The 57,671-nt window shown below is 31.0% G+C and carries 54 protein-coding genes and 3 tRNA genes (2 of these 57 cut by a window edge); 37 read left to right on the top strand and 20 right to left on the bottom strand.

Features of this window, described 5'->3' with window-relative positions; all coding sequences use genetic code 11:
- The 3 genes in view from GYM73_RS08900 to GYM73_RS08890 are tightly spaced (at most 42 nt apart) and all read left to right on the top strand, a layout consistent with a single transcriptional unit that may run on beyond the window.
- Positions 1–210, top strand: the 3' portion of a protein-coding gene (locus GYM73_RS08900) for an AI-2E family transporter (RefSeq protein WP_160564724.1). The gene continues 807 nt to the left of window position 1, outside the view; the window shows 210 of its 1,017 coding nt (coding positions 808–1,017); the start codon falls outside the window, past its left edge; it ends in the stop codon at positions 208–210.
- Positions 211–252: 42 nt separating this feature from the next.
- Positions 253–753 (top strand): peptide-methionine (R)-S-oxide reductase MsrB, encoded by a 501-nt coding sequence (msrB, locus tag GYM73_RS08895; protein WP_166004804.1) that lies wholly within the window; start codon positions 253–255, stop codon positions 751–753.
- Positions 754–785: 32 nt separating this feature from the next.
- Complete coding sequence (locus GYM73_RS08890; protein WP_105296848.1) at positions 786–1,409, top strand: L-threonylcarbamoyladenylate synthase; 624 nt, start codon at positions 786–788, stop codon at positions 1,407–1,409.
- A gap of 157 nt (positions 1,410–1,566) precedes the next feature.
- Here the strand turns inward: GYM73_RS08890 and GYM73_RS08885 are convergent, their stop codons facing one another.
- Positions 1,567–4,482 (bottom strand): pitrilysin family protein, encoded by a 2,916-nt coding sequence (locus GYM73_RS08885; protein ID WP_220233607.1) that lies wholly within the window; start codon positions 4,480–4,482, stop codon positions 1,567–1,569.
- Between the two features lie 43 nt (positions 4,483–4,525).
- On the bottom strand, positions 4,526–5,713 hold the full coding sequence (gene nhaA / locus GYM73_RS08880) for a Na+/H+ antiporter NhaA (protein ID WP_220233606.1): 1,188 nt from the start codon (positions 5,711–5,713) through the stop codon (positions 4,526–4,528).
- Between the two features lie 273 nt (positions 5,714–5,986).
- Here nhaA and GYM73_RS08875 point away from each other — a divergent pair, with 273 nt between their 5' ends.
- The 6 genes from GYM73_RS08875 to GYM73_RS08850 all read left to right on the top strand — a co-directional run bounded on the left by GYM73_RS08875 (position 5,987) and on the right by GYM73_RS08850 (position 8,793).
- Positions 5,987–6,748 (top strand): class I SAM-dependent methyltransferase, encoded by a 762-nt coding sequence (locus GYM73_RS08875; protein WP_220233605.1) that lies wholly within the window; start codon positions 5,987–5,989, stop codon positions 6,746–6,748.
- A 99-nt stretch (positions 6,749–6,847) separates the two neighbouring features.
- Positions 6,848–8,071, top strand: a complete 1,224-nt coding sequence (locus tag GYM73_RS08870) for a folylpolyglutamate synthase/dihydrofolate synthase family protein (protein ID WP_220233604.1) — start codon at positions 6,848–6,850, stop codon at positions 8,069–8,071.
- A 96-nt stretch (positions 8,072–8,167) separates the two neighbouring features.
- Positions 8,168–8,242: transfer RNA gene (locus GYM73_RS08865), tRNA-Val, on the top strand.
- A gap of 49 nt (positions 8,243–8,291) precedes the next feature.
- A tRNA-Gln gene (locus GYM73_RS08860) sits at positions 8,292–8,362 on the top strand.
- An 89-nt stretch (positions 8,363–8,451) separates the two neighbouring features.
- On the top strand, positions 8,452–8,706 hold the full coding sequence (gene rpsT / locus GYM73_RS08855; protein ID WP_105296844.1) for a 30S ribosomal protein S20: 255 nt from the start codon (positions 8,452–8,454) through the stop codon (positions 8,704–8,706).
- A 15-nt stretch (positions 8,707–8,721) separates the two neighbouring features.
- Positions 8,722–8,793: transfer RNA gene (locus GYM73_RS08850), tRNA-Glu, on the top strand.
- Between the two features lie 268 nt (positions 8,794–9,061).
- Here the strand turns inward: GYM73_RS08850 and GYM73_RS08845 are convergent.
- Both GYM73_RS08845 and GYM73_RS08840 read right to left on the bottom strand, forming a co-directional pair.
- Positions 9,062–9,415, bottom strand: a complete 354-nt coding sequence (locus tag GYM73_RS08845; protein ID WP_220233603.1) for a DUF1493 family protein — start codon at positions 9,413–9,415, stop codon at positions 9,062–9,064.
- 728 nt (positions 9,416–10,143) lie between these two features.
- The gene (locus GYM73_RS08840) at positions 10,144–10,749 is read right to left on the bottom strand and encodes a 2,3-diphosphoglycerate-dependent phosphoglycerate mutase (protein WP_166004792.1); all 606 of its coding nucleotides are present in this window, start codon (positions 10,747–10,749) and stop codon (positions 10,144–10,146) included.
- A 168-nt stretch (positions 10,750–10,917) separates the two neighbouring features.
- On the opposite strand from GYM73_RS08840, the gene GYM73_RS08835 reads away from it, so the two are divergent.
- The 4 genes from GYM73_RS08835 to sucC all read left to right on the top strand — a co-directional run bounded on the left by GYM73_RS08835 (position 10,918) and on the right by sucC (position 19,196).
- Positions 10,918–12,885, top strand: coding sequence for a S9 family peptidase (locus GYM73_RS08835; protein WP_255570963.1), 1,968 nt, complete (start codon positions 10,918–10,920; stop codon positions 12,883–12,885).
- 328 nt (positions 12,886–13,213) lie between these two features.
- Positions 13,214–15,364, top strand: a complete 2,151-nt coding sequence (locus GYM73_RS08830; RefSeq protein ID WP_220233602.1) for a thiol protease/hemagglutinin PrtT — start codon at positions 13,214–13,216, stop codon at positions 15,362–15,364.
- A gap of 235 nt (positions 15,365–15,599) precedes the next feature.
- Complete coding sequence (locus GYM73_RS08825; RefSeq protein WP_220233601.1) at positions 15,600–17,786, top strand: thiol protease/hemagglutinin PrtT; 2,187 nt, start codon at positions 15,600–15,602, stop codon at positions 17,784–17,786.
- Between the two features lie 216 nt (positions 17,787–18,002).
- Positions 18,003–19,196 carry an ADP-forming succinate--CoA ligase subunit beta gene (gene sucC / locus GYM73_RS08820; RefSeq protein WP_220233600.1) on the top strand — a complete coding sequence of 398 codons (1,194 nt, stop codon included), beginning with the start codon at positions 18,003–18,005 and terminating at the stop codon, positions 19,194–19,196.
- A gap of 53 nt (positions 19,197–19,249) precedes the next feature.
- Here sucC and GYM73_RS08815 read toward each other — a convergent pair whose 3' ends face one another.
- Entirely contained in the window at positions 19,250–20,212 is a 963-nt protein-coding gene (locus GYM73_RS08815; RefSeq protein ID WP_220233599.1) for an MBL fold metallo-hydrolase, read from the bottom strand.
- A 24-nt stretch (positions 20,213–20,236) separates the two neighbouring features.
- Positions 20,237–20,755: a mechanosensitive ion channel domain-containing protein gene (locus tag GYM73_RS08810; protein ID WP_160556889.1), complete on the bottom strand. Its 519-nt coding sequence runs from the start codon at positions 20,753–20,755 to the stop codon at positions 20,237–20,239.
- Positions 20,756–21,190: 435 nt separating this feature from the next.
- On the opposite strand from GYM73_RS08810, the gene prfB reads away from it, so the two are divergent.
- Both prfB and GYM73_RS08800 read left to right on the top strand, forming a co-directional pair.
- Positions 21,191–22,309, top strand: a complete 1,119-nt coding sequence (gene prfB, locus GYM73_RS08805) for a peptide chain release factor 2 (RefSeq protein ID WP_220233598.1) — start codon at positions 21,191–21,193, stop codon at positions 22,307–22,309.
- A 61-nt stretch (positions 22,310–22,370) separates the two neighbouring features.
- Positions 22,371–23,282, top strand: a complete 912-nt coding sequence (locus GYM73_RS08800) for an SPFH domain-containing protein (RefSeq protein ID WP_160541656.1) — start codon at positions 22,371–22,373, stop codon at positions 23,280–23,282.
- Positions 23,283–23,369: 87 nt separating this feature from the next.
- On the opposite strand, the gene GYM73_RS08795 is transcribed toward GYM73_RS08800, so the two are convergent.
- From GYM73_RS08795 to GYM73_RS08785, 3 genes are all read right to left on the bottom strand, one after another.
- A complete protein-coding gene (locus GYM73_RS08795) occupies positions 23,370–23,729 on the bottom strand; it encodes a hypothetical protein (protein WP_160541657.1) in 360 nt (119 codons plus the stop codon).
- A gap of 44 nt (positions 23,730–23,773) precedes the next feature.
- Complete coding sequence (locus tag GYM73_RS08790; protein WP_166004775.1) at positions 23,774–23,935, bottom strand: hypothetical protein; 162 nt, start codon at positions 23,933–23,935, stop codon at positions 23,774–23,776.
- A gap of 211 nt (positions 23,936–24,146) precedes the next feature.
- The gene (locus GYM73_RS08785) at positions 24,147–24,407 is read right to left on the bottom strand and encodes a hypothetical protein (protein ID WP_160541659.1); all 261 of its coding nucleotides are present in this window, start codon (positions 24,405–24,407) and stop codon (positions 24,147–24,149) included.
- A 164-nt stretch (positions 24,408–24,571) separates the two neighbouring features.
- Here GYM73_RS08785 and GYM73_RS08780 point away from each other — a divergent pair, with 164 nt between their 5' ends.
- Both GYM73_RS08780 and GYM73_RS08775 read left to right on the top strand, forming a co-directional pair.
- Entirely contained in the window at positions 24,572–25,699 is a 1,128-nt protein-coding gene (locus GYM73_RS08780; RefSeq protein WP_220233597.1) for a hypothetical protein, read from the top strand.
- On the top strand, positions 25,689–26,255 hold the full coding sequence (locus GYM73_RS08775; protein ID WP_160541661.1) for a hypothetical protein: 567 nt from the start codon (positions 25,689–25,691) through the stop codon (positions 26,253–26,255). The genes GYM73_RS08780 and GYM73_RS08775 overlap by 11 nt, the downstream gene beginning before the upstream one ends.
- Here GYM73_RS08775 and GYM73_RS08770 read toward each other — a convergent pair.
- The 3 genes from GYM73_RS08770 to GYM73_RS08760 are packed head-to-tail and all read right to left on the bottom strand — an operon-like array spanning position 26,222 to position 28,291.
- Complete coding sequence (locus GYM73_RS08770; RefSeq protein ID WP_160568836.1) at positions 26,222–26,791, bottom strand: 5-formyltetrahydrofolate cyclo-ligase; 570 nt, start codon at positions 26,789–26,791, stop codon at positions 26,222–26,224. The genes GYM73_RS08775 and GYM73_RS08770 overlap by 34 nt on opposite strands.
- 3 nt (positions 26,792–26,794) lie before the next feature.
- Positions 26,795–27,025: a ferredoxin gene (locus tag GYM73_RS08765; RefSeq protein ID WP_105296827.1), complete on the bottom strand. Its 231-nt coding sequence runs from the start codon at positions 27,023–27,025 to the stop codon at positions 26,795–26,797.
- Between the two features lie 24 nt (positions 27,026–27,049).
- A complete protein-coding gene (locus GYM73_RS08760; protein ID WP_220233596.1) occupies positions 27,050–28,291 on the bottom strand; it encodes a U32 family peptidase in 1,242 nt (413 codons plus the stop codon).
- Between the two features lie 184 nt (positions 28,292–28,475).
- On the opposite strand from GYM73_RS08760, the gene yidD reads away from it, so the two are divergent.
- The 3 genes from yidD to GYM73_RS08745 are packed head-to-tail and all read left to right on the top strand — an operon-like array spanning position 28,476 to position 30,612.
- A complete protein-coding gene (yidD, locus tag GYM73_RS08755; protein WP_160541664.1) occupies positions 28,476–28,715 on the top strand; it encodes a membrane protein insertion efficiency factor YidD in 240 nt (79 codons plus the stop codon).
- Between the two features lie 6 nt (positions 28,716–28,721).
- The gene (gene lgt / locus GYM73_RS08750; protein WP_160556900.1) at positions 28,722–29,576 is read left to right on the top strand and encodes a prolipoprotein diacylglyceryl transferase; all 855 of its coding nucleotides are present in this window, start codon (positions 28,722–28,724) and stop codon (positions 29,574–29,576) included.
- Between the two features lies 1 nt (position 29,577).
- The gene (locus GYM73_RS08745; protein WP_220233595.1) at positions 29,578–30,612 is read left to right on the top strand and encodes a glutaminyl-peptide cyclotransferase; all 1,035 of its coding nucleotides are present in this window, start codon (positions 29,578–29,580) and stop codon (positions 30,610–30,612) included.
- 99 nt (positions 30,613–30,711) lie between these two features.
- Here the strand turns inward: GYM73_RS08745 and lipA are convergent, their stop codons facing one another.
- Positions 30,712–31,569 (bottom strand): lipoyl synthase, encoded by an 858-nt coding sequence (gene lipA, locus GYM73_RS08740; RefSeq protein WP_160556902.1) that lies wholly within the window; start codon positions 31,567–31,569, stop codon positions 30,712–30,714.
- A gap of 200 nt (positions 31,570–31,769) precedes the next feature.
- Between lipA and GYM73_RS08735 the strand changes: the two genes are divergently transcribed.
- From GYM73_RS08735 to GYM73_RS08700, 8 genes are all read left to right on the top strand, one after another.
- Positions 31,770–32,774 (top strand): MoxR family ATPase, encoded by a 1,005-nt coding sequence (locus GYM73_RS08735; protein ID WP_160556903.1) that lies wholly within the window; start codon positions 31,770–31,772, stop codon positions 32,772–32,774.
- Positions 32,775–32,795: 21 nt separating this feature from the next.
- The gene (locus GYM73_RS08730) at positions 32,796–33,662 is read left to right on the top strand and encodes a DUF58 domain-containing protein (RefSeq protein WP_220233594.1); all 867 of its coding nucleotides are present in this window, start codon (positions 32,796–32,798) and stop codon (positions 33,660–33,662) included.
- A 2-nt stretch (positions 33,663–33,664) separates the two neighbouring features.
- Positions 33,665–34,579 carry a BatD family protein gene (locus tag GYM73_RS08725; protein WP_220233593.1) on the top strand — a complete coding sequence of 305 codons (915 nt, stop codon included), beginning with the start codon at positions 33,665–33,667 and terminating at the stop codon, positions 34,577–34,579.
- A complete protein-coding gene (locus GYM73_RS08720) occupies positions 34,569–35,570 on the top strand; it encodes a VWA domain-containing protein (protein WP_220233592.1) in 1,002 nt (333 codons plus the stop codon). Before GYM73_RS08725 ends, GYM73_RS08720 begins: the two co-directional genes overlap by 11 nt.
- Before the next feature lie 9 nt (positions 35,571–35,579).
- Positions 35,580–36,593: a VWA domain-containing protein gene (locus GYM73_RS08715; protein WP_220233591.1), complete on the top strand. Its 1,014-nt coding sequence runs from the start codon at positions 35,580–35,582 to the stop codon at positions 36,591–36,593.
- Positions 36,594–36,723: 130 nt separating this feature from the next.
- Positions 36,724–37,440 (top strand): tetratricopeptide repeat protein, encoded by a 717-nt coding sequence (locus tag GYM73_RS08710; RefSeq protein WP_220233590.1) that lies wholly within the window; start codon positions 36,724–36,726, stop codon positions 37,438–37,440.
- Entirely contained in the window at positions 37,440–39,266 is a 1,827-nt protein-coding gene (locus GYM73_RS08705) for a BatD family protein (RefSeq protein WP_220233589.1), read from the top strand. Before GYM73_RS08710 ends, GYM73_RS08705 begins: the two co-directional genes overlap by 1 nt.
- Before the next feature lie 61 nt (positions 39,267–39,327).
- Positions 39,328–39,921, top strand: coding sequence for a MarC family protein (locus tag GYM73_RS08700; RefSeq protein WP_105296814.1), 594 nt, complete (start codon positions 39,328–39,330; stop codon positions 39,919–39,921).
- Positions 39,922–40,157: 236 nt separating this feature from the next.
- On the opposite strand, the gene rnpA is transcribed toward GYM73_RS08700, so the two are convergent.
- Entirely contained in the window at positions 40,158–40,529 is a 372-nt protein-coding gene (gene rnpA / locus GYM73_RS08695) for a ribonuclease P protein component (protein ID WP_105296812.1), read from the bottom strand.
- 156 nt (positions 40,530–40,685) lie between these two features.
- Here rnpA and GYM73_RS08690 point away from each other — a divergent pair, with 156 nt between their 5' ends.
- The 3 genes from GYM73_RS08690 (at position 40,686) to GYM73_RS08680 (ending at position 42,390) form a co-directional block, all read left to right on the top strand.
- The gene (locus GYM73_RS08690) at positions 40,686–41,099 is read left to right on the top strand and encodes a BrxA/BrxB family bacilliredoxin (protein ID WP_160541676.1); all 414 of its coding nucleotides are present in this window, start codon (positions 40,686–40,688) and stop codon (positions 41,097–41,099) included.
- Position 41,100: 1 nt separating this feature from the next.
- Entirely contained in the window at positions 41,101–41,427 is a 327-nt protein-coding gene (locus GYM73_RS08685) for an iron-sulfur cluster assembly protein (RefSeq protein ID WP_105296810.1), read from the top strand.
- 261 nt (positions 41,428–41,688) lie between these two features.
- Entirely contained in the window at positions 41,689–42,390 is a 702-nt protein-coding gene (locus GYM73_RS08680; RefSeq protein WP_220233588.1) for a 16S rRNA (uracil(1498)-N(3))-methyltransferase, read from the top strand.
- 90 nt (positions 42,391–42,480) lie between these two features.
- On the opposite strand, the gene GYM73_RS08675 is transcribed toward GYM73_RS08680, so the two are convergent.
- Positions 42,481–43,725 carry a 3-deoxy-D-manno-octulosonic acid transferase gene (locus tag GYM73_RS08675; RefSeq protein WP_255570962.1) on the bottom strand — a complete coding sequence of 415 codons (1,245 nt, stop codon included), beginning with the start codon at positions 43,723–43,725 and terminating at the stop codon, positions 42,481–42,483.
- Between the two features lie 168 nt (positions 43,726–43,893).
- Entirely contained in the window at positions 43,894–45,366 is a 1,473-nt protein-coding gene (proS, locus tag GYM73_RS08670; protein ID WP_370625922.1) for a proline--tRNA ligase, read from the bottom strand.
- A gap of 177 nt (positions 45,367–45,543) precedes the next feature.
- Between proS and GYM73_RS08665 the strand changes: the two genes are divergently transcribed.
- A complete protein-coding gene (locus GYM73_RS08665) occupies positions 45,544–46,914 on the top strand; it encodes a hypothetical protein (protein WP_220233587.1) in 1,371 nt (456 codons plus the stop codon).
- A gap of 23 nt (positions 46,915–46,937) precedes the next feature.
- Entirely contained in the window at positions 46,938–48,374 is a 1,437-nt protein-coding gene (locus GYM73_RS08660) for an OmpP1/FadL family transporter (RefSeq protein ID WP_220233586.1), read from the top strand.
- A 45-nt stretch (positions 48,375–48,419) separates the two neighbouring features.
- Here the strand turns inward: GYM73_RS08660 and mscL are convergent, their stop codons facing one another.
- Together mscL and GYM73_RS08650 are read right to left on the bottom strand one after the other, a co-directional pair.
- Positions 48,420–48,812: a large-conductance mechanosensitive channel protein MscL gene (gene mscL / locus GYM73_RS08655; protein WP_160541680.1), complete on the bottom strand. Its 393-nt coding sequence runs from the start codon at positions 48,810–48,812 to the stop codon at positions 48,420–48,422.
- Positions 48,813–48,882: 70 nt separating this feature from the next.
- Complete coding sequence (locus GYM73_RS08650; protein ID WP_220233585.1) at positions 48,883–50,979, bottom strand: type IA DNA topoisomerase; 2,097 nt, start codon at positions 50,977–50,979, stop codon at positions 48,883–48,885.
- A gap of 308 nt (positions 50,980–51,287) precedes the next feature.
- Here GYM73_RS08650 and GYM73_RS08645 point away from each other — a divergent pair, with 308 nt between their 5' ends.
- The 4 genes from GYM73_RS08645 (at position 51,288) to GYM73_RS08630 (ending at position 55,366) form a co-directional block, all read left to right on the top strand.
- Positions 51,288–52,271 (top strand): ABC transporter ATP-binding protein, encoded by a 984-nt coding sequence (locus tag GYM73_RS08645; protein WP_160541682.1) that lies wholly within the window; start codon positions 51,288–51,290, stop codon positions 52,269–52,271.
- A gap of 252 nt (positions 52,272–52,523) precedes the next feature.
- On the top strand, positions 52,524–53,177 hold the full coding sequence (locus GYM73_RS08640; RefSeq protein ID WP_160541683.1) for a uroporphyrinogen-III synthase: 654 nt from the start codon (positions 52,524–52,526) through the stop codon (positions 53,175–53,177).
- On the top strand, positions 53,170–54,195 hold the full coding sequence (gene hemE, locus GYM73_RS08635) for a uroporphyrinogen decarboxylase (RefSeq protein WP_220233584.1): 1,026 nt from the start codon (positions 53,170–53,172) through the stop codon (positions 54,193–54,195). The genes GYM73_RS08640 and hemE overlap by 8 nt, the downstream gene beginning before the upstream one ends.
- Positions 54,196–54,499: 304 nt before the next feature.
- Entirely contained in the window at positions 54,500–55,366 is an 867-nt protein-coding gene (locus GYM73_RS08630) for a hypothetical protein (protein WP_220233583.1), read from the top strand.
- Between the two features lie 181 nt (positions 55,367–55,547).
- On the opposite strand, the gene GYM73_RS08625 is transcribed toward GYM73_RS08630, so the two are convergent.
- Together GYM73_RS08625 and GYM73_RS08620 are read right to left on the bottom strand one after the other, a co-directional pair.
- Positions 55,548–56,327: a type III pantothenate kinase gene (locus tag GYM73_RS08625; protein ID WP_160541686.1), complete on the bottom strand. Its 780-nt coding sequence runs from the start codon at positions 56,325–56,327 to the stop codon at positions 55,548–55,550.
- 9 nt (positions 56,328–56,336) lie between these two features.
- Positions 56,337–57,671 carry the 3' portion of a M1 family metallopeptidase gene (locus tag GYM73_RS08620; protein WP_220233582.1) on the bottom strand. 510 nt of this gene lie beyond the right edge of the window, so only the last 1,335 of its 1,845 coding nucleotides appear in the window; the start codon falls outside the window, past its right edge — the gene reads right to left on this strand; it ends in the stop codon at positions 56,337–56,339.

Genomic DNA, 57,671 nt, shown 5'->3' with positions numbered 1-57,671 from the left:
GGCATTATAATTATTGGAACATCGGACAATATCGTGAGATTTACATTACTTAAAAAACTGGACGATGTTCATCCGTTAATTACCATCTTTGGGGTAATATTAGGAATGAATATTTTTGGATTTATCGGATTAATTTTTGGTCCTATATTATTATCCAGCTTTTTCCTGCTTTTAGATGTTTACAATAACGAATTTAGCGATAATCCATAAGAAAATGTAGTTCTACTATTGGAATGAATTTTGTTTTTTACCATGAATAAATTCAATAAACTTTTTCAGTCGGCAGGTAGTATAGGTTTGGGATTACTCATACTATCTTGCATTTCTAAAGACAGATTAGAAGTAACAAAAAAAGAAACAAAAATGAAGGTAACAAAATCAGAAGAAGAGTGGAAAAAGCAGCTTTCTCCCGAAGAATATTACATTTTGAGAGAAAAAGGAACAGAGGCTCCTTACAGTGGAAAATTCAATATGCATTTTGAAAAAGGAGTGTATACTTGCAAAGCTTGTGGTGCGGTTCTGTTTGATAGTGATTCTAAATTTGATTCGCATTGCGGATGGCCCAGCTTTGATCATGAAATAGCCAAAGGCCGAATTATCGAAAAATTAGATACTTCTCATGGTATGACCCGAATGGAAATCCTTTGTGCTAATTGCGGGAGTCATTTAGGACATGTGTTCAATGATGGCCCTACAAAAACCGGATTGAGATATTGTGTTAACTCTGCTTCACTGGATTTTGTAAAAGAATAATACATTGTTTACCAATTGTAAGAATTAACATTATGGCCAAAATCCTAAGAATTTATCCGGAAAATCCTTCAGAAAAAGCAATTAATGAAATAGTTGAGGTATTAAAAAAGGGAGGAATTATTGTTTATCCTACCGATACGGTTTATGGATTGGGTTGTGATATTTTTAATCACAAAGCCATGGAAAAGCTTTCCAGAATTAAAAATGTTAAATTGGAAAAAACAAACTTTTCCTTTGTTTGTAATGATTTAAGAAATTTATCTCAGTACACTAAGCCCATTGAAACGAATCTATTTAAACTTCTGAAAAGAACTTTGCCGGGGCCTTTTACTTATATTCTTGCGGCTTCCAATACGCTGCCCTCTTATTATAAGAATAAAAAAACAGTAGGTATTAGAATTCCCGATCATAATATTCCTAGAATTATCGTTGAAAAATTAGGCAATCCCATAGCATCCACTTCAACACATGATGATGACGAGATTTTAGAATATATTACAGATCCCGAATTAATAGCCGAGAAATATGATAAATTAGTAGATATAGTTATTGATAGCGGTGCGGGAGGTTATACTCCTTCCACGGTTGTAGATTTAACTTCCGGGAGTCCGGAAATACTCCGCCGGGGAAAAGGAGATTTAGATCTCTATATTTAATCTCTATTTACATTTACTATTTCTGATCGAAAAAATCAGTTACATATAAAATAAAAAAGAACCGAATATAATTATTCGGTTCTTTTCTTATAAAAATTTGAAAATTTTCTTTTTTAATAGGATAGTAATTTAAACAATTCATGTAGAATAAGATGTATTAATAATTAAATAATTCATCAATAGACAATTCATGAACAGTTCCTAATTTTTTAACCGAATTCCAATTAAGATTTTCCTTTTTTCCAATTAAAGATACATTATAGGTTTTTCCCTTGATTTCACGATTAAAAAAATCTTTAAGATCCTTAAGTTGCAATGTTTGTATTTGAGAATACATGTCTTTTCTTAAATCGTAATCAATTCCTCTTTTTTTGGCGGCAAGATAGGACCAATAAATTGCAGATTTAGTGATACGGTCTGAAGCGATTTGTTTCAAAGCACTTTTTTTAGCATTGTCAAATTGTTTAGTAATTTCAGGCATATTGTTCATTAAATCTTTCATTGCGTCAACAGCTTGTGGTAATTTATTGGCTTGAGTTCCAATATAGGAAGAAACATAATCGTATTTATCCTTATCAGAGGCGATGGTATAACTGGCATAAGCAGAATAAGCTAATGATTTACTTTCACGAATTTCTTGAAAAACAATGGAAGACAGACCTCTGCCGAAATACTCACCAAATACTTTTGCATAAGGCATTTTAGCTACATCAAATTTATTTCCTCTTGATTGGAAAAGTATTTCGGCTTGTACCATGTCGTACGGAGCAAAAAACAAGCTGCCGTCAGATGCAAGTTCCTTATAAGTTATAGGGGAATTATACTCTTTTCCGCTTCCGAAATTATGATATTTTTGAACCGCTTTTTTAATAACAGATTCATTCGGTCCATAGTAAAATATTTCATGTTTGTAATCGAATAAACTTTTACATATCTTAACTAAGTCCGCAGGTTTTTTGTTTAATAAATCCGCTTCAGAAATAGTATTTCTTAACCTGTTATTTTCTCCATAACGGGCATACAAAGCTAAAGCATTCAGTATTGCCTGTTTATTTAATTTAGAATTTTTTCTGGCTTTAAGTATAGTTTGTACATATTTTTGATATGTTTCTGAATCAGGATTAGCATTTTGCAAAAAATGTTCAAATAATTCTATACCTTTTGGAATATTTTTTTCTAAACCTTGCAGGTTTAGGAATATTTGTTCATTTTGAACCTGAATAGAATAACTGATTCCTATTTTATAGAACTCTTTTTCAAGATTGGATTTTGTATACTTATCAGTGCCCAGAAGGGAAAGATAATTTAAGGCCAGATCCAATTCTTCATTGTTATCTGATCCAAAGTCAAATATATAATATAGATTTCCTAATTCGTTATTTGAATTTTTAATATAGGAAAGAGGAATATTTTTTACATGATCAAAAGTTATTAATTTTTTATAGTCTATAAATTGAGGTTGAATTTCTTTTTCGGGAAGTTGCGAGAATTTTTTATAAAAATCTGATTGTTCCGTACGATTTAAAGTTATAGGAGTTATTCCCGGATTTTCAACTCGTACCAGTTTATCATTGGTTCCTTTTTCTTTATAAACCACAACATAATTATCCTTATAAAATTCATTGGCAAATTTTACAATACTCTCTTTATTCATTTTATCCAACTCATTAAATTCATCTAAAATTTGTTGCCAAGATAAATTTTGGATAAAAGCATTATACATTTGAGTTGCTACCCCGTTAGCTGTATCCCAGCTGCTGATGCGTTGCGTTTTTAAATCGTTGACAATAGCTTTAATCAACCAATCATCAAAATTTCCTTTTTTTATGATTTCTAACTGATCTAGTAAAAGTTTTTGTACTTGTTCCAAAGATTGTCCTTCTCTTGGAGCTCCATATAAGGAATGAAGACCATAGTCTTTAAAAATAGATATGTAAGATCCTGCCCCTTGAGCTAATTGTTTTTGATTGATATTTATATCGATTAAACCCGCACCGGAATTATTCAAAATCATATTAACCATTTTAACGTAAAGAGCCTCTTTGCTTCCGGCTCCACTACTCCTAAAAGCTAATTGGATTCTTTCTGAAGATGGACTTTTTACTACTCTTTTAACAACAGAGGTCAACGGCTGTTCAATGGGTTTTTTCAAAACGGGCAATTCTTTATATTTGAAACTGCCGAAATAGGTATCTACTAATTGTATGGTTTCATCAAAATTTAAGTCGCCCACCAATACAATTGCCATATTATTTGGAACATAATAAGTCTCATAATATTCATGAATTGCTTTCATGGATGGATTTTTCAAATGCTCGGATGTTCCTATAGTGGTTTGTTGTCCATAAGGATGGGTAGGAAATAGAGCATCCATTAATTCATAATTAACTAAACGCATATCGTTATCTTGAGCGCGATTAAATTCTTCATAAACAGCTTCCAATTCTGTGTGAAAGAGACGTAAAACTAATTCGGAAAATCGTTCTTTTTCAACAAATAACCATCTTTCTAATTCGTTGGATGGAATATTATTTTTATAAACCGTTTCATCTAGCCAAGTATGCGCATTGGTTCCGGTTGCGCCCAATTCTGAAATTAATTTGTCGTACTCGTTAGCAATGGCGTATTTAGATGCTTCTTGGGATACTTCATCTATTTTTTTATAAATTTCCTTTTTCTTTTTTGGATTTTTTTCGGCTTTATGTTGTTCGTATAAATCTGAAATACGGTTTAATAATACAGATTCCTTGTCCCAATCAGAAGTTCCGAGTTTACTGGTTCCCTTAAACATCATATGTTCTAGATAATGAGCAAGACCGGTATTCTCGGACGGATCATTAGCAGATCCGGTACGTACCGGAATGTATGTTTGAATTCTTGGTTCATCATTATTTCGGGATAAATATACTTTTAAACCATTTTTCAGCGTATAAATTCTTGAATTGGAGGGATCGTTCGTTACCGTTTCATAAGTATACCCCTTTGAATCTGTTACTGTTTTAGTTTTATAGATTTGTGCGTTCGTGGTCATTATAAAAAATGTTAATACAAGTAATAAAAATATTTTTTTCATATTATTATTAGGTTTAAAGGTGTGAAAATACAAAAGATTTTTGTTAGATTTTATTTTTTCGGAATATAAAATATAAGTATATATATCCAATTAAAGCAGAACATAGGGAGGAAAATAGAATCATAATTTTAGCATGAGTTATATAGTCGGCATGTATAGCCGGATTAAAAGCCAGTAAGGTAATAAAAATAGACATAGTAAATCCAATTCCACCTAAAAAACCGATTCCTATCATTTGCTTCCAATCTGTTTCCGAAGGAAGCCTACAAAATTTCAAAGCACAAGCCAGATAAGTAAATAAAATAATTCCTAAAGGTTTTCCAACGATTAAGCCAAAAAATATTCCGAGAGTGTACGATTGAGAGAAAAGCTCTTGAATATTTAATTGAATAGATAAGGCTGTATTGGCAAGTGCAAAAAGAGGAAGTATTATAAAATTGACAGGTAATTGGAGTATAGATAGTAATTTCATGGATTGGCCATGGGGATTACCACCTTCAAAGGGTATGGTAAATGCCAGTAGTATACCCGCAAGGGTTGCATGTACACCGGAATTAAGTAAGCAATACCAAATTCCTATACCGCCGATTGTATATAAATATAAATGCTTGATCTTTAATTTTTTAAAAAGTAATAGTATCGTCCATATGAATAAGGCAAAAAATAAAAAGATCCAAGAAAGTTTTTTAGTGTAAAAAAAGGCTATAACTAAAATAGCCCCTAAATCGTCAATTACAGCTAAGGCAGTGAGAAAAATACGGAGAGACAAGGGAATTTTTTTTCCTAATAAACTCAATACCCCCAACGCAAATGCTATATCGGTTGCCATAGGAATTCCGGCGCCTGAAATGGTGTCTTTTCCGAAATTTAAATATGCATATATTCCCGCAGGAATAATCATTCCGCCTATAGCTCCCAAAACAGGTAAAAGGGCTTGCGAACGATTGGAAAGTTTTCCAATATGTATTTCACGAATAAGTTCCAATCCCACCATTAAAAAAAATATACTCATTAACCCATCATTTATTAGCTCAGATACAGTTAATGGATTCCCCTGGGTGCTAAAAAGATATTCATTTCCTAATTTGAAAGATACCGATGTTTCCCAAAAATTATGATAAAAAGTGTGAAAAGTTGAATTTGACAATATTATGGAAAGGATCGTACACAAGATAAGAAGTATCCCGACGGACTTTTCATTATTCATAAAATCTTTAATCGTTTTTCGCATTATACTCATTTATTGCTAATTACTGTATTGAATTATTAAGATTTGAATTATCGAGGATAATATATATAGCTAAAATATAATTTTTAAATTTATGTTCACTTATAAATCAAACGGTATACTATTAATTATTTAATTATAAAAATTGAGAAAAAGATAAAACGAACCTTTTCATGCGAATTAACGCTCTATATGTCCAATATATGTCGCAATCTAATGGTATAAGTATTTTAACTACATTTGCATCATATCAGTATAATAAAAAGTAAAATATAAATGCAATCAGTTTTAAGAACATTATTCGGTTATTTAGCCAGACCACAATTATATCCGGAATTAGTAAGAAAAATTTATAAAAATATTTTCGACAGAGGGAGCGCGGTTCAAGGAAAAAAAGAATCCGAAATATGGTGTGCAGAAAGAGCAATCAGTCAGCATGATGCAATTTACCAGATTACAAAAAATGAATACTCTTTATATAAAGATTTTGCAGGACAAATGGAGGAGTCCAAAAAAATTGAGGCGGCTTGTCCGGTTAAAATGGGCGGAGCCGGAGCACTAGATCTTATCTACGCATTATGTGAATATACTCAGGCTAAAAATGTTATAGAAACCGGAGTAGCTTACGGATGGAGTTCTCTGGCGGCTTTATTGTCTTTACAAAAAAGAGGTGGAAATTTGTATAGTTCAGATATGCCTTATTTGGACAGGAATAATGATAAATTTGTTGGATGTGTAGTTCCTGATAATCTTAGAAACTATTGGAAATTATTTAGACAAGCAGATAAAGAATCCCTGCCTAAAATATTCAAAGAACAACAGACTTTTGAGATAGCTCATTATGATAGCGATAAAAGTTATAAAGGTAGAATGTGGGCCTATCCTTTACTATGGGAAAGAATAGAAAAAAATGGCTTTTTTATCAGTGATGATATCGGAGATAATTCTGCTTTTATGGATTGGGTAAATCAAAATCATTTACAAACGGTAATTGTCGAATTTGAAGGAAAATATGTGGGAATTGTAAAAAAAGTATAGAGAAATAATTTCTTTATTAAAAAATGGTTATTTAAAATTTTACGGATTACTTCAAGTGTATTTTAATTTTTAATAATATAAATCGTATTATTTTTAGTCATGCAGACATATGAAGAAATTTTAGAGTGGTTGTATACCCAAGTTTCAAATTATCAAAATGTCGGGAATTCTGCATATAAGCCCGGATTTGAAAATATATTAAAACTGAGTGAGATTTTAGGAAATCCTCACAGAAAATTTAAATCTATACATATTGCGGGAACTAATGGAAAAGGAAGTGTTTCCAATATGACCGCTTCCATTTTAAAAGAAGCCGGGTATAAAGTGGGATTATTTACTTCTCCTCACCTTAAAAATTTCACTGAACGGATAAGGGTTGACGGAAAAGAATGTCCCGCAGAGTTTGTATATAATTTTTTAATTACTATTAGAGATCATTTTACTAAGGATTTTAATCCTTCCTTCTTTGAATTAACGACTGCTATGGCTTTTAGCTATTTTGCTAAAGAAAAAGTTGATATAGCTGTAATAGAGGTTGGAATAGGCGGAAGGTTAGATTCAACAAATATCATTACTCCTGAAGTATGTGCAATAACCAGTATATCGATGGATCATGTGGATTTATTGGGAGATACACTTGAAAAAATAGCCACAGAAAAAGCGGGGATTATTAAACCCGGAATTCCTGTAGTTATTGGAGAAGATAAGGAAGAAGTTAAAAAATTACTAGTACATATTGCTCAAGAGTGTAATGCCGAATATATAGATGCGACAAAAAATAAGGTAAACTATCCATCAGATTTAAAAGGTATATATCAAGAAAAAAATAAAAAAACGGTAGTAAGTATCATCGATGTTTTAAATGATAAAGGATTTACAATATCTGTTGATCAGGTTAAAAAGGGCCTTTTGCATGTAAAAGATTCAATGAACTTTAGAGGAAGATGGGAGATTTTGCAATGGGAAAATCCAGTGATTATCTGCGATACGGCCCATAATGAGGATGGATTTAAACAATTGGCCGAACAATTTAAACGGGTAACCTATAAAAAACTGAGAATTGTAATCGGCTTTGTAAAAGGTAAAGATTTAGATAAAATATTTCCACTATTGCCGATTGATGCCATCTATTATTTTGTAAAACCGGCTATTCTAAGAGGACTACATCCCAATGAATATACCGAAAAAATAGATTTATACTTCAAAAATTATCAAAAATTCGATAGTGTAGCAGAAGGATTTGATGCCGCTAAAACCCAGTCTGACAAAGAAGATTTGATTTTTATAGGAGGAAGTAATTTTGTGGTAGCAGAAATTTTTTAAAAAAATATTTGCAAGTATAAAAAATGAGCGTATATTTGCAATCCAATTACGGAACAAAGTAATAAAGAAAAGCTCTTAAATATCTTTGTTTTAAAGGGGCGATTAGCTCAGCTGGTTCAGAGCACCTGCCTTACAAGCAGGGGGTCGCAGGTTCGAATCCTGCATCGCCCACAACAAGAAAAACCTTGATTTTTTTCAGTTAAGGTTTTTTTGTTGGTACAGACCCATGGTGTAACGGTAGCACACCGGTTTTTGGTACCGTTTGTCGGGGTTCGAATCCCTGTGGGTCTACAACAAATTAAATGAAAAAGTATATTTGTAGGATTGTAAAAAATAATTACATTTGCACCGCAAATAGATAATGAAAAGAAAGAATTAAAATGGCAAATCATAAGTCAGCAATAAAAAGAATAAGACAGAATCACGTAAGAAGATTACGTAATAAGTATTATCATAAATCAGCTCGTACAGCTATTAAAGAATTAAGGGCTGAAACAGATAAAACTGTAGCGGTAGGCAAATTACCGGCTGTTTTTTCTCAGATTGATAAGTTAGCAAAAAGAAACATTATTCATAAGAATAAAGCGTCTAACTTGAAATCTAAATTAAACAAACACGTTAACGCATTAGCGTAAATAAAAATAATAGTAGGCCCGTTCGTCTATCGGTTAGGACTTCAGATTTTCATTCTGGCAAGAGGGGTTCGACTCCCCTACGGGCTACTAATCTAAGGCTTAAGTTACTTTTGGTAATTTAAGCCTTTTTTTATGTAAATTAATTGTCATTTCAGGAAGTAAGAAATAATTATGAATAAATTAATTGTAATATTTTATAATGTTTATTTACTATTCGATTTAATGGCTTCTTATAATTCTCCAATGCTCAAATCTTTTTAATATAGAGACCTTTTGTTATTTAAAAAGTTTAGAATAACATTAAATGATGCAAAATATCATTTTTTAATATTATATAGTTATTGGTAAAATTGTATTATAATAGCACCCCCCTTTCAATAGCTAATTCTAATTCTTTTATACTAAGATCCTTTAATTCTTTTTCATAAATTAATCGTTGATAAAGAAATATATTTACGGTTTTATTAAATATACTTTTTAATATATCTAAAGCAGAATAGCTTTCAGGATAAAACCTTTCGTTAAATTTAAATTCATTGCTAATCGTTACATTAAATTCTTTCGTAAAATATGTAAGAAAATCATTTGCATCATGTCCAATTAATCCAAAATCTTCATATAATTTCATTTCAGGTTTAAATTGTATTTTATTCTCCCATTGGGATAATAAAACTTTCTCTAAAAATAATTGTAATTTATGATCAACCATATTTATTAAATTTATGATACCTCTTATTTTAACTCCATCATTAATAAAATGATTATTTTTATTCAAAGAAACAGAATGTCATTTGAAATTCGTAACTAGTTATTCACGTGTCTAATCCAATCAATACCATAGTCAATTCATATCAATCACTAAGAAAGTACACAGATCAATGCAGTACTTATAAATTTCAACTATGATAAGGAGGTGAATTAAATGGTTATAAGATAGGACTTTCGTTTTTTACTAAGTAATTGTTGGAGATACCTAATTAGACAATATTAGGTTATTCAAAAGTATGTGATCTAATGTAGTATGATAAAGTTTTTATATTTTGTAAATGTATAAAAAGATATAGTAAATTGCAAATATATATTGAATAAAAATACAAGTATATTAATACAATGCATAACAACATAAACATTGGTATATAATATATTTTTTTAATATTCAAAAACTTACCATTTTTTATTAAAAATATGTATATAAAAGCTTTTAATTTGAATAGTTTGTTGATGAAATTTTTATTAAAAATTAAAACTCATAAGGAATAAAAGATTAAAATAAAAGTCCTGATTTCAATTGAAATCAGGACCATATGTTTAGTTAAATATTTGAGAAAAGCTATTCGAAGAGAATAACTTACTATGAAAAGAACTTTTTTTAATATTTTTATTTTAAGCTAGCTTAAAAAATATAATTTTGTTAATTTCATAAGAAGTTAACACATATTAGAGATTTTTAACCTTTAAAACGTGTAAATTGGAATCTAATTCATAGAGTCTGGGTACTCCTGTAGCTAATTCAAATTTTATAATTTCGTCAGGAGTCATTTTTTCTAAATACATAACTAATGCACGTAAACTATTTCCATGTGCAGCTATGATTATATTTTTTCCATCCTTAATTTTTGGAACTATCTCACTTTCAAAATAAGGAATTACTCTTTCAGCAGTATCTTTAAGGCTTTCTCCATTAGGTGGAGCAACATCGTAACTTCTTCGCCAAATATGAACTTGTTCATCTCCGAATTTCTTAGCTGTCTCAGCCTTATTTAGACCTTGCAGATCTCCATACATTCTTTCATTTAACGCCTTATCAAATTTCGTGGGTACATTTTTTATTCCGGCTTCATTCAACGCGATTTGTAAAGTTTCTTGAGCTCTTTTCAAAGCAGATGAATACGCATAATCAAAATGTAAACCTTTAAGCTGATCGCCGGCTTTTTTAGCCTCTTCTTTTCCTTTGTCGGATAATTCTACATCAACCCAACCGGTAAATTTATTTTCCAGATTCCAAACACTCTGACCGTGTCTCAGTAATACTAAAATTGCCATGATTACAAAATATTTATATTAACTATATTATCTTGAAATAATTGTGCCAATATAAAAATAATGACTATTAATTTACCCATAAATCTGATTAAAGTTAAGAAGTAATGAAATAAGTGTTTAAGAAAATGTTAATTTTGAAATTATTTCAAAAAACGGAAAGAGTTAGTAATGAGAAAAAGTAGTTTACTTGTATCAATTCTAATTGGGATTTTTACTATGGCACAAAAACAAAATTTGACTCCTGAATTACTTTGGAGTTTAGGTAGGGTATCTATAGACGCTGTAAATGATACCGGAGACATTATTTATGGAGTTCAATATTATAATGTTGATGAAAACAGCAGTACCAGAGATTTATATCATCTAAATCTAGATGGGCAAATTATCAGACTTACTGAAAGTAAAGACAAGGAAAAAGCGTTGTCTTTTCATTCACAAAATGAATTTATATATTCGGTGGGAGATGATATTTATTCTTATAATCTAAAAACTAAGAAAACAGAAAAAATAAATAAAGAAAACGAAATTCTTTCCGGGTTACTTTATGCGAATAATTCCAACCATTTTGCCATATCAAAATCGGTGAAATTAGAAGAAGTTTTAGGCACAGATATATATCCAACAATGGAAAAATCAGATGTGAAAGTGTATGATCATTTAATGTATAGACATTGGGATACCTGGAAAGACGGAAAATTTAAACATATATTCATTGGTAGTACAAACGGAAGTTTGGTGGATATCAATAAGGATGAAAAATATAATTCCGAAGGTTATTCATTTTCTCCGGATAGTAAATATTTAGTTTACCAATCCAAAAAACTTTTCGGAACTCAAGATGCAATTTCAACCAACACGAATATATACCTTTATGATATATTTTCACAACAAACGCAAAATTTAACTGTTGAAAATAAAGGATATGATACTAACCCTAAGTTTAGTCCACAAGGTGGAGTGTTGGCGTGGTTGTCAATGAAAACAGACGGATATGAGGCAGATAAGAATGATCTGAAAATTTATGATTTGGCTACTCAAAAAACAATAAATTTAACTTCAACTTGGGATAATACGGTAATCGACTATGTTTGGGCTAAAAATGGAAAGAAAATTTATTTTTTGGCCGGTATCAATGCTACTAAACAATTTTTTGAGTTAGATATCAAAACAAAAAAAATTAGACAAATTACTAACGGTCAGCATGATTATGTTAATATACGTATCACCGGAGATTATTTGGTTGGAGAGCGTCAAGACATGAATCATACGTCTGAAATTTATAAAGTAAATATTAAAACCGGAGTAGAAACTAAGTTAACTTCAGTAAATGATGAACTCTATCAAAAGATAAAAAGTTGTATAGTTGAAGAAAGGTGGATTAATACCACCGACGGAAAAAAAATGTTGGTTTGGGTAATATTTCCTCCTGATTTTGATAAAAATAAAAAATACCCTACTTTATTATACTGTCAGGGAGGGCCTCAAAGTACGGTATCTCAATTTTACAGTTTTCGTTGGAACTTTCAGATTATGGCATCCAATGGTTATATTGTTGTAGCCCCCAATCGAAGAGGATTGCCTTCTTTCGGCGTGAAATGGAACGAAGAGATATCAGGTGACTGGGGTGGACAACCTATGAAAGATTATTTATCAGCTATTGATGAAGTTTCTAAAGAGCCCTATGTGGACAAAAATCGTTTAGGTGCTGTAGGAGCCAGTTATGGCGGTTATTCGGTTTATTATTTAGCAGGTATTCATAAGAAAAGATTTAAAACTTTTATTTCACATTGTGGGGTATTTGACTTAGACTCCATGTATGGATCAACCGAAGAAATATTCTTTCCCAATTATGATATTGGAGGATCTTATTGGGAAAATCCTCAACCCAAAGCTTACAAAGAATTTAATCCTATTAAATTAGTTTCTAATTGGGATACTCCTATATTGATTATTCACGGGGGAAGAGATTATCGAGTTCCTTATACTCAAGGTCTTGAAGCTTTTCAAGCGGCGCAGTTGAAGGGCATAAAGAGCCGACTTTTGTATTTTCCGGAAGAAAACCATTGGGTTCAACAACCCCAAAATGGTATAATCTGGCAAAAAGAATTTTTTAAATGGTTAAACGATACACTTTAGTTTTTAATAATTCATTCAATATAATAATATTTTATTACACCTATTACAAAAGTTAAATTATATAAATAATGGTCTAAAAAAAGGTTGGAAGATTTTTTCAACCTTTTTTTATAAGTATAAAAAAACTTTTTATCAAGCATGGTTTAAAAAATAAAAAAAAATCAAAATTATTTTCAATTTATGGTAAAATTTTATTCCATTAAAAATGTGATTGTTACGCGTATTTTTTTAAGATATATAAATTTAAATGTGTCAAATAAATTAATTGACATAACATAATAAATGCATTTATTTATTACATTTGAATATAATTTTTAAACAAATCACTATGAGAATTTTTTTATTTTTATTATTATTTATATTTAATTGTCTGCCGGCATGGTCTAAACAAATAGATCAGGAGGAAGCAAAACAAATTGCTGAAAAATTTATAAATAATCAATTTACCAACCTAAAGAGAAGTCAAGGATTCCAATTACAATTAGTTTATACGGCAGAGAATGAAGTCAATAAATTTAAGAAAAATCATTCCGAAAAGTATTATTATGTATATAATATTGGAGCAAATCAAGGCTTTATAATCATTTCAGCTGACGATATAAATTATCCGATCATAGGATATTCCAATTCCGGATATTACGATGCAGCTAATCTTCCGGAAAATTTCCAATCTTGGATGAAAACCGTAGAATTGGGTATGCAACAAGCTTTTGATAATTCAACCAAACCTACCAAAGATATTCAAAAGGAATGGGAATTGTATAGAAATTCAAAACAAAGTATCCAAACCAGACTTACCGCACTAGAACCGCTTATTAAAACAAAATGGAATCAAGATAAGCCTTATAATAGTCAAATTCCTTATGAAGTGCTTACCGGTTGTGTAGCAACGGCTACAGCACAGATTATGAAATATCATCAATACCCTAAAAAAGGAATTGATGTCATTCCGGCCTATCAGACCAAAGATCCAAGTAACAATGCAATCTATAATATTCCCCAGATAAATTTACAACAATACGTATATGATTGGTCGAATATGTTAGATGAATATAATAATTCACCTACTCCTAATTATACCAATGAACAAGCAAAGGCTGTAGGGCTCTTAATGTATCATATTGGAGCAAGTGTAAAAATGAAGTATGGAGTAAATGAAAGTGGGGCTATTAGCAAAGATGCGCTTGAATCATTGTTTACGTACTTTGATTATGATAAAAGCCTAGATTTAGTCGCAAGAGGAAATTATTATGCTAATCTAAATATAATTATAAGTGATGAAGAATGGGAGGAGATAATAAAAAAAGAATTAAATGAAGGAAGACCCGTTTATTATTCAGGAAGTACGGACAAAAATTCAGGACATGCATTTGTTTGTGATGGGTACGATTCCAACGGACTCTTACATTTTAATTTTGGATGGGGAGGGTATCAAGACGGGTATTACAATTCAAATGCCCCATTAGAATATAAATATGATCAAGGGATAGGTATAAATATAAAACCAAATGAAGGAGGTCAAGGAATAGCTAGATATTTTGTAAAAGAATTATCAATTCCTAAAAATAAAGTATCAAAGAATGAGTTCTTTGAAGTGAAGTATAAAATAGCCAACATTGGATTACATAAATCAAATTTTGATGATATATATATAGCTTTATTTGATTTTAATGAAAATAAAATGAAATCAATTATAGGAAATTATGGTGCAAAATATTTTTCAATTGGAACAGATATTTCTGCCGGAAAATACCGATTGACATTAGTACAAAAAAGAGGAGATGAATATGTTGTTATAAAATCAGATAATAGTATTGGGGATAATAATATAATTGAAGTTAAAGAATTTACAAATTCACATAATATAAATTTATACGATAAGACTCCATTGTCTGCAAATGCCAACATAGTCAGTCCTAAAGATCCTCTGCAAGTTAAATTTTCAATCATTAGTCTATATAAACCTTTTAATGGAATGGTCGCTTTAGCTTTGACTGATGATTTAGACAAATTGCAATATATAATTGGAAAAATGTCTACTAAATTAGATATAGGCAATTATAAATATAATATATCAATTTCAGGTTACATACCGGATGATATTGCTAATGGAGCATATCGAATCAGGATTTTTGCACGTGAAAATGATGGTCAAGAATGGCAATTGTTGGATGGGGCAGCTGTTAATTATCTTCCTCTAACCGTTGTAAATGGAAAGCTGGGAATAGAAGAACTGAAAAATGAAACAAATGAATTTGTGATCTATCCTAATCCGGTTAAAAATATCTTATATATCAAATCTGACTCGGAACAACAAATTAAATCCATTTCAATTTATGATTTTTCAGGTAAAGAAGTATTGCAAAGCAATATAGATCCTTCTAACGGGGTAGATGTGAGTTCATTAAGTTCAGGGGCTTACATAATAAAAATTAAAACGTCTAAAGAAATAAAGAAATGTAAATTTATTAAAATATAAATTTTACTTAAATTATCAGTAAAACATATAAAATTTAAAAAAGGGTGAAGAATTTTCTTCACCCTTTTTTTTATGGTTTAAAAAAATTATATTTTATAAAATAAAATTGATTAAAAATATGACATATTGTTGTCTAATTACTTAGTATGTTAATATAATATATATATTTTTTAAAAATAATAAAATAAATAATTATTTATTTTATTAAATTTGAGGATAACTGAAAAATTTTATTATGAGAAAACTTTTATTATCTATCTTACTATTATTTATATTTAGTAATTTACATTTATGGTCTAAGCAAATAGATCAAGAGGAAGCAAAACATATTGCAGAAAATTTTGTTAATAACCAATTTTCTAACCTAAAAAAAAGTCAAAGATTCCAATTACAATTAGTTTATACGGCAGAGAATGAAATAAATAACTTAAAGAAAAATCATTCTCAAAAATATTACTATGTTTACAACATTGGAGTAAAGCAAGGCTTTATAATCATTTCAGCAGACGATATAAATTATCCGATCATAGGATATTCCAATTCCGGATATTACGATGCAGCCAATCTTCCGGAAAATTTCCAATCTTGGATGAAAACCGTAGAATTGGGTATGCAACAAGCTTTTGATAATTCAATCAAACCTACCAAAGAAATTGAAAAGGAATGGGAATTGTATAGAAATTCAAATAAGGGCATAAATACCAGGATTACCCCGCTCCAGCCTTTACTTAAAACAAAATGGAATCAAGATGAGCCTTATAATAGTCAAATACCTTATAAAGTTTATACCGGTTGTGTAGCAACGGCTACAGCACAGATTATGAAATTTCATCAACATCCCAACAAAGGAACTGGTTTCATTCCGGCCTATCAGACCAAAGATCCAAGTAACAATGCAATCTATAATATTCCCCAGATAGATTTAAATCAATACGAGTATGATTGGGCAAATATGTCAAATGAATATTATAATTCACCTACTCCCAATTATACTAATGAACAAGCAAAGGCTGTAGGGCTCTTAATGTATCATATAGGAGCAAGTGCTCAAATGAAATATGGAGTAAAAGCAAGCGGGACTTCTAGCCGGAAAGCACTAAAAGCGTTGTATACTTATTATGATTATGACAAAAGTGTAGATTATATAATTCGAGGCCAATATTATTTAGGTGATTTTAATGAAATACCTATCAGTGATGAAGAATGGAATTCTATCATAATAAAAGAATTAAATGAAGGTAGACCTATTTATTATTCAGGAAGTACGGAAAATAGATCGGGGCATGCATTTGTTTGTGATGGATACGATTCCAACGGACTCTTACATTTTAATTTTGGATGGGGAGGATATCAAGACGGATATTACAATTCAAACGCCCCATTACAATATAAATATGGTCAAAGTATAGGTATTAATATAAAACCCAATGAAGGAGGCGAAAAAGTCAATAGATATTTTGTAAATAAGCTTACGATTTCTAAAAATAAAATATATAAAGATGAATGTTTTGTAGAAAAACATGATTTATACAACATAAGTATAGAAGATACGATTATATATAAAGATCAATACATGGCTTTATATGATCTTAACAATACAATGGTAGCTCTACTTAATGAAAGTAATCATCCTTCTAATTTTAACAATAATTATTATACGCTAAACAGTACTATTAAAGCGGGGAAGTATCGTTTAAAAGTAGTGGAAAAGAAAGGAGAAACGTATATACCTGTTAAAACGGCTCAAAATGTAGATGATACAAGTATAATTGAATTACTGGATGGTGTTAAATCGCATAATCTTAATTTATTAAATAATAAAGTTCTTACGGCTAACATAAGGCAAGCTAAACCTAAAGATTACCTGCAAGCAGAATTTTCATTTGGAAATAATCGATGTAAACCTTTTAATGGAACGATAGCTTTAGCTTTGACTAATGAGGAGGATAAATTGATCTATATACTTGGAAAAGATTTAATAAATAATTTAAGAGAGGGTTATTTCTATGGATCATATATAATTTCAGGTTACATACCGGATGATATAGCTAATGGAGCGTATCGAATCAGGATTTTTGCACGTGAAAATGATGGGCAAGAATGGCAATACTTGGAAGGAGCAGCCGTTAATTATCTTCCCCTTACTATTGTAAATGGCAAACTGGGAATAGAAGATTTAAAGAATGAAAAAAATGAATTTGTAATCTATCCTAATCCGGTTAAAAATATTTTATATATTAAATCTGATTCAGAACAACAAATTAAATCCATTTCAATTTTTGATTTATCAGGTAAAGAAGTATTGCGTAGCAATATAGATTCTTCTAATGGGGTAAATGTAAGTTCATTAAGTTCAGGATCTTACATTGTAAAAATTCAAACATCAAAAGAAATAATGAAATATAAGTTTATTAAAAAATAATTCATAAAATTTAATATATAATAAGCGTTTCCCAATAACCTAAAGGAAACGCTTTTTGCTATAAAAAACTATATAGATTTGTAATGAAAATGTTTGAAATTTTATTTATATCACTGCATTACTAATTAATAAATATCTCATTTAAAAAATCTGTATATTTGTCCCTATAGCATTTAAAAATTGAAGTAGATTAATATAAATCTAAAGTAATAAGCCATGAATTTACATGAATATCAAGGGAAAGAAATACTTTCATCATTTGGAGTAAGAGTTCAAAGGGGAATAGTTGCTACTACACCGGAGAAAGCCGTTGAAGCAGCTAAAGACATTAATGATCAAACAGGTACTAAATGGTGGGTGGTAAAAGCTCAGATTCATGCAGGAGGAAGAGGAAAAGGAGGAGGAGTTAAATTGGCAAAATCTTTGGATGAAGTTAAAGAAATCTCCTCTGAAATCATAGGAATGAATCTAATCACTCCTCAAACACCTAAAAATGGTAAGAAAGTTCATCAGGTATTTATTGCGGAAGATATGTATTATCCCGGAGAGGGTAAAATTGAAGAATTTTATATGTCTGTTTTATTAGACAGAGTAAAAGGAAAAAATGTAATTATATATTCTACAGAAGGAGGAATGGACATTGAAACGGTAGCAGAAAAAACTCCGTCACTTATATTTAATGAAGAAATTGACCCATCGGTTGGTTTACAAAATTTTCAAGCAAGAAAAATTGCTTTTAATCTCGGATTATCCGGAGAGGCATTTAAAAATATGGTAACATTTGTGACTGCATTATATAAAGCTTATATAAAAAGCGATGCTACCTTATTCGAGATAAATCCCGTTTTAAAAACATCAGATAATCAAATTGCGGCAGTAGACGCAAAAGTTACCATTGATAACAACGCTCTTTTCAGGCATCCCGAATATGTAAAATTAAGAGATATAAGAGAAGAATATCCGACCGAAGTACTAGCAGGAGAGGCAGGATTAAATTTTGTAAAATTAGAAGGCAATGTAGGTTGTATGGTAAACGGTGCAGGATTAGCTATGGCAACGATGGATATTATTAAACTTTCAGGAGGAGACCCGGCAAATTTTTTAGATGTTGGGGGCACTGCTGACGCTGAAAGAGTAGAAAAAGCATTTAGAATAATTTTAGCAGATGATAGAGTACAAGCGATACTCGTAAATATATTTGGAGGTATTGTTCGTTGCGATCGAGTAGCACAAGGCATTTTAGATGCCTATAAAAATATGAGTGATTTTATAAAAGTGCCAATCATAGTACGATTACAGGGAACTAATGCAGAAATAGCTAAAAAAATGATTGATGAAAGTGGATTAAAAGTTATATCTGCTATTACCTTAGAAGATGCGGCAAATGAGGTTACTAAAGCTTTAGCATAATCTTAAAAAATAAATAATAAAAAAGGCTATCAATGGATAGCCTTTCTTTATAATTATTGTAAAGGAGTCAAAAAGGGATAAGTTAACCATTGAAAGCTATTGGAATTTGTTTTTTTGACATAACCAATACCCGGATAAGGAAGATGATAACCCAAAACAAGGGTTTTATCCCTGCTTAAAGTATCAAGAACGGAAATACGTGTTTTAACTGCCAAATCAAAATTCCAGTCAAAAGATGTTCCCCATTCAGGATGTGGGAATAATAATGCTCCATAATGAACTAAATCAGCAATATGCACCAATGATTCATTGTTGGAGCGAATAGTTGAAATAATATGTCCCGGAGTGTGTCCCGGAGCTAATGAAAAAGTAATGCAATTTAAAATAGTTTCCTTATCCTTAATAAATTTAATTTTCGATTTTATCGATTTTAATTTAGTACTGATTACTTTAATACTTTCTTTTAATTCAGCTTCATTTCCTGAACGTTTAGACTTTGAAAAATCTTGTTTTTTGCCTGTCCAGAAATCATATTCTTTTTTAGTTAAATAAATAGTGGCATTCGGAAAAACCGGTTTATTATTGGCAACCAACCCTCCAATATGATCTAAATGAGCATGAGTAATCACAATATCTGTAATTTGATCCGGTTTAATACCGACCACAGATAGGGCATTAAGCAATTTTCCGCCATTACCATTAATCTCTCCCGTTCCGGTATCAAATAAAATTAAATGGTTATCCTTTTTTAATAATAATACATTTAAGGCCAATTCTAATTTATCGGTTGGTAAATAATTGTCTAAAAGTATTTTATTAACCTCTTCGGCTTTTGCTACAGGCGCCATTTCGGGTTGTACAGAAGGATTGTAAAAATAGCCATCGGTAAGTAATACTCCTTGAATATCACCGATTTTCAAATTTTGGAATCCGGAATAATTAAAATTTTGAGCAGACGTTACCCCGGTAATAAAAAGGGTAAATACAATTAATAATTGATTTAAAAAATTTCTCATATTTAAAGGTTTTTATAAATTTCATTAGGATGCGTTTAAAGTTAATATGGCTTTTTGTAAAATTAAATTATTCGGAAAAGTCACCGGTAATCCATCATCAGTACGTAACACAACATAGAAAGCCTTAATATCTTCAACAGTTGCGGTGATAGGATTATCTTTGTCAATAATCTTTATAATGTCTCCTATTCGAAATGGAACTGTGAAATAGATGATAAACCCCGCAGTAACATTGCTTAATAATGACCATTGTGCAAAAAAAGCGACACCTACAATTGCAAAAAAAGAGGCAAATGTAGCAAATATCCATTCCGGTGTAACTCCCCATATGGTTATAAGAAGAACAAAGCCCAAAATATTAATTAATATACTTGAATATTTAATCACTACTCGTGTTCGTAATTCTTTAATATGGGTATGATTACCATATTTTAAAATTATTTTATTTATAATAAGTTTTAAAAAATATATCGCTATAATAACAATTATAGTTGCTATTAATTGAAGGTGATAATCTTTAAAAAATTTACTTAATAATTCCATTTTATATTATATCATTTAATTTGTTCGTAAATCTTCTTAGTAAATTAGTTTTGTTCAATTGGAATGGCATTTTTTCACAAAATAGAAAGATCTCTATTACTTATTTAGAAAAAAAGTGTTTAGCTTACTTCATTTATACACATAAGTTTTAAGGCTCATTAAAAAAAAGAAAAGATATATTCTCCTAATATATACATGGATGAAATGTCTTATTTACAACACATTTTTTTATTAATGTTATGTTCGGCATTATGGTATATAATTATTATGAACTCTGTTAAAACGAAGACAAATTTACAAACAAAATTTATCAATTTTTATTTAATTTAGAACTAATTTATCAGATTATTAAAATTTAATTCCCGGTAAAGTTGAATTATATATTGAATATGATATTTTAATTATAAAATTTTAGATTGTATTTTTGTATTACTTATGATTACTCAAGAAAATCTAAAAGAATTACAGACAAGGATAAACGATTTGTATGAGTACTTGGAAATAGAAAAAAAGCAAGTAGAAATACAAAATGAAGAAGAAAAATCTGCAGATCCCTCATTTTGGGAAGATCCAAAAGAAGCAGAAAAAATATTAAAACAATTAAGAGCAAAAAAAAAATGGGTTGAAGAGTACCAAGAAATCAACGCACAATATGAAGATTTAGTGGTTTTATACGATTTTTTTAAATCAGGCGATGTTTCCGAAGATGAAATAAATTCTCATTATCAGGCAGTTGTTACTTTGCTTGAAAATATAGAATTTAAAAATATGTTATCATCTGAAGGAGATGATTTAAACGCTGTGATACAAATAACGGCAGGAGCAGGTGGAACCGAAAGCTGTGATTGGGCGAGTATGCTCATGCGTATGTATATTATGTGGGCTGAAAAACATAATTTTAAAGTAAAAGAGCTTAATTATCAGGCCGGAGATGTAGCAGGTGTAAAAACAGTAACATTAGAGATTGAAGGAGACTATGCCTTTGGTTATTTAAAGGGAGAAAACGGAGTGCATCGATTGGTTAGAATTTCACCGTTTGATTCCAATGCAAAAAGACATACGTCTTTTGCTTCTGTATATGTATATCCTTTAGTAGATGAATCTATTGAAATCCAGATTAATCAAGCATCGCTTTCATGGGATACGTTTCGTTCCAGTGGAGCCGGAGGACAAAATGTTAATAAAGTGGAAACAGGAGTTAGACTACGCTATAAATATAAAGATGAAGACACAGCAGAAGAAAAAGAAATCATCATTGAAAATACAGAAAGTAGATCCCAACTACAAAATAAGGAAAAAGCATTGCAATTATTAAAATCACGCTTATTTGAAATTGAACTTGAAAAAAGAAATGCGAAACGCGACGAAATAGAGGCGGGTAAAATGAAGATAGAATGGGGAAGTCAGATAAGAAATTATGTAATGCAGCCCTATCGATTGATTAAAGATGTTCGAACAGGTACTGAAACTTCAGATGTTGACTCAGTTATGAATGGTAATATAGATGATTTTTTAAAGTCATATTTAATGTTGATGGGACAGAGACCACAATAAGATACGATAAAATAAAATTATTTATATTTGTTTACAATAAATTAAAAATATTTGATAAATTATGGGTATTATAATGCTATTAGTTCTAATTATATTATTCTTTTTAAGCGCACCTATATTTGTTGTAAAGCAACAAACATCAGTAATTATTGAAAGATTCGGAAAATTTAATTCTTCACGTAATGCAGGGATTAATTTTAAAGTACCCTTCATAGATATGATCGCAGGAAGAGTGAATTTAAAAATTCAGCAATTGGATGTAATGATTGAAACTAAAACAAAAGATAATGTATTTGTTCACCTTAAAGTTTCAGTTCAATATCAAGTAGTTCAAACGGCTGTGTTTGATGCATTTTACAAATTACAAAATCCATCCGAACAAATCACTTCATATGTTTTTGATGTAGTTCGGGCTGAAGTTCCTAAATTACGGTTAGATGATGTATTTGAAAGAAAAGATGACATAGCAATTGCTGTTAAAAGTGAATTGCAAGAAGCGATGCAGAGCTATGGACACAGCATTGTGAAAGCCTTAGTTACAGATATTGATCCCGATGAGCAGGTTAAACAAGCAATGAATCGTATAAATTCAGCAGAAAGAGAAAAGGTTGCCGCAGAATATGAAGCAGAAGCAGAGCGTATTAAAATTGTAGCTAAAGCCAAAGCGGAAGCAGAAAGTAAACAATTACAAGGAAAAGGTATTGCTGATCAAAGGAGAGAAATCGCTCGAGGTTTAGAGGAATCTGTTAAAGTATTAAACGGAGTAAATATAAACTCACAAGAGGCCTCTTCTTTAATTGTGGTTACTCAACATTACGATACATTAAGCTCCATAGGAGCCAGTTCTCGATCTAATTTAATATTGCTGCCTAATAATCCGAGTGCAGCAAGTGATATGTTAACTAATACAATTACTTCTTTTGTAGCTTCACAAAAAGTTAGCGATCAATTAAATGATAAACGATCCTTGTAATAAAATTAATTAAAGAATATAAAAAAAGAGGCATTGATTTCCAATGCCTCTTTTTTTATGAAAATATATTAAATATTTATCCAAAAATTATTTTTTAGTGGCCTCCTTAATATCATTTTTAGAATCCTCAGCAGCATTTTTTACGCCTTCTTTAGCGTTATTAGCTGTTTCTTTGATATTATGGTTTTGATCGTTTGCTTCGTCCTTAACTTTATCTACAGCCTTGTCTAAGCTTTCTTTAGCTTCATGAGCTGTTTCTTTTATATGAGTGGTAGCAGAATCGGTAAAATTTCCAATTTTTTCACCTAAAGTTGCTGTATCTTTTGCAAGAGAATCAGCAGTAGAACTAGACGCATCTACATGATTAACTTGTTTTTTTTCACAAGCAATAAAAGAAATAGAAGTAATAGTAGCAATAGTTAAGATGTTTAAAATTGTTTTTTTCATAACGATAAATTTTTAAATGATTTTTTTGAAATTTAATTTATTTTTTAGTTGCTCTCATCTAATGCTGAGCTGGGAGCAATTTCTTGCTGTGGTTGAGCATTCATGCCCGGGATAGCAGGATTGTTTTTGTTCTTAAGGTTAGCAGAACTGTCTATAGGAGGAGCCGGCGCAATTTCTTGCTGAGGCTGAGCATTTAGACCTTGCACGGAATTTGTTTCATTGGTTTTATTTTTATGATTATTTTCACATGCAATGAAGGAGCTAGTTATACTAAGTAACGTGATGGCAGTAAATTTCAAAAAATTTTTATTCATCACTTAAGGTTTTTGTTAAGTTTTAAAAAAGTAAAATTTACTTTCAGAAAAAAGGCTACAAAAAAGTTGTAACCTTTTGTGAATTTTGTTTAATTTAAACAAATTATTTTGCTTTTTCAGCTTCCTCAGCTTTAGGAGCAGCAGCTTCTTCAGCTTTAGGAGCTTCAGCTTTAACTGTATCTGTTGCAGGAGCTTGAGTTTGAGGAGTTTCTTCAACCGAAGTAGAATCAATAGCTGGAGCAGCAGTTGCTGTAGAATCAGTTGTAGCAGCAGCATCACTACTAGCTTGTTTTTTATCACATGCGATGAAAGAAGTTGTTGCAATAACAGTTACAGCTGCAATGTTTAAAATTAATTTTTTCATTTTTTAGTTTTTTTAATTATATATAATTTAAATTAGAGAAACAAATATAGGAGAGTTAAACTTTGTTGCAAGATTCAAATGCTTGTAATATTTTTGTAAAAACTGTTTTTTGAATTTTACAAAAAATATATACTGATTATCAGTGTGTTAAAATTATTTTACAAATGAAAGGTCAGGAAAAAATACTTTTTGAGCAATTAAAAAAGGAGGTTACCCAAACCTTTTTAGAAGATTTTCCTACCTTAAATCCTGACATCTCAAAATGGAAAGGATTAGACATTATATATTTTCAAGAACATTTAAGACAAAAAGTTAGAGGAAACGTTAGCGAAAAATGGTTCTATACCTATTTTAAATCTTCATTTGAAAAATTACCCAGAATTGATATGCTCAATTTATTAACTCAATATTGTGGATATAAGAGAGGATGGACGGAATTTCAGGAAAAATATCAATCTAAAATATCTCAAGACAATCTAACTTCACATGTGACGAATGAGCCATTGATAAACAAAACCGTTGGCGATGATAAAAAAAATTTTTTAGAAAATGTAGAGGTAAAAAATAATGGTTATGATGATGAAACTATACAAACAGAATCTTTAGGCATAAACGTATCTAAAAATAAAAATCATTCGTTTGGCATTAAAAAATTAATATATATACTGTTAGGATTGATCGCATTATTAGTTGTAGTTTTTTCAGTAGATAAATATTACGAATATAGAAATACCTTCAAGTTTTGTTTTTATGATGCCGATAGAAGCTCTTTAATAAAATCCAAATTAGAAATAATTATCCAAAAAAATGGAGTATCTCCTGAATATTATACTGTTACTAACGGTTGTTTTACCTATCGATCATCAACAGACACTCTCAAAATGACTATTAGCTCACCGATGTATAAAAAGGAATCTTTTGTAGTCGGACTTAAAGAAATAAGAGATAAGGGAGAAGAGAATAATAGAAATTTCAAATTGAGACCTGATGATTATGCTATTATGTTATATTATTATTCAACAGGTGTAAACGATGCAGATGAAAATAAAAAATCGCAATTAATAAAACAAAGAAAAGAAGAATTAAATAAACTAATAGCTGATGATGCACTTATTTATCAAGTATACGATAATGAATTATTTGGTGTTGAAGTGCTGGATAAGAAAAAATACATTGACTTTATGACTACTCCTACTACCTCACTCAAAAATTATATTCTGATTAACAGTCAGATTAATAAGAACAAAAAAATAGATTTAATTAAATTCAAAATACAAAAAAATGAAAAATAAGCATATAATTCAAATTATTATAGTTTTTCTGATAATAGGTTTTGTAGCTTGTAAGAAGGAAAAGTATTACGAAGGAGAAAAAGATCCCATTAAAATAAAAGAATATAACAATAAAAATTATTATGCTTCTGAAAAAATGGATTCATTGGCAGTAATATCACATATAACAGAACAAAAGTTACAAGAAGTTTATGATTTAGCTATTTTAGCAACCGAAAATAAATCAAACAAAGATATTGATACTCTTATAGTTTCACAATTAAAAGGATATTTTCCTAAAAAAGACACGGTGTATGTGAGTAAAATTGTGAATAATTTGGATTCTTTAAAGGTAAAATATGTTACAATTGAACTTGAAAAGAAAAAATCAGATACCACTACTATTCTAAATGATTCAATAGGAGTAGTACATTATAAGGTTCATTATTATAATAATAAGAAAAAATATTTCTCTACTCAGAGATCCCAAGCAAATTATATTTTAAAAAAGAATCCGGAAAAATTTAAATCGGAATTTAAATTTTACTTTACCTCAATTGGAAAAACCGAACAATAATTGGGAGTTATAATATAATCCAAAGGTATATCCGATCTTGAAATATCGTTAATTGAATCCAAGGGTTCAAAAAAAGAAAGTCCAACTTTAGTAGAAGAAAGGTGGTTTTTAAGGAAGTTGTCATAATATCCTTTACCATATCCTACGCGGTTTCCTAAAATATCATAAGCCAATAAAGGGGTAAATATGCAATCTATATTCTTAATTTGTATATTATCTTGATCTATCGGTTCAGGGATTCCCCACAGATTTTTTTCAAGTTTAGTTTCAGGAGTAAGTTCAAAATGTAATAAAGAATTATGATGTACTTTGGAGCAATAAACCTTTTTTTGATTAGCCCACAAATAATTTAGTATGAAAGAAGTATCAACCTCCTTTTTGTCAGAAATGGTTAAGAAAATATGGTAAGAATTGTAGTCGGACAAAATGGATTTTTTCCACTGTAAAAAAATTTGCTCAGATTTAGATAATACCTGCTTTTTCGTAAGCAAAGATCTTAACATTAGAAAATTCTTACGAGCCTCTTTTTTTAACATGAATCATATTTTTTTTACAGAAATAATTTTAACAGGACAGGCTTTAGCCGCTTTATCTGCAGCCTCAAAACAATTGTTATCAGGATTTTTTAAAGTGAAAAAACCCTTTTTTTCAGTAGACCTTAGTAAAACAGATTTTCCATCTTTTTTAGACATGCGGAAATTTTCAGGATCAAACTCTGAACAATAATTGCATCCTATGCATTTATCTCTTTGCAATGTAATGATTACCATATTTTAATTAAAAAATTCGAAAATCTACGCTTTAACAACTTTATATAATTTATCGGACGGACGTATTTTAAAACCAATAGGTAAAGTAAGTATATCTCCCTTTTTAGCTTCCTGAGCGGGTATATCATCGACCATCATCGAAGAAACTTCAGCTTCTTGTGAACCGGTAGTAGGTCCCTGAATTAATATTTTATCACCAACATTTAAACTATAAGCCTCAATCTCAAATTCGCCGATTTTAGTTTTAGGGTAAAAATGTCGACCTTTTCCAATATAAACCTTTTTTTGTGTAGCATTAGATCCCGGATTATCAGACCATTCCCCTAATTTTTGACCAAGATAATAACCGCTCCAAAATCCTCGGTTATAAACAGTTTCTAACTTTTTCATCCATTCGGCTATTGCTTCTTTAGTAAAAGATCCGGAAGCAATGGCATCAATGGCTTCACGATAGCATTTAGTTACAGTAGCTACGTATTCCGGCGCCCTTCCTCTACCTTCTATTTTCAATACTTTTACCCCGGAATCAATAACTTGATCAAGAAAATCAATTGTACATAAATCTTTAGGGGACATCATATATTCATTATCGATTTCAATCTCAAAACCGGATTCTTGATCGATAACGGTGTATTTCTTTCTGCAATTTTGTTTACAAGCCCCCCGATTAGCAGAAGAATTATGAGAATGTAGACTCAAATAACATTTCCCCGATACAGCCATGCATAAAGCGCCATGTCCAAAAATTTCAATTTCAACTAATTTTCCACCCGGGCCTTTAATTTGTTCTTTATTAATTTGAGAAGTGATCTTTTTAACTTGGCTTAAGCTCAATTCTCTGCTTAAAACCATAGTATCGGCAAATAAAGAATAAAATTTTACCGTTTCAATGTTGGTAATGTTTATTTGAGTTGAAATATGAACCTCCATTCCAATTTGTCTTGCATAAGCAATAACCGCTTGATCCATGGCAATAACTGCTGATATAGAAGCAGATTTTGCTCGATCCAAGACAGTTTTTATTATGGATAAATCGTGATCATAAATAATTGTGTTCAAGGTCAAGTACGTTCGTACCCCTTTTTGAGAACATCTTTTGGAAATTTCTTCCAAATCGTCTAAAGTAAAATTAACAGATGAACGCGCACGCATATTTAATTGCTCGACTCCAAAATAAATTGAATCTGCACCATTATCCAAAGCTGCTTGCAATGATTCAAAATTACCTGCCGGACACATCAATTCTATCTTTCCACTTTCTGTCATTACTGAATTAAAATTTTACGCAAAAATAATAAATATAACCTATATAAAAAGAAGCCTTTATTTAGGTTGGTAAACCATAATTGAAACCTTTCAATTTTTCACGGTTAATTTTAGCCTGTTAAATATTTATTAACGCATAATATCATCTTAGAGAAAACCGTATCTTTGTAAAGAAATTGATATAATGATAAGGAAAATAGCAATATTCCCACTAGTTGTATTAATACGCTTTTATCAGATCGCTATATCTCCTTGGATGGGAAATAATTGCAGGTTTACTCCCACCTGTTCCGCATATATGTTGGAAGCATTAAAAATTCATGGACTGTTCTATGGATTTTGGTTGGGAAGTAAACGTATTTTTCGTTGTCATCCTTGGGGAGGAGAGGGGTATGATCCGGTGCCACATAAAAAACATAATTAAAACTAGATGAATCAACTTTTATATATTACTTGGGATCCGAGTTTAGGTATACATATAGGCAGCTTTACCTTAAGATACTACAGCTTGATGTATGTGATTGCTTTTGGCTTAGGTTTTTATCTCATGGAATTTATTTTTAAAAAAGATAAGGAAGATAAAAAATTATTAGATCCCTTGTTCATCTATATGTTTCTGGCCGTAATAATTGGAGCTAGATTGGGGCATGTACTTTTTTATCAAAAACAATTATTTATACAAGATCCATTAGCAGTTTTCTTACCCATACGAACTAAACCTCATTTTGAATTTACAGGCTATTCAGGATTAGCCAGTCATGGAGCTGCTATAGGAATTCTAATTTCTTTATATCTATTTACAAGAAAATATTTAAAACGAACTTTTTATTGGATATTAGATAGAATAGTTATTCCGGTTTCCATAGGAGGAATGTTTATACGTTTTGGAAATTTTTTTAATTCGGAAATTATTGGAAAGCCATCTTCACTTCCATGGGCAGTACTTTTTATTCAACAGGATACCGATGAATATGGAAGTATTGTTCCACGACATCCCTCTCAATTATACGAAGCCTTTGGTTATTTACTTTTGTTTATATCCCTTATGTTTATCTATTTAAAAACCGATAAAAAGAAATATTCGGGTTGGATATTTGGATATTTTTTAATTGTACTTTTCGGTATCAGGTTTATCGTAGAATTTTTTAAGGAACCGCAGGGAGAAGAATATATTAATTGGCTGGGATTAAATACCGGACAATGGTTAAGTGTACCCTTTATTATCGCAGGAATTTGCATACTAGTTACCGCAAAAAATAGGATTTATACATCAAAAGCAATATAAAATGAAAAATCTAATAACAAAACTAATACTATATTTGCTGATTGTTATAAGTATAGTGGGTTGTAAAGATCCTAAGAATATAAGTATTAGTACCAATTTCGATAAATTAGATGATAAACCCTTACACATAGGAGATAAATTACCTTTAGAATTTAATACACAAGATGGAATTATTGATTCGTATAGTATTAAATTGAATGAACAAACATACGATAAAAAAAATATTACTTTAGATGAATCCAATGCTAAGTTGGGTACAAATTATATAGTACTAACAATCAACTATAACGGAAAATATAAAAAAGAAATTGATGCAACTTTTACCGTGTTTCCAAACGAAAAAGAAAAGGATCTACATTATAAATTGATTCAAGAATTTCCACACAATCCTGAATTATTTACACAAGGATTTACCTATAAAGACGGATGGATTACGGAAAGTTCAGGACTCTATGGGAAATCATTATTAGTTAAATATAAATTAGGTTCAACTTCTTACTCTCAAAGCGTTAAAATAGACCCAAAATTTTTCGCAGAAGGTTTTGCCTTGCTAAACGAGAAATTATATTTACTTACTTGGAGAGAGAAAAAAGGATTCATTTTTAATGCATCAGATTTTAAACTTTTAAAAGAATTCAACTATCCGGGGACTTTATATGAAGGTTGGGGAGCAACAACCATAGGAGATGAAATGGTTGTTTCTGACGGGTCTTCAGAATTAAAATTTTATGATAAAGATTTTAATTTAAAAAAGAGTATTTCAGTGATTGGTTATGAAAATATTTATTCTAGAATTAATGAATTGGAGTACGCTAACGGATTTATTTATGCCAATGTTTTTGATGAACCGATCATTTTAAAAATTGATCCTAGTACAGGAATTGTGGTTGCTAAAGCAGATTTTTCGGATTTAGTTAAAATGAATCAATCTAATGAGGAGGCTGTTTTAAATGGGATTGCCTATGTTGATGGAGATACTTTCTTAATTACCGGAAAACTATGGTCTAAAATTTACAAAGTTGAATTCACGAAGTAAGTGAAATGATTTTTTAGTGGATCGTGATTATAGCTGAAATATAATTTTAGAAAAAAAAACATCATTTCATTCTCCACATACACTATCTTAAGGGATCGTTTAATTTACATGTTTTTCAGCATGATAAGATGAGCGAACTAGCGGGCTGCTTTCAATATGTCTGAAATTTCCTAAACTTTTAGCGTAATCTTCATAATCTTTAAACTGTTCCAACGAAATAAATTCTTTTACAGGAAGATGCTTTTTACTAGGTTGTAAATATTGACCGATCGTGATTACATCAACTCGGGCGTCATGTATTTCTCTAATAGATTCATAAACTTCAGAAGGCTTTTCTCCAAGACCTAGCATAATTCCTGTTTTTGTTCTTCGTTGCCCTTGTTCTTTCATATATCGGAGAACTTCCAAACTTCGATCATATTTTGCTTGTATACGTACTTCACGGGTTAATCTCCTAACCGTTTCCATATTATGAGATATGACTTCAGGGGCAGCTTCCAGAATTCTATTTATATGCCTGTGAATTCCCTGGAAATCAGGAATTAAAGTTTCCATGGTTGTGCCGGGACTAATTCTGCGTACCGCTTTTACGGTTTCTGCCCAAATAATAGATCCCATGTCTTTAAGATCATCACGGTCAACGGAAGTTAATACCGCATGTTTAATTTTCATTAATTTAATTGAACGCGCAACTTTTTCGGGTTCCTCCCAATCAATTTCGGAAGGTCGCCCTGTTTTAACACCGCAAAACCCACAACTTCTGGTACAGATATTACCCAAAATCATAAATGTCGCTGTGCCTTCACCCCAACATTCTCCCATGTTTGGACAGCTTCCACTTTGGCAAATCGTATTAAGCTTATATTTATCTACAATTCCCCTAAGTTCTTTATAATTCTTGCCGGAAGGCAGCTTAACCCGAATCCATTTAGGTTTTGTTATTGTTGACGAGTCCATAAAACAAATTTATATCGGACAAAGTTAGTAACTTTATTACGGATAATTATTTAAGCTATAAATATAAAAAAAATATAATTATATAATTATACTGCTATAAATATATAAAATTAGGAGTTTTAATATAAATTTTAACGATTTATTAGCAGCACAATTAGAATAAAATAGTGAACTTTGCAGCTAGCTAATTTTTAGAAAGCATGGAGTATACATCGACTTCCGAAGATATAAAAATTATTATTGAAAAAGTACGGGAAAAAAGCAAAGATTTTAGTTTACTAAGTAAAGAAATAAATCAGGTGATCGTTGGTCAAAAATACATGATTAACCGCCTGTTAATTGGTTTATTAAGTAACGGTCATGTTTTATTGGAAGGTGTTCCCGGATTAGCAAAGACTTTGGCAATAAAAACACTTGCAGAGGCTCTTGATGGAGAGTTTTCTCGAATTCAATTTACGCCTGATTTATTACCTGCGGATGTTTTAGGAACCTTAATTTATAATATGAAAGAAAACGATTTTTCTATTAAAAAGGGGCCTATCTTTGCTAACTTTATTTTGGCAGATGAAATTAATCGTTCTCCGGCTAAGGTTCAATCAGCTCTGTTGGAAGCCATGCAAGAAAAACAGGTGACCATTGGAGATGAAACATTTAAATTGAAAGAACCTTTCTTGGTTTTGGCAACACAAAACCCTATCGATCAAGAAGGTACTTATCCACTCCCTGAAGCTCAAGTCGATAGATTTATGTTAAAATGTGTTGTTTCTTATCCTGATTTTGAACAAGAAAGAACAATCCTTAGACAAAATATTTCAGGAGAAAAACATGAGGTTAAGAAAATTATCACTTTAGAAAAAATATTTGAGGCGAGGGAGTTGGTGAAAGAAATTTACATGGATGAAAAGATTGAAAGTTATATCCTAAATGTGATATTTGCTACCCGTTATCCTGAAAAATATAATATGCCAAATCTTAAACCTTACATACTTTTTGGCTCTTCCCCTAGAGGCAGCATAAGTATGGCATTGGCGGCAAAAGCAAATGCTTTTCTAAACCAAAGAGGATTTGTAGTACCGGAAGATGTTAAATCCGTTGCCAAAGATGTCCTTCGTCATCGCGTCGGAATAACCTATGAGGCAGAAGCAGAAAATATAACTTCCGAGGATATTATTGATCAAATTCTCAATTCAGTAAAAGCTCCGTAGTATTATAAAAAAACAAAAAAATTGACAACAGAAGAACTTCTAAAAAAGGTAAGGCTTATTGAGCTAAAGTCTAAAAGAAGAATTAATTCAATATTCTTAGGAGAATATCACAGTTCTTTTAAGGGCATAGGAATGACATTTTCAGAAGTTCGTCAATACCAATTTGGAGACGATGTCAGAAAAATTGATTGGAATAAAACAGCCCGTTTTAATGAACCTTTTGTAAAAATATTTGAAGAGGAAAGAGAAATGGTATCTATGATTTTAATAGATATTAGCGCCTCGATGAATTTTGGAACCAAAAAACAATTAAAAAAAGAATTGGTTGCTGAAATAGGAGCAACTCTTGCTCTTTCTGCCATTAAAAATAATGATAAGGTAGGGTTGGTTTTATTTTCGGATAAAATTGATTATTTTATTGCTCCCAAAAAAGGAAATGCTCATATTGTAAGTATCATAAAAACGATTTTAGAAGCAGAGCCTAAACATACTAAAACAGATTTATCGGTAGTTTTTGATTTTATTATAAAAACTATAAAAAGAAAATCTACCATTTTTCTCATATCTGATTTTGATGTCACCTATTTTGAAAGAAATTTACGGATATTGACTAAAAAGCACGATTTTACAGGGATTCGAGTTTACGATCGTTGGGAGAAAATATTTCCCGATATGGGCTTAATTTATCTTGAAGATTTAGAGACAGGAAAATTGCAATGGGTAGATACTTCTTCAAAAACTGTTCGAGATAAATATTCAGCATATTATCAGCGATTAACTACTACAACAGAAAATGCATTTATTAAAAATGGTGCCGGTTTTGTAAATATTCCTTCCGAAGGTGATTATATAAAAATATTGTTTAATTATTTTAGAGGACATCATTAATTGTGAAGTTTAAAATTTTCATAGTATATTTTTTTATAGCAGCAATACTTATTCATGCACAAATCCCTGTTTCCAAAATTTCTACAGATTATATAAAATTTGGAGAACCTATTGTTTTAAAAATAACAGTTAAAACCGGTCAAAAGGATACCATAATTTTTCCAACGATTACAGATACACTCAGTGAAAAATTTGAAGTTTTAAGACAAAAAAAAGATACGCTAAGAAAAAACAATTCTATTTTTATAAGTGACAGTATAATTTTTTCAGCTTATGAAGAAGGAACTTTTTCGGTTCCGCCTCAAAGAATTTTAGTCAATTCAAAAGAATATTTTACTCCTTCCTATAAAGTCACAGTAGCTCCTGTTGTTACGGATAGCGTAAAAACTCCTTTATTCGATATTAAAAGTATTGTACAGATTCCTAAAAATGTATGGGATTATATACAGCCTTACCTAGGGTATGTACTAATATTACTTGTAATCCTAGTATGTGTAATCATCTATTTGATAAGAAGAAAGAATAAAAAATCGGAAACCCATAAAAGCGAACCGGATGTGTTAGCCATTAAAAGATTGAAAAAGCTCAAGAAGTCTGATTATATAGCTAAAGATTTATATAAAAAATATTATTCAGAATTAACGTCCATAATAAAAGAATATATGGAAGCTCGTTGGAATTTTCCGGCAACCAAACTTTTATCTGATGATTTATTGGAGTATTTAAAAAAAGAGAAATGGATAGATGAAAATGAAATTGAAAATCTGAGCGTTATATTCAAAATTTCAGACTTGGCAAAGTTTGCGAAATATAAACCAACTCCGGAAGAAACGAAATTGCATATGGAAAAGGCAATTAATTTCATAAATCTTACTAAAACAGATTCACCTAAAATAAAGCTGCAAGATGAATCATAATATACTGTTTGGTTATCCTTGGATGTTGCTTCTTTTACTGGTAATACCCATTTTTATATATTTAAAATTTGGAACGAAAGCTAAGACAAAGGCCGTATCGATACCGAATGTCTCTGCTTTTCAATCTGAAAAAAATTATAAAACATATTTAAGGCCTTTATTATTTTGGATACGTTTGCTTATCCTAGCATTATTAATATTTGCCATGGCAAGACCTAAAGTTATAGGCACCTCGCAAGTTTACCAGAGCGATAAAGGAATAGATATCATGCTGACTGTTGATGTTTCTTTAAGTATGTTAGCAAAGGATTTGAATCCGGATAGATTATCAGCACTTAAAAAAGTAGCGCAGAAATTTGCATTAGAAAGATATGTTGACCGAATCGGGTTAATTGCTTATTCCGGGGAAGCACTTACTATGGTTCCTCTTACGGTAGACAGAAAAATTCTTATTCAACAAATTGAAAATCTAAGGACGCAGACATTGGAAGGAGGAACAGCTATAGGGGTGGGCTTAGCTACAGCTGTCAATCATCTTAAAAAAAGTAAGGCAAAAAGTAAAGTAGTTATTTTAATGACGGACGGAGTAAATAATGACGGATATGTAGAGCCAATTGTTGCAGCAGATATTGCAGCTTCTGAAGGGATTAAAGTCTATACCATAGGTATAGGTACTAATGGCTACGCACTTTTTCCTACTCAAATAGACCGCTTTACCGGAAAAATTTATTTTGAAAAACAAAAAGTGGAAATTGATGAAGATTTATTAAAGAAAATAGCCCAAAAAACAGGCGGAGCCTATTTTAGAGCTACTGACTCGGAAAGTCTTCAAAATATTTACAATAGAATAAATAAATTAGAAAAATCAGATATAAATGATTTAAAATATTATAATTATAAAGAGAAATATAGAATATTTCTATTTCCTGCATTAATACTTTTGTTACTAGAATTATTCTTAAGAGGCTTTGTAATTAGAAGTATAAATTAAAAAGATATTATGAATTGGCAGTTTGAGAAAATATCATATTTTTATTTATTGTTATTCATACCCTTTCTATTATGGAGATTACTATATCTCATAAAATGGAAAAAGTCCAAAATAAATCAATTTGCTGAACCAAGTTTTCAAAAAATGATTTTTGGAAAGGTAAATTATTCAAAATTTATTTTAAGTAATATAGGAATAATTATAGCCTATATCCTGATGATTTTAGGATTAGCTAACTTTTTAGGAGGAACAGAAAAAAAAGAAGTAAAGAGTGAAGGAATTGATTTGGTTTTCGTAATAGATGTTTCCAAATCCATGAATGCAGAAGATATAGCTCCTTCAAGATTGGAAAAAGCCAAAAAAATTGTTTGTGATTTTTTATCTAAACTAGGGGGGGATCGAGTAGGAATAGTCGCATTTGCAGGAAATTCCTATCCCATTATGCCTTTATCTAGTGATTATAGCGTTGCTCAGCTCTACTTAAATGGTATTGATACTAATCTTATTACAACCCAGGGAACAAATATAGCAGATGCCGTTTTAAAAGCTTCTACTCTTTTATCTCAAACCTCTAATACATCCAAAGTAATTTTTATAATATCTGATGGAGAAGCCCATGAAGGAGATGTTAAACGGGCAATAAATACGGCAAAGAAAAATAAAATTTCCATATTTTCCGTAGGGGTAGGTACAACTCAAGGAGCCCCCATTCCTTTATTTTATGAAGGTAAATATTCAGAATACAAAAAAGATGATAATGGAGATATTGTATTAACGAAATTGCAAGAAAGTACATTAAAACAATTGGCAGCAGGAACCGGAGGTAAATATTTCTATGGCGGGCATAATACAAAAGATGTTGTTACTAAGCTATTTAAATCCATGTCTACCTTAGACAAAACTAACCAATCCGTAAGTATTAATTACGACACAAAACAGTATTTTCATTATTTTATAGGAGCCGCATTTTTAGTTATTTTTATTGTTTCTTTAACAAATTATAGGAGAGATTTTATGATTTAATCTTAGTATCTTTGTTAAAATGTATTTAAAAAATAAATATTTAGTTATAATTTTTATTTCACTAATAAATATTTTTCAAGCTCAGACGAAAGCATCAAGAAAGCATTTATTAGAGGGTAATAATAAATATTTGGCTGAATCTTATAAAGATGCAGCAGCTAATTATTTAAATTCGATACAAGACGGAGAAGATTCATATAGATCTAATTACAATTTAGGAAATGCCATGTATAAACTAAAAAAATATGATGACGCATTGATTCAATATGAAAAATCACTCCAATTGGCAGCAAATCAGTCGGAAAAAGCCAATGCTTTATTCAATATGGGAAACAGCTATTTTCAAAAAGGAGAATATGAAAGAGCAGCCGAAGCGTTTAAAAATACTTTGAAATTAAATCCGAAAGATGATAAGGCGAGGTATAATTATACGATGTCAAAACAAAAAGTAAAAGAAGCTCAACAAAAACAAGAAGAGCAAAATTCCAAAGATCAAGATAAGAACCAAGGAGATAAAGAAGATAAAAAGGATAGTTCTCAGCAAAATGGAAAAGATCAGCAGAATTCATCCAATGCTAAAGAAGATAAAACAGATAATTTAACCAATAAAAAAGATAAAGACAATTCTTTAAATAATAAAGAAACACAGCCCAATAAAAATGAAAAAAATTCAATAAACAATCAGAAATCACAAGCAGATACAAATAATGCTAATCTGTCAGATGCCTCTAATCAACATTATGAAAATATTTTAGGAGCAATGGAAGAACAAGAAAAAAGAGCGCATCAAAAGATTATTAATAAAAGAGCTAATTCAAATCAAGGACAAAGTAGCAAAGATTGGTGATGAAGAAATATGTAATACTCTTTTTACTTATCTTTTTAAGCGGAATTTGGGCAAAAGCTCAGGTTTCTTTTCAACTCATACCCCAAAAAAATGAGGTAGGAGTCAACGAACCTGTACGCTTACAATTTTTACTTTCCATAAAAAATGAAGAAATTAAAAATATGGGGCGTTTAAAATTACCTTCTTTTTCAAATACGCAGGTAATTGGCAGGCAGGTAATTCAGAACCAAGGCTTTGATGATGAAGGGAACAGTGTTTTCGAATATGGAATTGAAATTGTATTAAGAGCTGTTAAAAAAGGGAATATCCGTATAGATGCCGCACAAATAACTGTTAATAATAGGAAATATGAGACCAAGCCCACCGTAATAACTGTGTCAGGAAATCCTAGTGGAAGTGAAGATGACACAGCTTTTAATTCAAAATTGGGTGAAGTATTTCTTAAATTTAAAATATCAGAAAAGAATCCGTATCAAAATGAAGGGGTAGTTGCGAATTTAAAATTTTATACTCGAAGGATTGAATTACTCAATAGTATGACCAATCTGGTTTCTCCGGATTGGCAGGGGGTATTTGTACAGCCGGTAAAAGAAAGAAGCAATACCTACGAACAGGAAATAATTAATGGAGAATCCTATTTTTCAAGAGTTATAGGAACTTATGTTATGTTTCCTACTCAATCGGGAACTCTTGTCATAAATCCATTTACCTTAACATTAACAATTCCGGATGGATTTTTTGATGAACACGACTTAAATATTAAATCGGCACCGGTTACATTACAAGTTAAAAGACTTCCTGATAATGCTCCAAAAGATTTTCATGGGCTGGTTGGTCAATTTACTATGAGAGCTTCAGCAAACAAAAAAGATTTACAAGCAGAAGAAGCAGTAACTGTAAATGTAGAAATAAATGGTAAGGGAAATCTTACGCTTCTTAAATCTCCCAGACTTCTAATGTCTGATGATATAGAACAATATACCCCTAAAAGTAAATTTGATTCAGAGGCAACCGTACAAGGCATAAAAGGAAAATTAAATACGTCTACCATATTAGTTCCTCAAAAAGAGGGTACTTATAATATAAATGTAGAATCAGTTAGCTATTTTGATCCCATAGATGAAAAATATAAAAGTTTAATTGTACAGCCAATTCCCATTAAAGTATCAGCTAATACTTTAGCAAAAAATGATGATAAAACCGGTACGGACATCAGAAAGGACACGAGTGATGTCAACCAATATGATCCCAAATCTGCCATTAAAAATAAGGTCACTGAAGTATTGAAAAGAGACCATAACAGCTTAGGAAAAATATTGATAATTATATTATTTACAGGAGTTATATCAATTATAGTTATTCTGGTAATTTGTATATTAATAATAAAAAGAAATAAAAAAAATAAGCTAAAAAAACAAGAAGAAGAACAATCGTTTGATTCATTAAATAAAGAAAAAAAATTTACATCACGTAATTTACCTTATACAAGCTCTAACATTACTAATGATTTTAAAAATGAATTATCACAATTAAATCATTTAGCACAAGAAGGAACAGATAAAAAAGAATTTTACATTCTTTTAGAAAAGACTTTGATAGAAGCAGCAAAACAATATTTAAATTTAGAAAAAGATAGTTTTGTTTTTACTTCAGACTTAGAAGATGAATTAGCTCAGAGATTAGGAGATGAAATTTCAGAAGAATGGAAGAATATGGTTATTCAATCTCAAATTGAACGATATTCAAGCGTAACAGAACAAGAATCCCTGGAATCTGTATATACAAAAGCTAAAGACTTAATTAAGAAATTAAATATAAAAAAATAGAGCGCCTAAAAACTTTTTAGGAAATTTAATTAACAAAATTCTTTAAAAATATAATTTTACTATGCCTTTACATTTTTCTATCCAGGAAATAGCAAGTTGTTTTATGGTTTTATTTGCCATTATAGATATTTTTGGCAGTGTTCCCGTAATAGTAAGCATAAAAAGTAAAGTCGGTTATCTTCAGGCTAAAAAAACAACATTGGTTGCTTGTGCAATCATGATATCCTTTTTGTTCGTTGGTGATAAATTACTAAAACTTATAGGAATTGATGTATATTCATTTGCTGTAGCAGGTGCTTTAGTTTTATTTGTTATTGCATTGGAAATGATTTTGGGCATTGAAATTAATAAAATCGATGAACCGCATTCTGCTTCCATAATTCCTTTGGCATTTCCTTTAATAGCAGGAGCAGGAGCTTTAACCGCCGTGTTGGCTTTAAAAGCAGAATATCATACGGAAAATATTATCATAGCCATACTTCTTAATATGGTAGTCGTATATTTAGTATTAAGATATTCGGGTAAATTAGAACAAATTTTAGGACAAGGAGTAATTTCAATTATGAAAAAAGTTTTCGGTATTATCTTATTAGCTATTTCCATTAAGTTATTTACTGCAAACATAACTTCTTTGTTAGAAAAAGTATCTCCTTAAAAAATAAGATCTCATTTTGTATATTTGTAAAAATATAAAGATGAAATATTTTTTAAATCTTACTCTTTTAGCTTTTGTCCTCTTAATAATTTTTAATGTAACGCAAATTAATTATAGTTATGGGGTAACTACCGATCCAAACGATAAATATTTTTATTCAATTTTATTTGCTATTGTAGGCATTTTAATAGTATTCATAATAAAAGGACTAAAAAAATTATCTCAAACCAAATAAATTAATCTGAAGATTTAATTTTTTCAAGCAATTTCAAATAACAACTCTCCAATTCTTTATAGGCAGGTATTTTTTTGTCTTTACCATTATAGACAATCATTAGTAAATGAGATGTTGTAAAAGTGTTGTTTAGCTCATTTTTATGCAAGCGGAAACATTCACGCAAAAGTCTTTTTACCCGATTTCTATCCACTGCATGTTTAAAAATTTTTTTAGAAACGGACACTCCAACCTTATGGGTTTCCAAAAATTCAGGAGAAGGACAATAAACCATAGCTAAAGGATATTTTTTATTCCACGTCCCTTTTTCAAACAAATATTTAATAAGCTTATATCCTTTTAAATGTTCTTCTTTCGTATACTTTTGGTTCATATAATATGCATTTCATCACAATACCATTCCCAAAGATGATATTATTGAGACTTTTGATTACATAAAATTTCAAGAAATGTTTTGTCAAAGATAGGGCATTTGTAATAATCGTAAACATTAATTAATTTTGTATAACAATAAAAACTAATATAAAATATGTATCCAGAAGAAATGGTTGCGCCAATGAAAGCGCAATTAACAAATAAAGGTTTTGAAGATTTAAACACATCAGAAAAAGTAGAAGAAGCATTAAAAAGACCCGGTACAACCTTATTAATAATTAATTCCGTTTGTGGATGTGCTGCCGGAGGAGCTCGTCCCGGAGTAATATTATCTGTAGAAGGCGAAGGAAAAAAACCGGATCATTTAACAACTTCATTTGCAGGATTTGATGTGGATGCAGTTAAAACCGCTAGAGAACATCTTGCCCCTTTTCCACCTTCATCTCCGTCCATAGCACTTTTTAAAGATGGAGAATTGGTTCATTTTCTAGAAAGACATCATATTGAAGGTCATTCTCCTGAAATAATTGCTGAAAATTTAAAACAAGCATACGCTGAATTTTGCTAACATGTCTTTAAACGAAGAACAAATACAATCCCTGTCCGAAAAAATCGTAGAAAAATTAAAAACGGTTTACGATCCTGAAATTCCCGTGGATGTTTATGAATTAGGATTGATTTATGATATTCAGATTAGTACAGAAGGAGACGTGGAAATATTGATGACCTTGACAACCCCTAATTGTCCCGTGGCAGAAACATTACCCATGGAAGTAGAAGAAAAAATCGGTGCTATAGATGAAGTAAAAGAAGTAAATGTAAAAATTACTTTCGAACCAACTTGGGATAAAGATATGATGAGCGAAGAAGCTAAATTTAATTTAGGACTTTTATAGCATCATTAGACAAAAGCTAAGTAATTAAACTTTAATTAATGATAGTAAAGGACAGATTTAATTGTATTAATCTGTCCTTTTTTCCTAAATTTAAAAAGCAGTGGACTTGAATAAATTTAAGTGATAATAGAAAAGTGAAATTTGAGATTATGTTGAAATTGAAGCAAATGGTTAAAAGATTTATACAACTTAAATTCAATAAATACTATCATCTCAATTCACCGGTAAATAATTACATTTGTTAAATATAAGATTGATTTCATGAGATTATTTATAGGAGAGATATATCCGAATGAAGTACAACTAAGGGAAGAAGAAGAACACCATATAGTAAGAGTGTTGCGAATGAAAGAAGGAGATATGGTCTATGTGACTAATGGAAAAGGAGCATTAATAAAAGGACAATTACAAATAACAGGAAAGAAGGTTAAGGTTAAAATAATTGAAACTTTTCCCCATTCAAATAGAGGGCAAAATGGATTACATATTGCTATTGCTCCAACTAAAAATATAGACAGATTTGAGTTTTTTGTAGAAAAAGCAGTGGAATTAGGAATATCTAAAATTACCCCACTTTTATGTACTAATTCAGAGAGAAAAGTTTTAAATAGGGAAAAAATCAAGAAACAAATTGAAACCGCCTGTAAACAATCTTTGAGAATAAATTTTCCTGAACTCTATCCATTGACACCTTTGAAGGATTTTATACAATCTTCGAATACAAAATTATACCTTACCCATTGTTATAAAGAATATGAGAAGATCACTTTAAACGAAACGTTAAACAGAGAAAAAGAAATAACCTTGATGGTTGGACCGGAAGGAGATTTTTCTAAAAAAGAAGTAGAAGAACTTTATTCTTTAGGCTCTATAGGGGTTAGTTTAGGAGAGAATCGTTTGAGGACAGAAACTGCCGGAATTTTCATTGCTTCCAGTTATTATTTTTTTCACAACCAACCATAAACAGAATCATTAAAATTTATATGATCAATTTTTTATTGACTATAATTTTAAATAAAATGTTATGACCTATAAAATTAAGTTTTAAGTCAATTATTGTAAGTGAACCAAATAATCAACAATAATTTGAACCGAATCAGGTTTACTAAAGACATATTCGCGAGCTCTTTCACCCATTCTATATCTTTTATTTGTATCTGTAAGTAATTCAACGAGTTCTTCATTAAATTCATTTTGATTGTGAATTACTTTTGCTCCTCCACACTGGATTAATTCTACGGCTTCGATAAATTTATCATAAATGGGTCCGAATAAAACTGGAGAAGCAAAAACGGCCGGCTCCAATACGTTGTGTACCCCTTCTTTACCAAATGCACCTCCCACATAAGAAATATCGGCATAGGAATAAACTTTCGTCAATATACCAACCGTATCTAAAATTAGGACTTGATAGTCCGCAGGATGGGTGTGACTTAATTCTGAAAATAATACCGTTTTAGGTAATAACTCCGCTTTTAATTTCTGAAAATATTCATGATTCATATTATGTGGAGCTATAAGTATCTTACAATTCATAAAGAAAGAAGAATTAATAAAGTTTTTTAACAGCGTATCATCTTCTTTCCATGTACTTCCTGCAACAATTAAGGTGTTAGTTCCTTTAAACAAAGACAACCAGCTTAAGTGGTTATTCTGTTTACTTAACATTTTAACTCTGTCAAAACGTGTATCCCCTGAAACCGTTACTTGTTGAATGCCGATGGAATTCAATAATTTTTTTGAATTTTCATCCTGTACAAAAAAATGAGTTACTTTCTTTAAAATCGATACAAACCATTTTCCGTTAGGCTTAAAATATATCTGGTCTTGACGAAAAATACTTGAGATAAATAAAGTAGGTATTTTTTTTGCCGCAAGAGCTTGCAATATATGATACCAAAAATCATATTTTACAAAAATAGCATAGTTTGGATGTAAGAGTTCAATTAACTGATTGGCATTTGATGGAGTATCTAAGGGAATGTAAAATATAAGATCGGCTATGCAATTATTTTTAACCACTTCATATCCGGAAGGAGAAAAAAAACTAATAGCAAATTTATGTTTTGGAAATTTTTTCTTTAAAGCAGTTAACACAGGAAGTCCTTGTTCATATTCACCAAGAGATGATGCATGCATCCAAATCACTTGATCCGTTGGTGAAATTTTATTTTGTATTTCCGAGAAGACATGAGTCCTTCCTTGTACCCAAAGTCTTGCTTTAGGATGAAATAAAGAAGCAATCTTCATTCCTGCTCCCATGAGTTTAATGCCGAAAGAATATAAAAATGAATTCAAAATTTATCTGTTACTGTTATTTAAAAATTTAACTTTTTTCAAAACACTAGTTTAAAAAGAATTGCCTTAATTGAATTAAGGCAATTTTTATTCATATTTGAGTTGAAAAATAAATTAATATTTGAAAATAGTACAAATATCTGTTCGATAAAAAGTACTATAGATTAGTTAGTAAGCTCTTGCAAATAAGACTCTTCTTTTGGAAGGATTCCCTGAATATATACATACTCCCTCTTCCTCTTTAGCATCTAAAGGGATGCAACGAATGGTTGCTTTCGTTTCAGCTTTTATTTTTTCTTCCACTTCTAACGAACCATCCCAATGAGCAGAAATAAATCCGCCTTTTTCGTCCAATACTTTTTTAAATTCTTCGTAAGAATTTACTTCGGTAATTAAAGAATCTCTGTGTGATTTTGCTTTATTGAAAATATTTTGTTGAATTTCTTTCAATAAATCTTGAATATGTTCAGCTAAACCATCTACAGAATGTTGATGCTTTTCTAAAGTATCTCTTCGAGCTATTTCAACTTGTTTATTTTCAAGATCCTTAGGGCCAATGGTAACCCGAACCGGTACGCCTTTTAACTCATATTCATTAAATTTCCAACCCGGTTTATATTCAGTTCTATCATCAAATTTAACACTAATTCCCAACTTTTTAAGTTGAGAGATAAGTATATCTGCTAATTCAGAAATTGCATTTAATTGTTCTTCATTTCTATGAATAGGTACAATAACTACTTGGATTGGAGCTATATTGGGAGGAAGTACTAATCCATGGTCATCGGAATGAGACATGATTAAAGCTCCGATAAGACGGGTAGATACTCCCCAAGAGGTAGCCCAAACATATTCTTGTTTACCCTCTTTTGATTGATATTTCACATCAAATGCTTTGGCAAAATTCTGACCTAAAAAATGAGAAGTTCCGGCTTGTAACGCTTTACCATCTTGCATCATAGCTTCAATACAGTAGGTTTCTTCAGCACCTGCAAATCTTTCCGCAGGAGATTTTACCCCTTTAATTACAGGAATACCCATAAAGTTTTCAACAAAATCGGTATAAACATTTAACATTCTTTCAGCTTCTTCAATAGCCTCTTCTTTGGATACATGGGCGGTGTGTCCTTCTTGCCATAAAAATTCAGCAGTTCTTAAAAACAATCGGGTTCTCATTTCCCAACGAACTACATTAGCCCATTGATTAATTAAAATAGGTAAATCCCTATGAGATTTAATCCAGTTTTTATAAGTATTCCAAATTATGGTTTCAGAAGTTGGCCGAACAATCAATTCTTCCTCCAATTTGGCATCCGGGTCAACAATCACTCCCTTTCCGTCAGGAGAATTTTTTAATCGATAATGAGTAACCACAGCACATTCTTTGGCAAAACCTTCCACATGATCCGATTCTTTAGACAGATAAGATTTGGGAATAAATAAAGGAAAATAGGCATTTTCATGTCCGGTATCTTTAAACATTTGATCTAATTGACGTTGCATTTTTTCCCAAATAGCATATCCATAAGGTTTTATAACCATACATCCTCTAACCCCGGAATTTTCAGCCATATCGGCTTTTATTACCAGTTCGTTATACCATTTACTGTAATCTTCTTCTCTTGATGTAAGTGTTGCCATAATGCTTTTCTACTGTTTTTAAACTTTTCTGTAATTATAACTGTCATAATTCTTAAGATACTTTGTCACATTACTATTGCAGCAAAATAGGTATTTCTTAATTGGTACGACTTTTGCGAATTTAAAATGATTCAAGAACAAAATTATAATAAATATATAAACTACTAAAAAAATATCATGAAGAATATCAGTTGTAATTTAGGACGAGTTTTCATGAAAGTTGGTACTCTCTTATGGGTGTCGGTTTTTTTAACATCATGTTATGTCGGCCAATCTTCATATGCCGGTGAGGATAGTGTATATTATTCAAATAAGACTCGAAAAAATAATAAACAAAAGTCTTATGATTACGTATATGATGAGGGTACAAGCTCATCCAATTCATATTCAGACAGTCAAGTAAGAATAGGTAAAAAATATATTGACCCAACTTCTAATGCCAGTGATTTATTATACGACGATGATTATAACAAAAGTGATGCTTCTTCCAATACTGTCAATCGCTACAGTGATGATATCAATCAATCATATTCCAATAATAATAACAGAGACGGTTGGGGAGATGATGGCGGAACTGTAGTTAATAATTATTATTACGGAGGTTACAGTCCTTATTATTCCTATTATTGGGGCGCCCCCTATTGGGGATGGAGAAGTTATTGGAGTCCCTATTATGGATGGAATTGGGGCGTTTCAGTAGGCTGGGGCTGGGGATGGTCCGGTTGGGGATGGGATTATCCTTCATATTGGGGTCCATCCTGGGGTTGGAATTATCCGGGTTATTGGAGGCCTCATCACCATTATTGGGATAATGGTTGGTGTTGTTCAAGATATTATGCTAATTACGGATCAAGGTCTTCCTATTTGAATAGTTCAAGAGGAAACTCATATATTTCAAGATCTTACGGAACGTCTCGTTCTAGGCAAATACAAGATATTCAAAGACAAAATAGTAGAAATACCATCTTTTCGGGAAGCCGAAGTAATGGGATAAGTAATTCAAGAATCAATAGAGGTTCTACATCTACTATTTCAAGAAACAATGAAAGTGGAAGAAACGGTTCAATTATAGGCGGCTCAAGAGCTAATGCCGCAGTTGTTACTCCCGAAAATTCAAGAAACAATTCCGGGGCTGTAATTGGAGGCTCAAGAAATAATACGATAACTAATTCAGAAGGATCAAGATCCACAGGCGTTATTAGAGGCTCCAGAAATAGTGTAGGCACATTGGAAGGATCAAGAAATCAAGTGGGGATTGGAAATTCCGGAACCGGAAGAGAATCATCTAATTCAGGTACAATAAGAGGATCTAGAAACAGTACAGGAATTATGGGAGGATCCAGAAATTACGAATCAGGTTCTTCTAGAATATCTTCACCAAACTATCAAACCCCAAGTTCAAGCAGTCGCGAAAGTTCTCGCGGATCTATAATTGGAGGAGGTAATCGAGGCTTTGGAGGAGGTTCCATAAGTAGTGGCAGCCGTGGCGGCTTTGGAGGAGGCTCCCTAGGTGGTGGTCGCGGAGGCGTAATAGGTGGTAGAAGATAATATATAATAATATAACTCAAATTATGAACAAGAAATTATTATACGGTTTTATCCTTTCATCCATGGTTTTGATAGGTAAATCACAAACCAATAGATTTTATCCCAATGATGTATCCGATGCTTTTACTATTTTTGGTGATAATTCCAATAATACAACAGGTACTGCCAGATATATAGGTATGGGGGGATCTATGGGAGCTTTAGGAGGTGATCTTAGTGCCGTTGAAACAAACCCTGCCGGTCTAGGTATTTTTAGAAATTCTGTAGCGAATATTTCAATGAGTATCTTATCGAATAAAAATAAAGCTACTATGGGCAACGGAGTAAATTCCAATACCGATACCAATTTTAATGTTCCCGGTGCCGGAGTTGCATTGGCTTTAGGTGATGAAGCAGATGTATTTAAAGTAAACGTTGGAGTAAACTTTTCTTATCAAAGAGTAGATAACGACGTAAATTTTTCCAGAAATACCAAATTAAATTATTTATATCCTAATAAAGATAATGTAGATCAACTTTATGAAATGGTCAATTATGATCAGTATACCAATGGATATAAATCAAAAATGAAATTCAGTTTGGCAACCAATTACATGGATAGATTATATTTCGGTATTGGATTAGATTGGCATTATTTAAATATTGATCGCAATTCTGAATATGGTCATAGAAACACAGTAGATGGGGAATATATGAAATTCAATGAGCAATTAACGCCTTATAGTCAAGAAGCCAACGGTTTCGGATTAAATGTTGGGGTAATCGGTAAAATTACACCTGAGATTCGTTTAGGGGCTGCCTATCATTCTCCTATTTGGTGGTCTGATATGGATGATTACCGATGGATATATGGATACGATGATAAAGGACAATTCGTAGAAGATTATGTTTATTATGATCATTATAAAAATGTATCTCCCGGAAAATTGGTATTAAGTGGCGCTTTTGCTTCCAATATCGTTGATGATGATAATTCCTTGGCCTTCAATTTTGATTTTATTAATTACTTTAATAAAGACATGGAATTTAAAGGAGATGTTGACTATAGGTTAAATAATAATTTTGTTAATGACTACGTAAGAAATTCACAAGAATACCGCGCAGGTATTGAGTACAGGTTTAGAGAACTTAAATTACGCGCCGGTTACGCTTATGCTTCTTCTCCGGTAAAAAGTAATTCTATATCAGGAATATGGGATACAAACAGCGATCCTGTATTTGTAAAAAATTACTTGGCAGGTGAAAAAAATAAATTGTCTTTTGGAGCCGGATATGATATTGGTCAATTTTTTGTGGACCTAGGATATCAATATATTAAAACAGATTATCGCACAACCCTTTCCGGTGACTTTTATACGGTAGGTGGATCTAATCTTGCAATAAGTTTAGATAAACCGTATTTAGGAAAAGTTAATAATATCCAAAATAATTTTGTATTAACTTTGGGTATGAGGTTTTAAAAATATATTCACAATAAAAAATCCTAACTTTTGTTAGGATTTTTTTTATTTATTTTTGAGTAAATCTCTGATTTCAGTTAATAATTCTTCTTGAGAAGGCGGTTTAGGTGTGTTATCTTGTTCTTTTTTCTCTTCGTCTTTCTTATTAAGCCTATTGATCACTTTTATCATCATAAATAAACAAAAAGCAATAATTAAAAATGATAGACAAGTGGATAAAAAGTTACCATATTTAATAGCTGTTCCCGGAATGGTTAATTTAGCCAAATCGGTCAAATCAGCCATCTTTAATGCAGGAGTGAGAACAAGAGGGGTAATGATATCTTCAACTAAAGACGTGATAATCTGGTTAAATGCGCCCCCGATAATTACACCGACAGCCATGTCAACCACATTTCCCCTTAGGGCAAATTCTTTAAATTCTTTTATTAAACTCATAAATAATAATTTTAATTATAATTGCAAAAATAAATTAAATTTCAAATTAACATAATATATGCTGATTTGGTTAGGTTTCAAATACTATTCCGAAATTTTCATCAAATAATAAAATACCGTACCTTTTCTCCTGAGATTCGGGAACTGTAAATCCTTTTATTTTTGTTGTTTTACCTTTACCTATTAGATCGGATATTTGTTTTAAAGTTAATTTTTTGCCGAATATTTCAAAAGGTATAGTAAAACTGCAATTTTTAAAATCGGAACAGCCGTAAGCAGATTTTCCTTTGATCAATTTATAAGTTTTGCATTTTGGACAGAATAAATCTTCTACAGATTGTAGGGGTGTGGTTTGCTTTTTAGATTTTTCGTTTATTTCAGTATTTTTTTTCTCTTGTATGGATATTCGTCTGTATTGACTGTTTTTAACTTCTTGGGTCAGGTCGGTTACCATTTCGATAAGTTCCTTTTTAAAAAGATCGGAAGAATATTCCCCTTTTTCAATGAGTCTTAGTTTTTTTTCCCATAGACCTGTAAGCTCCACGCTTTTTAAAATTTCGCTTTGTATTGTGTCGATCAGATCCATTCCCGTTGAGGTGGCATAAATATTTTTTCTTTTTTTCTCGATATACTTTCTGTGTAGTAAAGTTTCAATAATATTTGCTCGAGTAGAAGGGCGTCCAATACCATTATCCTTCATTACTTCCCTCATCTCCTCATCATCTACTTGTTTACCCGCGGTTTCCATGCTTCTTAATAAAGTAGCCTCGGTGAAATATTTAGGAGGTGTAGTTTTTCCTTGATGAATGAATGGATCGTGAGGACCGCTTTCTCCAACTTCAAAAACGGAAATTAAATTTTCCTCTTTTTCATTTTTTTTATCTTTTTCATAGATGATTCTCCATCCCGGTTCCAAAATTTGTTTACCGCTTGCTTTAAAGGGTACTTCACCAACTTTTGAAGTTACCAAAGTATTGGAAATTTTACATTCAGGATAAAATACGGCAATAAATCTTCGGGCAACAAGATCATAAATCTTTTTTTCATCAGTCGAGATACCTTCGGGTAAAATATCGGTAGGTATAATAGCATGATGATCCGTAACTTTAGTGTCATCGAAAACAGCTTTCGATTTTGGAATCGGTTTTTCTAAAAGAGGAGCAATAAGATTTTCATAATATTTCATGCTTGAAAGAATTCCGTAGATCTTAGGATATAAGTCTTCCGAAAGATAAGTGGTGTCAACCCGAGGATAGGTAACGAATTTCTTTTCATAGAGGCTTTGAATGTATTTAAAAGTATTATCAGCAGAATAACCGTACTTTTTATTTGCCTCTACTTGTAGAGAAGTCAAATCAAATAAACGAGGATTCTTTTCTTTTCCCTCTTTCTTCTCGAAAGAAACTATTTCAAAAGGATATTTCTGTAAATATTCTAATCCTTTTTTAGCTCGGTCTTCGCTTTTCAATCGGTCGATATCAGCAATGAATTCCACATTTTTATACATGGTTTTTAATTCCCAGTATTCCTCAACAACAAAAGAATCAATTTCTTTTTGTCGTTGTACTATCATTGCCAACGTTGGCGTTTGAACTCTACCAATTGATAACAAGGTTTTATTTATGGCAAATTTTTTAGTAAAAAGTCGGGTAGCATTTATTCCCAAAAGCCAATCACCGATTGCGCGGGCACTTCCGGCAGCATATAAATTTTCATATTGGGAAGAATCCTTAAGGTTTTCAAATCCCTCTTTTATAGACTGTTCTGTAAGAGATGATATCCATAATCGTTTTACGGGAACTTTACATTTTGCTTTAAGCAATACCCACCGTTGGATCAATTCACCTTCCTGTCCGGCATCCCCGCAATTGATTACCTCTTCACATTCAGCAACGAGGCTTTCTATTACTTTGAATTGTTTTTCCACCCCTTTGTTGGAAATAAGCTTGATCCCAAAATTAGACGGAATGATAGGAAGGTCTTCCAAATACCAATACTTCCAATTCGGATTATAATCATGAGGCTCTTTTAACGTACACAAATGACCAAAAGTCCAGGTAACTTGATAACCGTTTCCCTGGTAAAATCCGTCTTTTCTCTCTTTTGCCCCTACAATTTGAGCAATATCTTTAGCGACGCTTGGTTTTTCAGCTATACATACAATCATTACTGATGGAAGGATTTTTCCTGCAAAATTGCAATTTTTTAAGTATACTAAGTAATTGATCTTTTAAAAAAGGTCGGATTAGCATTTGAATAATTTATGATTTGAAAACAATATTTGATATTAATTATAAAAATTATATTCAAAATTTTTTCCAAAGAACAGTTAAAACCGCATTAAATTTATAGTAAAATAAATAAAAGTTTAAAAGATGTTTTTAGCATTAATAGTTTAAATTTGTGAAATTATGCTTAATCCAGTATCATTTGTAGCATTGAATCATAATCAGAGAATTTTACAAATAAGTCTATATGTTAGAAGTTAAAAATCTATGTTTTTCATACACTAAAGATAAAAAAATAATTGAATCTCTTTCTTTCTCTTTAAAGCAAGGAAATATGCTGGCACTTGTAGGAGAAAGTGGAAGCGGTAAAAGTACCATTTTAAAGTTAGTTTATGGTTTGTTGGAATGGGAGAGTGGAGAAGTTATTTATAGAGGAAAAAAATTAGCAGGATTTAAAGGAAATTTAGTTCCCGGAGAACCTGAATTTAAATATTTGGAACAAGATTTCGGGCTTATGCCCTATGCAACCGTTGGAGAAAATGTGGGTAAATTCCTTTCTAATATAGATTTGAAAGAAAAGCAAAACAGAATTATGTTTTTGCTCGATTTAGTGGGCATGGCGGATTATGTAGATGAAAAACCTATCTCACTAAGCGGAGGACAGAAACAAAGAGTAGCATTGGCGAAAGCCTTAGCTCAAACTCCTTCAGTATTGTTATTAGACGAACCATTTTCTCAAGTCGATACTTTTAAGAAAAATATACTAAAAAGAGCTGTTTTTGATTTTGCTAAAGAAAATAATATTTCCATTATTTTAGCCACCCATGAAATAGAAGACGCTTTGGCATATGCAGATGAAATGATGATTGTTAAAGAAGGTAAAATTATACGACAAGGCAATCCTCATGATATATATCGAAATCCCGAAAATACCTATGTTGCCAATTTATTTGGTGAAAATACCATTTTAAAAAGATCAGATTTTCCGAACCTGTTTGAAGATTTAGTAGAAGATGAAATTCTAATTTATCCACATCAATTTATAATTTCTCAATCGGGTATTCCTGTAAAAGTAATAAGAAGCTATTTTATGGGCAGTCATTATCTCGTGGAAAGTATTTCAAAATTTAAAAGATTTTGGTTTATTAGTGATGAATCATTACCGATTGGCAAAGGGTGTTTTTTACAATTTTATGAATATCAGAAATTATTGGATAATAAATTTAATTAACTAATAGTTAAAAATCTCATTATAGATTTACCAAATAATCGTTATTGCTTAGCCACTTAGTATAGTAGGTTGAATTTCCTATTAATTATACTTTAAAAATAATGATTCTAAAAGCAATATTGTTTTAAATACTCAGTAATAAGGATAAAAAAATAATAAAATGTATGAATTTTGTTACAAAACTATGATATTTTTAGTTGTTGATTTTTTAAGTGCATTTAATAACAGTATATTTGTATAAATCAATTTAATATGAAAAGAATATTATTTACTTCTTCTTTCTCAATTCCGGATGATTATGAGCAGGAATATGAAATTGATTATATTCCTTTTATATATGTAGAAATCTATCCTTATTATGAATTTATTAAGCAAATTCCTTTAGATGTTGATTCGTTTATTGTAACCAGTAAAAATTCTGCAAAAGCGATCAAGGATATAGAATTGGAAGGTAAATTTTTTGTAGTAGGAAAAAGTACCGCAAAAGAATTATACGGACAGAACAGGGATATTGCATTTATAACCAATTATGCTGAAGATTTGTTGGAAAGAATGCTGGAAACAGATATAAAAAAATATGTTTTTTTTAAAGGAAATTTGTCGCTCACCATTTTACCGGACGCTTTACGTAAAAATGGAGTGGAAGTTGTTGGAATAGAATGTTATAAAACCCTTTTAACTCCTCATAAAATAGATAAGCAATATGATGCTATTGTTTTTACAAGTCCTTCTGCAGTAAGATCCTTTAGTTCCATGAATGAGATTCCGCAGGAAACCATTATATTTACAAGCGGTAAAACCACCGCTGAAACGGTTAGTACACTGGGAGAATACAAAATATATTATCCGGAAGATACAACAAAGGAATCCTTACTTGAACTAATAAAAAAGAAAATAAATGATTAAAAATACTTTATTTCTGGATGCTTTAAAAGGTAAACATGTCGAACGTCCACCGGTATGGATGATGCGTCAAGCTGGTAGATTTTTACCTGAATTTAGAGCTTTACGAGATAAGTATGATTTTTTTACCCGTTGTCAAACTCCTGAATTGGCAGCAGAAATAACTCTAATGCCTGTAAAAAGGTTTCCTATAGATGCGGCTATTTTATTTTCAGACATTTTAGTAGTTCCTCAAGCCATGGGATTGAATTTTGAAATGAAGGAATCCGTAGGCCCCTATTTGGAAAATCCCATCACTTCTGAATCTGATATTGATAGATTGCAAAATCCTCCGATTGAAGAAAGTTTAGGATATGTATTGGAAGCTATAACCCTTACTAAAAAACTTCTAGATAATCAAATTCCCTTAATCGGTTTTTCCGGAAGCCCATGGACGATTTTATGCTATGCGGTTGAAGGTAAAGGTTCTAAAACATTTGATAAAGCTAAATCGTTTTGTTTTAAAAATCCAAAACAGGCTCATGTATTATTGCAAAAAATTACAGATTATACCATCCGGTATTTATTTAAAAAAGTTGAATATGGTGTAGATGCCGTACAAATTTTTGATAGTTGGGGAGGCTTGCTTTCTCCTAAAGATTATGATGAATTTTCATGGAATTATATAAATCAAATTATTGAATCTTTAGCGCCCAAAGTTCCGGTTATAGTGTTTGGAAAAGGCTGTTGGTATGCACTACAAACCATGTCCCGATCTAAGGCTTCTGCTTTAGGAGTAGATTGGACTATTACGCCTCAAAAAGCTAGAGAATTTACGGGGGGCGTAATTACATTACAAGGAAATTTTGATCCGGCTAAATTGCTGTCTTCTCCTGAAAAAATATATTCTGAAGCACAACAAATGATCCGTGATTTTGGTGTTCAACGATATATAGCCAATTTAGGTCATGGAATTTTACCAAATGTCCCTTTAGAAAATGCTGAGGCATTTATTAAGGCTATTGTGGAATTTAAAGAATAGCAATAAATCGATGAAATCTGTATATTACTTAAATAATAATTAGTTTTTACATAACTTCATAGTTATATCTTTTAGAAAAAATATACCATCATCGAATAAAGATCAGCGGGATTGCATATATCCTACAACGAAACGTTTTTTTAATTCAAATTGTATAGTTGGTAAATTGTAAATAATTCATACATAGCACTATATGGGCATGATATTTGTAAATTATTTAAATGCCTCTACATCTAAATTATCTGTCTGAGAAGATTTAAAGTTCTCAATTTTTACCCAAAATAACATTTTTAAATTTAATTTTATGAAGAAAATTTTATCAATTTTCGCATTCATTGTGCATGCAATTATTCTTTTTGGACAAGTAGGTATAGGTACAGAAACTCCGGACAGCTCTTCCATTTTAGACATAAAATCATCTAATAAAGGTTTTTTACCTCCTCGAGTAAATATTACTTCTATAAAAGATACCGTTACAATTAAAAAACCTGCAAACGGTTTAATTATTTATGATCCGGATGGATTTACAGAAACAATTAATAACCAAGTTTATACTAGAGAAGCCGGAGTTTATATGTTTAATGGACATGAATGGCAACGCCTTTATTCCAGTAATAACAACAATAGTATTTCGCCTTCAGATGGTAAAAATTTAGTAGGTGTAAAAATAAGCATTAATCAATCGGGGTATGTTCCACTTTCAGGAACTCAATCGTACGGATTATTACTTCAAAATAATTCAGTCGCAGTAAATCCTCAATTTATAAATGGTACTTGGCCCTCACCATCAAGTTCGCCGATAGATATTCTCAGTCCTAAAAATGGAGATTCAGGAACACTACTTTTTGAAAACAAACTGGCTGATCAAGCCAATTTTTTCCGCATTAATTTTGAATATCAAATTTTAAACAGACAACCGATTTCAAATGGTATATTTTATGTCTCAATTGTATCCAATGCTACCGGAGAAACGGTTTATTCAGATGCAATTATTGTTCCCGCAGGAACTAATGTCGGCAGCAGTGTAAAATTTCAAATAGCTTTTCCTACACTTTCCGATTCAAATTCAATTAGTCAAGGATATAAGATTATGTTTCAAGCCGATACAGCTTTACCTATATTACCAAATAATCTTGGGGTTAAAATTATTGATATTTTAAGAATTAATTAATAATAATAGTAACTGTAAAAAAGGGGATAACTTCTAATTTTATTTATGTAAATATTTTTAAAAATTATAATACAACTATTTTATGTATAATGTGTATATTTTTAGATTTATGATATTAAAAAGTTTATAATAGTTAAAAAGTATCCACTATTATCTATAATTATACATACAAAATGGGTAACTAAAATTTAGAATTTTTATTTTCTAAGGTTTGTTTTAAGTATAGTTCCCGTAAGCCTTTTATGGTATGGAAACGATCATAAATATGAATTTTAGTTGTTAAGGGAGCAAATAGATGGCCGAGTCCTCCGGTAGCTATTACAAAAGTGTCTTCCCCTAATTCTTTATTAATCCGATCAATTAATCCTTCAACCATACTTAAAAAACCAAACACCATTCCACTTTGCATAGATTCTTCCGTGGTTTTACCAAGTACGCTTTTAGGAGTGCGCATTTCAATATCTGAAAGTTGTGCAGTTGCTCCAATTAGAGAATTTAAAGAAGTGATGACACCGGCAGCAATAATTACCCCTTTTATATCTCCGGTTTTATCGACACAAGTTAAAGTTAATGCAGTCCCGAAGTCTACGATAATTTTTGTCCCCTTATATTTTTTATAGGCATAATATGCATTGGCATAAAGATCGGTACCCATTTGCGGAGTACTAGACGTTAGCTCTGTAGGGGTATTTCTGGTTACTTGAACCGTTTTTATATTATGAAGACGGGTTAGCGATTTTCTTACTGGATATGTTAAATGGGGTACAACGGAGCCTACTGCTATTTCGGTAATATCATTGGGATTAATCCCATAGTTTTGATAAGTCATTTTAAATTGAGAAAATAGCTCATCTTCACTCTTATAAGGTTTAGTATTCATTACCCATGAATTAATACACTCTTCTTCTTGAAATATTCCAAAACGTATATTGCTATTTCCAATGTTTACTACTAAAAGCATATGTATATTTTATTTAGGATAAATATTGTTTTCTCTATTGATGTCTGCCATTCGATAGGTCGCGTCAATTTCAATAGATTTAATTTTTTCAGGTGATACATTCAGACTAAATTCATATTCCTTTTGTGTCCATTTCCAATAAGGTAGATTTTTCTGATTGATATCAGATTCTTGTTTCTTATAATTATGCATCATATTTAAAGGAATATTATATATTTGTTTAGAACCATCTGAATATGTTACATTAACATCTATCGGCATCGGAAAATTACCCAGATTTTCAAGTGTTACCTTAGTGGTTTTTCCTTCTTTTTCTACGCTTTTAATAGCATAATCAATAGTCCGTGTGGTATAAGTCATATAGTTCCAATACCATTTTAAATCCATGCCTGATATTTTTTGAGCAATATGTATAAAATCCTTGTCGGTAGGATGTTTAAATTTCCATGTTTCAAAGTAATTTTTCATTATTTTGAAAAAAGTTTGTCTACCAACAATATATTCTAATTGTACTAAAAACAACTCGCCTTTAATATAGGCAGCAACACTATAGCCATTATTAGTTAAAAAATGATCAGAAAAAATACCCATTACTTCTTCCTGTCTAGTTTTTATAAATTCTGTGTAAAATTCAACACTATTATAATGAGGGTTTGGATAATTTTTTACATAGTCAGGAAATATTTTAGCCATCATTAAATGTTCTGCATACGAAGTAAACCCTTCATCCATCCAAGCTCTCATACTTTCATTGGAAGCAAGTATATGCTGAAACCAAGAATGAGAGGCTTCATGAAACATCAAATCGGCAAGTCCTTCCAAAGATTTTGCATTTCCCATGATCATAGTACACATCCCATATTCCATGCCACCGTCTCCTCCTTGAATAAAAGAATAGGTTGGATAGGGATAGGCGCCAAAGTTTTCTTTCATAAGAGAAAAGTATTTCTTGATATAAGGTTTAGATTCTTCCCAATAATTGGTTTGCTCAGACTTCTGATAAATCAAATAAACCAAAGGTCCGTTTTTTATGGAGATTGAATCAACTGTATAATCAGGATCGGCAGCCCAGGCAAAATCATGAATATTTTCTGCTTTAAAATGCCAGAATGTTTTATTTTTTTTAACAACCGGTTGAGCATCTGCAAGATATCCTTTAACGTCTTTGGGGTTTTGGAGAACTCCACCGGCTCCAATAATATAATTTTTATCAATTGCTATCGTTACATCATAATTTCCAAAAACTCCTTGAAATTCTCTTGCGATATAATCAAAGGTATGCCATCCTTCATAATCGTATTCTACTACTTTCGGGTACCATTGGGTCATGGTTAAATCAATGCC

Source organism: Apibacter sp. ESL0432 (assembly GCF_019469225.1).
In the GTDB taxonomy this organism is placed as follows: Bacteria; Bacteroidota; Bacteroidia; order Flavobacteriales; family Weeksellaceae; genus Apibacter.
This window is presented reverse-complemented; position numbering and strand designations above follow the sequence as displayed.

Coding starts and splice junctions, on each gene's coding strand:
- msrB (WP_166004804.1), top strand. CDS start 253: ATGAATAAATTCAATAAACTTTTTCAGTCGGCAGGTAGTATAGGTTTG.
- GYM73_RS08890 (WP_105296848.1), top strand. CDS start 786: ATGGCCAAAATCCTAAGAATTTATCCGGAAAATCCTTCAGAAAAAGCA.
- GYM73_RS08885 (WP_220233607.1), bottom strand. CDS start 4,482: ATGAAAAAAATATTTTTATTACTTGTATTAACATTTTTTATAATGACC.
- nhaA (WP_220233606.1), bottom strand. CDS start 5,713: ATGCGAAAAACGATTAAAGATTTTATGAATAATGAAAAGTCCGTCGGG.
- GYM73_RS08875 (WP_220233605.1), top strand. CDS start 5,987: ATGCAATCAGTTTTAAGAACATTATTCGGTTATTTAGCCAGACCACAA.
- GYM73_RS08870 (WP_220233604.1), top strand. CDS start 6,848: ATGCAGACATATGAAGAAATTTTAGAGTGGTTGTATACCCAAGTTTCA.
- rpsT (WP_105296844.1), top strand. CDS start 8,452: ATGGCAAATCATAAGTCAGCAATAAAAAGAATAAGACAGAATCACGTA.
- GYM73_RS08845 (WP_220233603.1), bottom strand. CDS start 9,415: ATGGTTGATCATAAATTACAATTATTTTTAGAGAAAGTTTTATTATCC.
- GYM73_RS08840 (WP_166004792.1), bottom strand. CDS start 10,749: ATGGCAATTTTAGTATTACTGAGACACGGTCAGAGTGTTTGGAATCTG.
- GYM73_RS08835 (WP_255570963.1), top strand. CDS start 10,918: ATGAGAAAAAGTAGTTTACTTGTATCAATTCTAATTGGGATTTTTACT.
- GYM73_RS08830 (WP_220233602.1), top strand. CDS start 13,214: ATGAGAATTTTTTTATTTTTATTATTATTTATATTTAATTGTCTGCCG.
- GYM73_RS08825 (WP_220233601.1), top strand. CDS start 15,600: ATGAGAAAACTTTTATTATCTATCTTACTATTATTTATATTTAGTAAT.
- sucC (WP_220233600.1), top strand. CDS start 18,003: ATGAATTTACATGAATATCAAGGGAAAGAAATACTTTCATCATTTGGA.
- GYM73_RS08815 (WP_220233599.1), bottom strand. CDS start 20,212: ATGAGAAATTTTTTAAATCAATTATTAATTGTATTTACCCTTTTTATT.
- GYM73_RS08810 (WP_160556889.1), bottom strand. CDS start 20,755: ATGGAATTATTAAGTAAATTTTTTAAAGATTATCACCTTCAATTAATA.
- prfB (WP_220233598.1), top strand. CDS start 21,191: ATGATTACTCAAGAAAATCTAAAAGAATTACAGACAAGGATAAACGAT.
- GYM73_RS08800 (WP_160541656.1), top strand. CDS start 22,371: ATGGGTATTATAATGCTATTAGTTCTAATTATATTATTCTTTTTAAGC.
- GYM73_RS08795 (WP_160541657.1), bottom strand. CDS start 23,729: ATGAAAAAAACAATTTTAAACATCTTAACTATTGCTACTATTACTTCT.
- GYM73_RS08785 (WP_160541659.1), bottom strand. CDS start 24,407: ATGAAAAAATTAATTTTAAACATTGCAGCTGTAACTGTTATTGCAACA.
- GYM73_RS08780 (WP_220233597.1), top strand. CDS start 24,572: ATGAAAGGTCAGGAAAAAATACTTTTTGAGCAATTAAAAAAGGAGGTT.
- GYM73_RS08775 (WP_160541661.1), top strand. CDS start 25,689: ATGAAAAATAAGCATATAATTCAAATTATTATAGTTTTTCTGATAATA.
- GYM73_RS08770 (WP_160568836.1), bottom strand. CDS start 26,791: ATGTTAAAAAAAGAGGCTCGTAAGAATTTTCTAATGTTAAGATCTTTG.
- GYM73_RS08765 (WP_105296827.1), bottom strand. CDS start 27,025: ATGGTAATCATTACATTGCAAAGAGATAAATGCATAGGATGCAATTAT.
- GYM73_RS08760 (WP_220233596.1), bottom strand. CDS start 28,291: ATGACAGAAAGTGGAAAGATAGAATTGATGTGTCCGGCAGGTAATTTT.
- yidD (WP_160541664.1), top strand. CDS start 28,476: ATGATAAGGAAAATAGCAATATTCCCACTAGTTGTATTAATACGCTTT.
- lgt (WP_160556900.1), top strand. CDS start 28,722: ATGAATCAACTTTTATATATTACTTGGGATCCGAGTTTAGGTATACAT.
- GYM73_RS08745 (WP_220233595.1), top strand. CDS start 29,578: ATGAAAAATCTAATAACAAAACTAATACTATATTTGCTGATTGTTATA.
- lipA (WP_160556902.1), bottom strand. CDS start 31,569: ATGGACTCGTCAACAATAACAAAACCTAAATGGATTCGGGTTAAGCTG.
- GYM73_RS08735 (WP_160556903.1), top strand. CDS start 31,770: ATGGAGTATACATCGACTTCCGAAGATATAAAAATTATTATTGAAAAA.
- GYM73_RS08720 (WP_220233592.1), top strand. CDS start 34,569: ATGAATCATAATATACTGTTTGGTTATCCTTGGATGTTGCTTCTTTTA.
- GYM73_RS08715 (WP_220233591.1), top strand. CDS start 35,580: ATGAATTGGCAGTTTGAGAAAATATCATATTTTTATTTATTGTTATTC.
- GYM73_RS08705 (WP_220233589.1), top strand. CDS start 37,440: ATGAAGAAATATGTAATACTCTTTTTACTTATCTTTTTAAGCGGAATT.
- GYM73_RS08700 (WP_105296814.1), top strand. CDS start 39,328: ATGCCTTTACATTTTTCTATCCAGGAAATAGCAAGTTGTTTTATGGTT.
- rnpA (WP_105296812.1), bottom strand. CDS start 40,529: ATGAACCAAAAGTATACGAAAGAAGAACATTTAAAAGGATATAAGCTT.
- GYM73_RS08690 (WP_160541676.1), top strand. CDS start 40,686: ATGTATCCAGAAGAAATGGTTGCGCCAATGAAAGCGCAATTAACAAAT.
- GYM73_RS08685 (WP_105296810.1), top strand. CDS start 41,101: ATGTCTTTAAACGAAGAACAAATACAATCCCTGTCCGAAAAAATCGTA.
- GYM73_RS08680 (WP_220233588.1), top strand. CDS start 41,689: ATGAGATTATTTATAGGAGAGATATATCCGAATGAAGTACAACTAAGG.
- proS (WP_370625922.1), bottom strand. CDS start 45,366: ATGGCAACACTTACATCAAGAGAAGAAGATTACAGTAAATGGTATAAC.
- GYM73_RS08665 (WP_220233587.1), top strand. CDS start 45,544: ATGAAGAATATCAGTTGTAATTTAGGACGAGTTTTCATGAAAGTTGGT.
- GYM73_RS08660 (WP_220233586.1), top strand. CDS start 46,938: ATGAACAAGAAATTATTATACGGTTTTATCCTTTCATCCATGGTTTTG.
- mscL (WP_160541680.1), bottom strand. CDS start 48,812: ATGAGTTTAATAAAAGAATTTAAAGAATTTGCCCTAAGGGGAAATGTG.
- GYM73_RS08650 (WP_220233585.1), bottom strand. CDS start 50,979: ATGATTGTATGTATAGCTGAAAAACCAAGCGTCGCTAAAGATATTGCT.
- GYM73_RS08645 (WP_160541682.1), top strand. CDS start 51,288: ATGTTAGAAGTTAAAAATCTATGTTTTTCATACACTAAAGATAAAAAA.
- GYM73_RS08640 (WP_160541683.1), top strand. CDS start 52,524: ATGAAAAGAATATTATTTACTTCTTCTTTCTCAATTCCGGATGATTAT.
- hemE (WP_220233584.1), top strand. CDS start 53,170: ATGATTAAAAATACTTTATTTCTGGATGCTTTAAAAGGTAAACATGTC.
- GYM73_RS08630 (WP_220233583.1), top strand. CDS start 54,500: ATGAAGAAAATTTTATCAATTTTCGCATTCATTGTGCATGCAATTATT.
- GYM73_RS08625 (WP_160541686.1), bottom strand. CDS start 56,327: ATGCTTTTAGTAGTAAACATTGGAAATAGCAATATACGTTTTGGAATA.